Consider the following 57,671-nt stretch of genomic DNA (forward strand, 5'->3'; position numbering starts at 1 on the left):
GAATTTCCAAAGCGACTGTAGGAATAGTTATCCCAAAGGATTCCGTAGTTTTTGTTAGACACAACGAAAGGCACTGATACCTTTGTGTTATACTGATACAACTCTTCATTTTTACCCTTGTAGTTCCACTCATCACTCTGATGCTGACCTAAACCATAGAAAGCCTCATCTTCAGGCGATTCAAATACTTGTTCAAAAGTATAACCATCGTAACCATCCACTTCGATAGGAGTGAATTTCTTGTGGCTTCCCTGTTCCTCTTTAAGCAAAGGATTGCCTTCCAAATCATAGAATGCGACTTCTCCGGTTTTTAACGATGCTTTTACCAACAGTTTAGCTGTTTTTAGGTGTAATTCATCATCTTGTTCTACAACATCGTACTTTACCTTATTGTCAAATTCTTTCACAATTATCAAGCTCTCCCGGTCATCAATAGCCGCCTTTGGTGTAGCTGTGACGCGCACGATTTCATCAGACACAACCTGTAACTTAATAGTTTTTGCTCCATCAGCTGCAACATCTGAAGGATGAATAATAATACCATCAGCTGAGCGCACATAGCCTGTTTGTGAACAAGAAAACAACACTAGTCCAACAACCAACAAGGCTCCAAAACTTTTTATTCCACTTCTTAATCTGTTCATTATATCTAATTTTATTTATACACGTTAATGATAGCTTCAATTGCTTCGCTATGCACTTGCTCTCCCGTTGAACGGTTAAATAAGCCAGAGGCATTTTTATGGGTATAGCCGTTATCCCAGTAAAAGGTAATGATTTCCTTCGACTTAGCGATTTCGTTTACTTTCTGGTGATAGTAATTGCGCGACTCTTCATGCTTTGCTTGTAGCTCATCTGTCATATCGCCGCGTAGCATCGCCGAATACTCGCCAATGATTACCGGAATATTATTATCGATATATTTCGTTTTTAGCTTCTCAAATTGTGCTTCAAGGTAATCTTCCTGTCCCCAGCTTGTTACATCGGTGTAGCCTTCACCCCATTGTGTATTAAAGCCATCATCCGTTTTAATGGTAAACTCATAGGGGTCGTAGTAGTGGGCCTCCACAATGAGTCTGTTTTCCACCTCATCAGTAGGCATTGTGTGATAATTAACACCATGGTCGATGTTGGTGTTGTAGGTTTGAACAATCAGGTTACGATAGGCATTTTTACCACCTGTAGCTCTCACTGCATCAACAAAGGTTTGAACGTATGACTCCTGCACTTCAATATTTTCAGAACTAGGATTATTGTAGTTTTCGCGCACTTCGTTGGTACCTGCAAAAATCAGGTACTCATCATAATCGCGGAAATATTTGGCGATTTGTTTCCATAAGGCAGCCTGTTTTTGGTTAACTGCTTCCTGATGCTCATACATTGGATGTTCTTCGAGCCAGCCACCATCCCAATGGATGTTAATGATGGTGTACATTTGGTTGTCAACACAATAATCAACCACTTCTTTAACACGCTCCAACCAGGCAGGTTTTATAGTATAATCGGTTTGGTTTTCAAGATGACTATCCCAGGCACAAGGAATACGGATAGCATTAAAACCAGCAGCTTTTACACCATTTATTAATGTTTTTGTAACCACCGGATTACTCCAGCCGGTTTCGCCACCCGGCACTTCCATTGAATTACCCAGGTTCCAACCTACAATCATTTTAGCCGCCAACTCAGCAGCATTGCTTTCTACTCCAGACATATCAGCTTCAATGTAATCAGGTATTTCTGGGTCAACAATGATGTCTCCTGCTTCTTGTGTGATGCTTACTTCAAAAGCGTCCAAAGTTTCATCTTTATCAACAAGTGATATACTGCCGTTTCTTTGTTCAGCCGTCTCATTAGCATCGACCGTAATCTTAATTGTAGCATCGCCTTTGGCTGTAGTAATGGATGGACGGAAAAATAAGCTGTTATCATAGCTGATTTTCCAAATAGTATTGGACGTTATAGAAAGTGTTAGCTCATCACCATCAGCTTTTACATCATAACTTAAAGGTTCTGCCGCCAGCTCCAGTATAGGTTCTACTGGAGTATCTCCTCCACTGGATTCGCCACAGTTTGAGAATAATAAAGGCAATAGTGCGATCAGTAGTAAAAAATTCATTTTCATCTCTTTCCTTTTTGCTTTCTTCTAAATTGGTTAAGGTAAGTTTAACCGGAGGCAGGTCACCTCCGGTTATAGTGTTATTCATTTATTCAGCAGGCACATACACATAAGTCATGGCAAATGCATCTTCACCAGAGCGCTCTGCATCGCGCATTACTTGCAGTAGTAGCACGCCATCTTCCATTTTGTTAATATCGATATCACCCCAGTTTAGTACATAATAATCACAAGTCCAAGGGTGAACAGCTCCTACAGTCATTAATAACTTGTTATTATCCAAATCAATGCTCCATGAACCATTTAATGTCACTACTTCCTCAGAAGCTAACACATCTGTCTCCTCAGGTGAGCCATGACGCTCTAATGTTTCACCGGAATCAGCATCAACATAAGTATAAACACGCTTGCGCTGATTAACGGTTACCGTTCCATCCATTTCAAATTTCATATCACCATAATCAACATCAGCTTCACCAGATGCATAGTGCTCGCCAGGTAGTGGATTCCATGCCCAGGTAGCAAAATCAGAGAACATAACTGGTCCTTGCTCTGCGCCATAGCCTGTTGCCACATCATGTGTGCGGTCCGAATCTAACTTCCATGTTTTAGCCGTCAATAGTTCTTTAATGGCTTCCAGGGCATTGGTGCCGCCTCCCACTTGAGGAACCAGCTTATAACACATGTACTCAGGCTTGTCAGCAGCAAGGGCTCCAACCCACATAGCCGAAACTCCACCTAAAGCATCTTTTTCAATGGATAGAATTCGCCATTGATTTTCAGCTGTTGTACTCAATGTCACCCATCCTCCACATATAACAAACTCAGGCTTCACACCTGTGAAGGTGTAAATACCTTTCTCGTCTAACTCGTATGTACCTGAACTCTCAGTTCCATCAGGTAAGACCATGGCAACCGTGTTATCAGCTGAATTCATTGTTAACGAGAAATCAGCATAAGTGGCTGGCACATCTGCATTCATTCCAGTCCAATCGGCATAAGTATCAGCCGATACCCAATCCGTATTCATTAAAGAACCATCTAAATTAGCCCAGTTAAATGGCGTTTCAGGTGATAATACCCATTTGATTGAAGTGCTTGTAGTAGCCGACACATCATCTTTCCAGCCATCAGGCAAAATTGGTTCCGGGTCTTCTGTTTCCTCTGGAACCCAGTTATCAAAGTAATCCTTGGATACAAAATTATAAACCAACAAACATGGTCCTTCTCCTGACAATGCTTCATCACGTAAAGCAGCCAACTGCATATAATCCTCGGTTAAAGTAAAAATCTTTAGGTCTCCCCAGTTAACAACATGCCCATCACGACCTGAGTCATGTAATGGAGTTGCATCATTCATTGTTAAAGTTTTCGCATCGGCATCTAAGAAGTAAGTACCCACTTCTTCACGCCCTAACATTAAATGTTCAACATGCACATTCGCATTACCTTGTAAATCAAAAGTCATTGAACCATAATTACCGGCATCCATCAACCAGCTATTCCCCGGGTAGTCAGGATTCCAGTTCCAGCAATCCTCTCCATAACAATCGCCTAACCAACCATTGTCTGTTCCATAGAAATATAATGGGCCGGCAAAATAACGGCTTACTCCATCAGCATCGAGATCAAGGTACCAGGTTTTACTATTCCCTACACCGCCTGATAACAGCTCCCAAAGAGGATCGTTGATATAATCAAAGTTGGTGGTAGTAATTTCCACCTGCAAGGTATCATCCTGCACATAGCCACCTTCACTCATTACGCCATAAGCAAAATCATAAATACCAGGAAACGCTAATTTAACTGTATCCTTAACACGAGTAGAGCGCCCCAATGGCGTTATCCAATGTGGTTGTGCTCCAGCCGTCATACTTTCGAGCAACACCATATTCGGGTCTTCTGTATCTTGTGTGATACTATATTTTAGTGCGTCTTTTGAGATGGACGTACCCAGCTCAAATTCATCGGGCTGACAGGCCACAAACCCAAGGGTAAGCGCCATGACAGCTATCATTATTTGAAATATATTTTTCTTCATAATTTCCTATAATTAAATGATTACCAACCGGCATTTTGAGTCAATACTCCAGCCGAACGCGTAATTTGCTGTTGTGGAATCTGCATCAGTCCTTTGGTCTCTGTAATTTTAGCAGATTGAATAACTTTATCGGTTTCAACACCTCCATTCAACACCTTGGTTGATGTACTGATGGCTGAAGCCGCCACATCCACTCCCTGACGCAATAAATCCCAGTAACGAACGCCTTCGAAAGCAAATTCATATCGTCGTTCTTCAAGAATATTAGCAGCTGTAACAGCTTTTGAGTCTAATCCTGAGCGCCCGCGAACATCGTCAAAATATGTTTGTGCATTGGCACTTCCTAACTCAGCGGCCATTAAAAGCACATCGGCATAACGAAGTACAACGTAATCTTGAAACTGAGCAATCATAAAGCTTGCACCACCATTAATGTCCGTAATGTCACCCACTTTAATTTCACCCGTTTCCTCATCTTTATACGGGCTGGCGATTGGTGTATATTTCTTATTTGTATAACCAGTGTATTCGCGCTGGTCACCATTATCGAAAGCCAAACCTTCACCAACAATGGAGATAACGGATGCTTCTTTTCGGGCATCACCATCTTCGAAAGCGGCATAGAACTCAGCTGGAACCGTACAAGCACCCCATCCTTTTCCATATGGTACATTGTATTCAGAAGCACGCAAACCTAACATTACTAACCAGTGGTTTCCATCCGTATTTCCATTCCAGTCGGAAGTAATGTTATGCTTGATGGCAAAGATGGTTTCCATATTATCTTTACCAGCATAAGTTGTTTCGAGACCATCTCCTGCTGTATTTATCTGAGAAGATGCGGCAGGCCATAAGTTCTTATATTCATCTACCAAACCATAATCTGAAACACCAATCACATCCTCTAAACCATCTAATACATATGCTTTATCGGCTACCCCCACAAGATCTGCCTTATTGTAATAGCCTGTATAAAACAAGAATACACGCCCTAATAACGCTTTAGCGGCAAATTGATTAACGCGTCCTGCTTCTACTAAATCAGAACCATTTTCAGCAGCAAACTTCAAATCCTCGGCAATTACTTTATATATTTCGTCAGCGGTTGCCTGCGGTATATTACCACTCATAGGCTCTGTTAATAAGGGCACTCGTTCCCAAAGGCGCACCATATCAAAGTAACAATAAGCTCTTAAAAAGCGAGCCTGTGCTTCTATATTTGTTTTATAAGCTTCATCTTCTTCCCAATCAATCTGTTCCATTTTAGATAGCAGCATATTCATGCGATAGATGGCTTTGTAATAGGCTACCCAGTTATCGTTTAAAATATCCACTTCGCCCGGCGAACGGTTAATGTCAAACTCATCGAGTACCTGGTAGTTATAAGCATCGTTGTTTCCGGTAGCTCCAAAAGTATTATCCGAAACAACCTCAGATAAAACAGGGAATGCCACACCTGAGGCATACATGGCCTGAACACCATCGTAACAACCAATGATGGCTTTTTCTGCGTCTGCTTTAGTTTTATAGAAGTTACCCTCTGTTATTTCTGTAATGGGTTCGCTATCCAGAAAGCTATCTGAGCAGGACGAAACCATTAGGGCAGCTAAAGCAACTATATATAATGATAATTTCTTCATTTCTCCTTCAATTAAAATTTAACATTTACACCAAGTAAATAAGTTCGAGGACGAGGGTAGAAACCTACATCAACGCCCGATGAACCTCCTTCAAGCCCATATCCCACTTCTGGATCCATTCCATCATATTTGGTGAAAGTGAATAAGTTCTGTGCGGTAGCATATAAACGAACCTGCTTGAACAAACCATTGTTAATGATTTTTGAGAAGTCGTACCCCAATGTAACATTGCTAATTCTCAAGAAGTCACCATCCTGTACATATATATCAGAGAACTGCCAGTTAACATTCGTTTCGGTTACACGTGGCATGGTATTAGATGTTCCTTCACCATGCCAGCGGTCAAGAATCGCTGTTGTGTAGTTGGCAACACCATTGGCATGATTACGGTATGATTGAACAATTTGATTACCAGCAACGCCATTGGCTAACACAGAAAAATCAAATCCTTTGTAGCTAAAACCTAAGTTAAATCCATAAGTATAGTCCGGGTTAGGGTCTCCCACCATTCCTTTGTCACTGTCATCAATGACGCCATCATCATTACGGTCGACATAAATTAGATCGCCCGGTTGAGCATTAGGCTGAATCACTGTACCATCTGAGCTCTTATAATTGGCAATCTCTGCTTCATTCTGGAAAACACCATCAGTTGACCATCCCCAGAAATAACCGACAGGCATTCCCGTTTCTGCTCTTCGGTAAAACTCACCAGCATTGTCGTACAGCTCATTGGTTTTACCATGAACAATACCATCCTCGGTAGGTACTTCGGTTACTTCATTTTTGTTTTTGGCAATATTGGCGCTGATGAAGTATTTGAACTGCCCAATGTTATCGTTCCAGTTCAATGCCAGTTCAACTCCTGAATTCTTCACCGTACCTCCATTAAAATAAGGTGCATCAGCTCCGTCAGTTGCATAACCGGGCTTTTCTAGTAACCAGTCTTTAGTTTGCTTATCGTACCAATCGAAGTTAACACCTAAACGAGCATCCAGAAAGCGAGCATCAAAACCAATGTTTAATTGCTCGGAAGTTTCCCAAACAATGTCAGGATTACCCAAACGACTTGGATAGGCTCCCACAGAGTTACCTGATGCATCAAAATCAGCTGAGCCAAAATAATAATTGGCATCGCCAATGCTGATTGGTGCTAAGTACTGCCATGCTGATATATTCTGATTACCAACCTGTCCCCAGCTAGCACGTAATTTAAAGAAGTCCATCCAGTCCTGACCTGCCGCAAAATTTTCGTTGGTCACAACCCAACCGGCAGACACTGAAGGAAAATAACCCCAGCGGTTACCTTCTGCAAAACGTGATGAACCATCAGCACGGAAAGTGGCATTCAACATATAACGCTCTTTGTAGTTATAGCTGAAACGACCAAAGTAAGATAACAACATTGACTCATCGAACGGTGCACCACCGTATGAAAGACGCGTTAGGTCAGTATTTGTTGTGTTATCAATATACGCATGGTCTAAATCTGATATGGTAAGGTCTGAATTACTTACACTCACCCATGAGCCTTTATTCTCATAAGCCGACATACCTGCCATTGCCGTAAATGCATGGTCTTCTACACTAAAATCATAAGTAGCATAGTTATCCCACGTAAGGGCTAAACCTTTACTCATACTCTGGCTGGCAGAATCAAACAAACGCTGCGAGTAAATAGATAACTCATAAGCCGGCGAATAAGAACGTCCTTCACTGGTGTAAAAATCAACTCCCAGTCGCGACCGTATTTTCAAACCTTTTGCCGGAGCAATCTCAACATATACATCACCAAATAACTTCTGGTTATTATTAACATTCTGGTTGTTTAAAACCATTTCGGCATATGGGTTACTTTCCCCGTCAGCCCAAGGAGTCCATTCTTGTCCCTGGTACATGACGCCTGCCCCGGCAGTGTTGTTGAGAAAGTTTCCATTATCATCATACATTGGTAAGAACGGACTAGTATTAAAAGCACCTCTTAACGAGTTGTTATATTGATTACCTACCGAAATACCATTTTTATCTACATAACTAAATGTCAGGTGTTGTCCCACTTTAACAATATCATTAAACAGCTTATGCTCGGTATTAACGCGGAACACATAACGGTTATAGTCTGACACATCAGGACCACCCATTACTCCTTCTTGTCCGGTATATGACATCGACATCGAGTATATAGAAACATCGTTACCACCATTTAAGCCTACTGAGTAGTTTTGAGTAACGGCATTGGGATAAATCATTTCATCAATCCAATCGGTTCCTTTACCCATTGCATCAATTTCAGCTTGAGTAAAATGTGCATTCTTACCTGAGTTGATAGCTGCTTCATTCATAATAACAGCATACTCTTTACTATTCAACATACTAATCTGGCGGGATGGGTTTTGAATTCCATAATAGGCATCAAAATTCACATTCATCTTACCAGACTTACCTGTTTTAGTCGTAATAAGAACTACACCGTTAGCGGCTTGTGAACCGTAAATAGCTGCGGAAGCCGCATCTTTTAAAATATCGATACTTTCAATATCTGCATTGTTAAGGTAAGAGATGTCACCTGTTTGAACACCATCAACAATGTAAAGAGGACCTGAATTACCAATGGTACCTACACCACGGATTTTTACGTTCATACCTTCGCCTGGCTGCCCCGATGTAGAGGTTATTTGCACACCAGCTGTTTGTCCCTGAAGGCCTTCTAAGGCACTGGTTGTACTTTGCTTGGCAATGTCGTCACCTTTTACTTGTACAGTTGCACCAGTCACTAATTTCTTCTGCTGGACACCATACCCAACCACTACAACTTCATCAAACTCAGAAACATCTTCAAGCATAGCAATGTTTAAGTTTGTTTGGTTGCTAATTAGCACTTCCTGAGGTTTAAAACCAATAAAAGAAAATACAATAACGTCGCCTTCCTTAACCGAAATGGAGAAGTGACCATCAATATCAGTAATGCCACCTGTGGTAGTTCCTTTTACTACAACATTTGTTCCCGGAATAGGTGCATTATCCACAGCCGATACAACAACACCTGTCAGTGTTCTTTGCTCTTGGGCGTTGGCTACTGTAGTCAGTAGCAATACAGCAATAACGGCCAATAACCTAAAACCCTTAGGTATAAATTCAACCGAAAATGCACTACGCACATTTTTTACATTCATAAAACTTAGATTTAAATAATAATTCGAGGATTATATCGAAACAAATCTACATGAGCTTGCATTGATAGTTGTACATTAATGATAATAGTATGTCCAAAAATGATAACGACAGTAGTAACAATGTATAATAATGATGTAACAAATGTTATCAACTAATGCTATACAATTCTATTTATCAACTATTTACAAACATTTCTTATTTTAATTTCATTTTACATCGAATATGGTCGATGGTGATAGAATTAAGTTCAAATGACCTTGGCTAATCGCAGATACTCCTATTAACCCTGCTCATACAGAGACTTTCACTCTGATAGCTTATTACCATACCCGTCATACAAAAAAAAGAGCCCTGCCGAAGCAGAGCTCTTTCAATTAATCGCACTTATATAATAGTTTGGTTTTAGAGACTAATTTATAAAGTGAATATTAGTAGTTGGCCCACCACACTTTGTTCATCATATCTTTATTTTCTTCTGGCACATTGTCATTAATTGCTACTTCACTTTCTGGTACACGCATGCGTTGTGGCAACTTAAATTTGGTGCTACCCTGAGCATATTTCTCAATGGTTCGAGTTTCTGTGCTTCCATCAGGATTAACCCATGTACCAGTGATTGTTCTGTCCTTATCAAGATATACAAACTCTGGATGACCTGTTCGGCGTAATACAGAATAAGCCTGATGAGGAACGGTATAAGCCGACACCCAACGCTCAGTGGCAATAATAGCTTCTTTACCTTCAGCATCAGCATCGTTAAACTTAGCTACAACATCATCTGCGAAACTACCAGCATCAGCACCCCAACGTTCACAACTTGCTTCAAGACCTGCTTTTAATAAGTTGGCGTCAGACTGACCATATGTTACCAGACCTCGGTTAACTGCTTCAGCCAATGCTAAACATACTTCAGCATAATCTAAGCTAACTGGATTCCATGTACCACCATCGTACCAAATTGATGGGTGCATCCAAGAGTAATTGTGAACATCACCTTCTACATCATCGTTTTGGATATTTGTAATGACACCTTCCTTTAGGAAATATTCTGCCCGTGCTGGACGACCTTTATGCTCAGCAGCCACATCGCCTTTAGGGCGCATAAAATATTTCTCCATTCGTGGGTCGTAAATACCCGATACAGCATTGATATCTTCAGTAGCAGAACCACCGTCTTTTACTTCTGACGCAAATAATGGGCTACCTTTCATTACTTCAACAATTTCTCGCGCTGGAATAAAAGCGCCAGGACCTGGACCCCACTCCATATTAAATGCATCCCATGAATATGAACCATGTGGCATTGCACCAGGCCATGTCTTAAAGAATCCATAATACTGGTTATGAAGGTCGGTAGATGACTTGGTACGTTCAACCATCACATTATCATCATTTCCTTCCAAAAGAGGATACTTTACAATATTTGCTAGAATTGCTTTAGCTCCTTCACTATCAACATTTGAACGACGAAGAGCCATACGTAAACGCAATGAATTCGCAAATTTTCTCCACTTGCTGATATTTCCTTTGTAAACCAAGTCATATTTCGACATAGTTCCAATCGTTACATCATCGGCAAGGTTTTCTTCTACCACCATTTTCAGTTTAGCTTCAATGTCATCGTAGATAGCTTTTTGAGCATCAAACTTTGGCGTTGGAATATCAATATTACCATGCTCAGAGTATGGTGTATCACCAAACAAGTCTGTAATTTTCAAAAACTGGAACGAACGCAATACATGACAAATACCTGTGAACTCTTTAGCATATGATGCTTCCGGATTTTCCTCGTAGTAGTTCAATAGCACATTGGTATTGGCAAACAAAGCACCTCCATAACCATTAACGAATGATGATGAGTTATACGAATCCCAGGCTGCAGCCGTCCAGCCTTCGTGATAATCGTATGAGTTACCTGGGGCCCACCAGCAACCTGTGAAACCGCCATCAACATGACCGGCAAAACGTTCAGCGTGTAAAACTACACCACGCCAAAATTCGTAACGGTCTTCATGAAATGCTTTACGCATTGAGCTTGCCAACACAGCTTCCGTCGCAGGGTTATCTGCAGAAGGTGAGTTTGGGTTTGTGTTCATTTCATCAAAGTCATCAGTACAACTGAAACTTGTCAAAGCAACCAAACCAACTAAAATATATTTATTAAATATCTTCATCTGTTTAAATTTACTTTTGATTAAAACTTAACATTTACAGTAAAACCATAAGACGTTGTAGAAGGTACATTGTATAAGTTATAACCTTGTGCATTACCTGTACCCCATGTTTGATTCGGATCAATGTCTTTTGCATCTTCATCGCGATAGATAAAGAATAAGTTATAGGCATTGAAGTTGACACTTAGGTTCTTGATAAAGAAATCAGGGTCTAACTTAAAATTGTAGCCCAAACTTAATTCGCGCAAACGAACGTTGGTAGCGTCTACAACCCAAGGCTCACCATAGTTAGCTAAACCTCCCCAGTAAGCTTGTGCATTCATCAACACAGTAGTTGGGTTTCCATCGGCGTCAACCCCAGATACTTCAACACCATTTTCACGGTAGTCTAATGTATTCTCGGTAATACCTTTAGCCGTTAAAGCGCCTTTAGTAGCATTCATCACATCGCCACCAATTTTACCATCAATTAAAGCCCTGAAGTTAAAACGCTTGTATGAGAATGTGTTCAACCATCCAAAAGTCGCATCAGGCGTAAAATTACCTAGCTCCACACGCTCACTTCCTGGTAAGAAACCGTTGTTACCAAGCTGATATTCACCATCAACTTTAGCTGGCATACCCATGATAACACCATAACCGTTTTTACCTTTGTTAGCTACAATTTGTACACCACCAACAATATTGCCTAAATCGGCCAACACCTGTGTATCCAATCCTTCAGCTAATTCTTTAACTTCAGTCGTATTCTTAGCTAATGTCAATGTTGTTTCCCACTCGAAAGAACCTGTTTGAACAGGAATACCACCTAATGACACTTCGAAACCACTGTTCACTACATCGCCACCATTCAGGTATTTGTTAACATACCCTGTTGCTGAAGATACTTTTGTTGTGAAAAGCTGGTTTTTAGTTGACTGAGTATAGTAATTAAAATCAGCAAATACACGATTGTTGAATGCTCTGAAATCAACACCAAATTCCATCGAACCAGTTCTCTCAGGCTTCAAATCTGGTACACCAGGTGTGCCATCAACGTCCATCAAAGGAATGCCATTATGGTCTAATAATGGGTTAACACCAAACGTTGTTGCCAGGCGATATGGGTCTGAATCGTTACCTACTTCAGCATAACCTACGCGTACTTTTAACAAGTTTACATTGCCCATCTCCAACACTTCATTAAGCAGGATACTTGTTGAAACAGCCGGATAGAAATACGAGCGATTTTCTTTTGGAAGTGTTGAACTCCAATCGTTACGGAAAGAGGCGTCTAGGTATAAGAAGTTTTTGTAGCCTAAGTTTAAAGTTGCATAAGCCGAGTTAACCTGCTTTTCGTAGATATTGTAACTTGCATTCTTATTCAGGTAGTTTTGGATATTCCAGAAACCATTTGAGATAACATCATCACCACGGTTATAGGTAACCTCACTTTGGTTCTTCATAATGTTACCACCAACGTTCACACCAAAATCCAACTCACCAAATCGCTTGTTATAGCTTAATAAAGCATCAAAGTTCGACTCACGACGCTTGTACTGATTCATAATCCATTGCCCAGTGCTATTTTGCTTATGACCTAAATTATAACGCTCTTCAATTGAGTTATTGGTATAATCAGTACCTGCTCTAACAAAACCAGAAAGGTTTTCAGTGATATCAAAGTCTAACTTAACGAACCCGATTAATCGATCTTTCTTATTAATCATGTTATCGTGCAAAGTCGTCCAATATGGGTTCATTTGCGTTCCGATAAACGGATCGTTTGGCGTATTATTAAAATTGTAATTCTTAAGCTCATTTAAGTTAGTATTACGTGGTAAGGTGAACAAGCCATAAACGGCATTACTACTACCTTCTCCTAACCAAGTACCACCTTCAATCTCCTGATTGATATAGTTAGCCTTGGCATCTACACGTAACCACTCAGCTAAATCATACTGCGTTCTGATATTGAAGTTGTGACGCTTTTGCTCATTACCCGGAACGATACCATTACCATACAAATTGGTATAAGAGAAACGAGATGAACCATTTTCACCACCTTTGGTCAAGGCAATTGTATTAGTTGTTTTAAATCCGGTTTCAAAAAAATCTTTGATATTATCAGGTTGTGGAGAATATGACAGGTTGTCCTGGAAACCACTCCACGATGGCAGACTTTGGCCTTCCATAGCTGGTCCCCAACTATCGTCAGTAACCGTTGTAGAGTAGGTTGGTACGTTATTGACATAACTACCTTGTCCGTATTTATTCTGAACTTTAGGCAAATACTGCTCTGTCACCACATCAAACATATTAGAACTTGAAATTTCAACACCAAGCCCTTGTCCTTTTTTACCCGATTTAGTAGTGATAATGATGGCTCCATTCTGCGCACGAGAACCATATAAAGCCGCAGCATTTGGTCCTTTCAATACTGTTACACTTTCAATATCATCAGGGTTAATGTCCATCGAACCTGAACCGAAGTCTTTTCTATCCCAAACACCAGCTGATTCTTCAACTGTTGAGTTGTTTACCGGAACACCATCCACTACATATAATGGTTGGTTATTACCCGAAATAGAACTGTTTCCACGAAGTACTACGCGATTTGAAGAACCTAAACCTCCTTGAGACGACCCTAAGTCTAAACCGGCAACTTTACCCTGCATAGAACTCAATACATCGCTACCTGCAGCAGCTTGTATTTCTTCACTATCTACTTTAGATACGCCATAACCAAGTGATTTCTCTTCTCGTTTAATACCTAAAGCTGTTACAACAACACCTTCCATTTCAATCGACTCTGATTGTAATGTTACATTAATTGTTGTTTGTGTTCCAACAGTGTGCTCTTGCGCTTTCATACCAACGAAAGAATACGTAATAATCGCACCTGTTGGCGCAGTAATAGAGTAGTTACCGTCAATATCGGTAATCGTACCGTTAGTGGTACCTTTTTGTACGACAGAAACACCAGGTATAGGCATGCCGTCCTCAGCACCTTTAACGGTACCGCTAATTGAAACGTCCTGGGCAAATGCTATTCCTACTGATAACAGTAACATGATAGCTCCCATTAGTCCTCTCTGAAACCAGTTAAATCTTCTTTTCATAAAGAGTTTAATTTTGGAATTGTTAATGTATGTGATTAAATAAATGTGAGTAGCAGCAACAGGGTTAGCATCAATATTAGAAGGACAATCAGCACGCTGCGTATTAAAAAATAGCGGCGTGCTTCATGCTTTATACTCGATGGTTTATCTCTGTTACTAATTGTCAATTTCAATCTGATTTAATTTTGTAGATTACTCAATGGAACAAGCTTTTTGAAATCTCCTTTGAGTCCAATACTAATAGGCTCGTTTCACGACAACAAAACTATGGGAGCATCCAAAGGAAGAATTAAACCAATGTTGAAAAGGATAGAACTTTTAACACTTAAATAGCACTGTCGTTTCAGTATTGAACTATTGTTGCATTTCCCTTAAAAACAAGCCTTAACAAGTGTTATCTTTTTTACATCTATTGAAGATTAACCAAATATACAGGTACAAAAAAAGGTGGGTTAAAACCCACCTTACTTAAATCGAAATATCTGTTTTTAGAATTATAGCAACTCCCCTATCAAACATGGTTCATCACCTTCTATTTCTATCCCATTTATACGAACAGTGTATAAATGATTCTTCTCAAGCCCCTGCATTACCTTAACCGGGATATAATATTCTCCATAGCCTTTTGAATAGTTCTCTTTAATCGTATCAATTAAAACCTGTTGCTGCTTTCCAACAAACTGCTGGCGGTAGTTTAGTTTGGCATCAAAGGCTTCTTTACGGAGCAACTCACTTCTTCGTGTTTTTTCTTTTCCGGGTACCACATTGGTCATTCGGGCGGCTCTTGTATCTTCGCGTTTGGAGTATTTGAAGGTGTGGACATGGCCAAACTGTAATTCCTTAATAGCATCCAGCGATTGTTGAAAATCTGTTTCTGACTCCTCAGGAAAACCAACAATAATATCAGTCGTAACATTAAATAAAGGGTCCATTTCACGCAAACGCGCAACCACACGCTTATATAGTTTATAGGTATACATGCGGCGCATTTTCAGCAACACCGATTCTGAACCACTTTGCAGGCACAAATGAAGGTGAGGCGTTATTTTCGGATGCTTTAACAATTCGAAGAACTGTTCATCGAAGCTATCGGGTTCAATGGAAGAAATGCGAATCCTAAAATCTAAGTCAATATCTACAATTTGTTTTAACAAACCCGAAAAGCTAACGCCATTGTGATTATATCGACTGATATTAACGCCTGTAATCACCACTTCCTTATAGCCAAAGCCTACTACTTGGCGGATATTGTCCAATATCTCATTCACAGGCCGGCTTACTGCTCTTCCTCTTACTTTTGGAATAATACAGAAGGTGCAATAATTATCACATCCATCCTGTATCTTAATCATACTGCGGGTATGAAACGTTTCAGCAGCCGGTGCATAACTAAATACACCACCGCTATTTTGGTTCGATGGAACTATCTCCTTGTTAAAATGCGCTTCTACCAATTGCGGAATTGCACTCTTTTGTTCGTTACCAACCACATAAGCATTAGGGTAACGCTGTTCCAATTTTTCTTTATGGTGATTGGCCATGCAACCGGTAATAATCAACATACCCGAATGACCATGATTTAAGGCATTATTAACCACATAGCGTGATTTTTGATCGCTCTGATTGGTCACCGTGCACGTGTTAACAATAAAAACATCTGTGCCCTGACTCCCTTCCACCACATCGTAACCTAAGCCCACAAACTTAGAAGCCAGAGCATCTGTTTCAAATTGATTCAGGCGACAACCTAAAGTTTTAAAACCTACTTTACGATTCATGTATAATACTATTTTTCACTTCTTTATTTCTACCAATGAAGAAACAAAACTTACAATTTTGTAATAATTGTCCTCAAGCCGGACAGGCTTTTCATTTTTGTCATGACACAAAAACGAAACAAAAAAGTCTAGGCTACATTAAAAAAGTAATTGATTTATTTACTGTTACTAAGTTCGGCCGCGCGATCTTCGAACAAGTTCTCAGCTTCTCGGTCTCACTAAGTAACAGCTTCTATATCTATTCCTTTTTTAATGAGGCCGAAAGGATGAACGAAATCTTAAAGCACATTACCTGCTAATATCAATACAATACGCTTTTTTTAATCTCAGCCCACCAACTCTGACACTTCAACCAACTCACCTTCTACAGAGAAATTACTCGCACTGGTAATTTTAACATTCACTATTTGACCAATGAGTGATTTATCTTCTGATGCAAAACGAACGGTAATCTTACCTTCTGTTTGGCTACTTAAAAAGCCACTTTTTCTATCTGTATCTCTTACCAAAACCGGATAAACTTTACCAAGCATCCGTTGATTATACGCTCCTGACACTTCAGCTAAGTCCTCAGACAATAAAGCCAGACGTTCCTTTTTAATTTTTAAATCCACATCATCGGGCCAGCTATACGATGCTGCACCAGGCCTTTTAGAATACATCGCGATATAGGCCATGTTGTATTGAAACTCTTTCAAGGCTTTACGCGTATTTTGAAACTGATCTTCCGTTTCACCAGAGAAACCAACAATAATGTCAGTAAATAAGGTTGCTTGAGGAATTAATTCGTGAATAGCCGTAACCGTTTCCCTGTACTTCTTTACCGAATGCTTACGATTCATCTTAATCAGCACCTTATCGTCGCCCGATTGAATGGGCAAATGAATTTGCTTAGCCAGGCAATCGTATTTAGCAATCACTTCAATCACATCGCGTCCCATATCGCGCGGGTGTGGCGATGTAAAATACACCCAGAATTGTTTGTTCGAGCTCTGCCCCAGCTTACCAATTTCTTCAAGTAATTGGGCAAATGTCAGTTCATTACCTTTTTTATCTAAACCATAGGAATTAACATTCTGCCCCAATAAAGTGATGCACTTATAATCTTTTTCAATCAGATTTCGAACCTCATTGATGATCTCAGATGATGGCCGGCTCACTTCACGACCGCGTGTATAGGGCACAGCACAAAACGAACAGAATTTATCGCAGCCATTCTGGATGGGTATAAAGGCTTCAAACGAACTATTGTATTTTGGTTTCACCTGCCAAAAGAAACTCATCTCCTCCTTTGGGTTCAGGTTATTGCGTTCTAATCCAGCAGGTGTTGTAATGCCATATTGAGAAAGCATTTGCGGTAGCTGTGGCAACTCGCGCATGGCAAACACGATATCAAATAGCTTTAAAAACTTCGCTTTATCAGCTGGCAAAATGCATCCGCTAATAAACGTAATTAAGTTTTCAGAAGCTTTACGCTTGTTCCAGGCTGCAATTTTAGAATAGACTTTATCAATTGCCTTTTGACGAACCGAACAAGCTAAAATTCCAATGATATTGGCTTCATTCTCGTCATCAACCCATTGGAAACCCATCCCTTCCAAAACTCTTTTGACACGTTCACTATCAGACTGGTTCATCTGACATCCCAATGTTACTAAATGGTATTTCACTTATTAATTGTAAATGATTAATTATTAATGGTTAATGATTAATGGTTAGTGGTTAGTGGTTAATCACTATTCACTACTGATTAAAAATACACCTCAGCATGAATATTATCTGTACCAACGCCTTGCTCTTCCAATATATCATATACATCATGAATCATATTGCAATTGCCACACAAGTAGTAATGTACATCCTTTCCAAACGGATTCTTTTTTAAATAGTCTGTTACGCGACCGTTATAATCCCCTTTATTCTCTTGAGAAGTGCATAATACATATCGACTGGCATCATATATTTCTGATTCATAAGCCTCTTCAGCATATTTCACACCATGCAATAGCGTATAGTTAAGCCCGGGCTTACTCAATACAAAACTATGAAATGGCGAAATACCTGTTCCACTGGCAATAAAAACGTATTCCTGATTTTCAGGCAGATCCTTATTAATAGTAAAATAACCAACCGGCTCTTCTACGATGACAAAACCTCCTTTTTGCAATTTCTTCAAACTTGGTGAAACCAAACCGTTCTCCACTTCTTTCACCAGAATCTCAATGTAATCATCGTTTTCGGCGCTGTAAATAGAATATTCGCGGGTGTGAATACCATTTGGAGGTCCAACACAAACATGCTGCCCGGCTTCAAACTCCATATCTTTCTTTTCAATTTGAATGATAAAGGTACTATCCGTTAAATGACGAATATCTAATATCTCATGTAAATCAGTTTTAATCTTATTAGCCACTGGCACTTCTTTTTCCATTTTCAATTCAGTTTATTCATTTTAATAACCCTATTAAGGTCATTTTTACTCAAGTGTAAACACACAATAGTTCATTTGGTTTAATAAAAAAGACTAAAAAGTATTAATTATTTCATTCCCCGGATAATTTATTAAACGTCTAACACTTTTAATAATACTCTACCCAAAATAGAAATCATCTGAAAGTTAGATTAGAGCATTAACAACCATATGAAATACACCTAAACTTCTATGAAAGCAAACGATGATTATCTGTTTTTTTTCTATCTTCACCTTCCCTAAAATGACACTTATGCGGCGGTATATCCTACTTACATACACTCTCTTGCTTTTAATACTCCACACACCTGATGCTCAAAACACTCGCTTTGGATATAATGGTTTAGATACTGAAAATGGCTTGAGCAATAATTCTGTTAACTGCATTATTCAGGATAGTCGCGGCTACATGTGGTTTAGCACCTATTATGGTCTTAACAGATACAATGGTTACGATATAAAAACATACTACAGCACCTCGGAAAAAGAAGAAACCTTATCAAGCAATTTTATCACCAAATTAACAGAAGATAACAATGGCAATATCTGGGTGGGAACCAAATTTGGATTAAACAAGTTTGATAAAGATACCGAGCGGTTTAAACGTTATTGGGCCGACGAAGACCAGCCTGCCTCATTGACTAACAATCAAATAGGCGACCTATTAATAGATAGCCGTGGCCATATGTGGGTTGGTACCATGGGAGGTGGCCTGCACTATTATCACGAACAAATTGACGGTTTTAGCTGCTTTGCTCAAAACGATACATTAGGCATATATATTAATACTATTTCTGCAATTACCGAAGGCTATAACGGAGAGTTATGGGTAGGAACTTATGGTAATGGCTTAAGTATGTTCAATCCGAAGGAGCATTTCTTTATTAATTTCGACTTTCCAACCATGCAGGTGAATGCCCTGCTCGATGATGGTAATGGCAGCATATGGATTGCGACCGATAATATGGGACTATACCGTTTCGACAAAGAAATGAAGGTATACGAACGGTTTGATATGAAAGGAAGTAATATTAAAACGAACCTCAATATTATTCTTTCGCTAACACTCAACAAAGATGGGAGTATCCTGGCTGCGGTTGATGGTGGAGGAATAATTAATATTGATCCAATAAAAAAGATTGTGACCAATAACAAGGAGCAAAACCAGGCTTTTGCCAATCTTGATACAAAAGCGGTTTTTTCCATTTACATTGATAGCAACGGCTTATATTGGGTTGGTACAATAGGGAAAGGTGTTCGCATCATAAATACCGAACGTAACCGTTTTAATCATTACACGCATCAACTACACAACCCACAAAGCATCAGTGACAACGCAATTCTGTCATTATTAGAAGATTCTAAAGATAGAATATGGGTAGGTACTGACGGTGGAGGTTTAAATCTGTTTGATTACCAGCGCGGCACTTTTAAAAGTTACAACCACCTAACTTCGAACCTTAAGAGTAATGTTATCAAACGCATAGTAGAAGACAATAATGGTAACATATGGCTTGGCACATATGGAGGTGGCTTGGCATGGCTTAACGAGCAGACAGATGAACTGATTGCCTATTCACCGAATAACATCCTTAACAACCAAAGCACATCCATTTCAGTTTGGTCACTTTGTCAACAAAACGACAATAAACTGTGGGTGGGTACTCTCGGCAATGGACTATATGAGTTTGATACGCGCACTAATGAGTTCACTCACTTAAATGAGATATATCCGCAACTCAATGAGGTGATGAACGACTATATCCTTAGTCTTTTTGTTGATTCAAAAAACAATTTGTGGATTGGCACAAGCAACGGTATATATGTTTGGCTCAATAATGAAAAGAAATATATCCGTTACTTATTTGACCAGATAAATGACAGCGGCGTGGGTAAAAATGCTATTCTGTGCATATACGAAACTACAGATGGTAAAATATGGATTGGCTCCAACGGTGGAGGTGTTTTTAACCTGAACCCAGAAAATGGTGACATCGTTAACTTAACAATTAACGATGGCTTGGTACAAGAACAGGTGTATGACATTAAAGAGGCCCAGGAAAATGTGTTATGGTTTGCCTCTCATGGAGGTATTTCAAAATATGAAATAAATACAGGCCGCTTTCAGAACTACGATAGCCGAGACGGGCTATTGGGAAGTACCTTTAATGCCCTTTTATATTCCCAGTCTAATAAGCTCATGGTTGGAGGTGTAAAAGGCCTTAACGTATTTGATCCCAATGTTATAAAAGTCAATAACAATGTACCTAAAGTCTTGTTTTCAGAGCTTTACATCAACAACTCGCCAATAAAAGCCGGTGACAAAGACAGCCCGCTAACAGAGAACATTGCTGATACTGAAGAGATCATTTTATACCATAATCAAGCTAATATTGGAATTGAATTCGTTGCTATCAATTATTTTATCTCGGAAAAAAATTCCTATAGCTACGTGCTAGAAAACTCATCTGAACAATGGAGTACACCTTCATCCAACCGATTGGTAAAATATAACAACCTAAAACCCGGTGATTATATTTTTAAAGTTAAAGCAGCTAATAATGACGGTGTATGGAGTACCTCTGAAACAACACTAAAAATTAAAGTACTGGCTCCCTGGTGGAAAAGATGGTATGCCTACCTGGCCTATTTCCTAATTATTGGTGCAGCTATGTATGCCTACATACGTTATACCATATTATGGATTGACTTAAGGCGCAAACTCGAATTTGAAGTAATGGAACGAGAAAAAATCAAAGAACTCAACCAAATGCGATTACAGTTCTTTACGAATATTTCTCACGAATTTAGAACTCCATTAACATTAATATCAGGACCTTTAGAATCGTTAAAAAAACAACTACGCCTGGATGGAGATAGGCAAAAGCTATTTGATATTGCCCATAAAAATACGAACCTTCTGTTGCGACTTATTAACCAGGTAATGGACTTTCGCAAAGTTGAGTCTGGATCATTAGAACTTAACGCAACTACGGCAGATATAATCCCTTATATTAAAGAGTGTAGCGAATCATTCAATCATATGGCCATTGAACGCAACATGCAATTTAGTATTACATGCCAGGTAGAACAACTGATTATCCAATTTGACAAAGACATCGTTGAAAAGGTGATTTACAACCTGCTATCCAATGCTTTTAAATATGGAAAAGAAAATGGAAAAGTAATCCTTTCTGTTGAAGTAACCAACGAGCAAATTATGGAGAAGCAACTGCTTTTGATTAAAGTGAGTGACGATGGCTATGGAATCAACAGCGACAATCCAAACGATGTATTTAAACAATATAAACGTTTTAAGCAGGACAATAAACATATCACTGGCACTGGCATTGGTCTGGCACTAACCAAATCGCTGGTGCAATTGCATGGTGGTACAATTAGTGTGGAATCAGAAAAAGGCCTTGGTTCAACATTTACGGTATCGCTCCCATTAATGAACAGCTTATCTACCGAAGAAAAAACAGTAAGCGATGAAACATTTTTTAATAGCAGTGATAAAACTGACGTAGCAGTTGGAACGATACATCAATCGTTAAACGGCAACAATTACTCCTTACTAATTGTAGATGACAATACTCAGGTAATTGATTATTTAAGCTCTGTTTTGGAACCCAACTACCATGTAACAACGGCTAATAACGGACAGATGGCTTTTGATTCACTCTTGAAAAAATCATTCGACCTGGTAATTACCGATGTTATGATGCCGGTAATGAATGGCATTGAACTTTGTAATCAAATTAAGAATAACATTCACACAAGCCATATTCCGGTCATTATGCTGACCGCCAAAACATCGGTTGAGAATAAGATTGAAGGTTTAAATACAGGAGCTGATGCCTATGTCCCTAAACCTTTTAATCCTGACTTATTGTGTGCTTATATTGAAAACCTGCTAAAAGGCAGGGAAAAGCTTAAAGAAGTATTCACAGGCAACGCACTTATACAGCCTTCTGAAGTAACGTCTACCTCGGTTGATGAGCAATTTATTACCAAAGCGCTTGAAGTTGTAAGAAACAACATGGAAGATGAAGCATTTAGCGTAGAAGATTTAGGGCGTGAATTAGCTATGAGCCGTAGCAATCTTCACCGTAAGATTAAAGCACTAACCGATAAATCAACTACCGATTTTATTCGCACCATTCGCCTAAAAGAAGCGGCTGCCAAGCTTATTAGCACCGACGATCAGATTAGTGAAATTGCTTATAAAGTGGGCTTTAATAGCAGTTCATATTTCATCAAAAGCTTTAAAAAGGAGTTTAAAATGTCGCCAGGCCAATATAAACAGGCGCACAAACGATGGAATTAAATTTACTTTTTTATTCAATTAAATTAACAAAAGTGTAACTTTCGCCTTAGTTGCTATGTAAAGCAACTGAATATATAAGGAAACACGCTGTTTAATGAATTTAATAACTACATGCATCTTCTTATCATTCGTTGCAATGGTAAGCATCATGCCGTTTAGAGTTTTGTATTGCTTTTCTGATTTTGCAGCCTTTATCATGCATCGAGTGGTAAAGTACAGGCGTAAAGTTATCTATGATAATCTGGTAAAATCATTCCCTGAGAAATCAAACAGGGAGATCGAGCAAATCGCCAAAGGCTTTTATAAAAACCTGACTGACAATCTACTTGAAAGCTTTAAGGCGTTTACCATGAAACAATCTTCTATTATTAAGCGTCATAAAATCATCAACCCTGAATTGTTAGAAAACTTATTGGAAAAGCACCAGGGAGTTATTGGAGTAACAGCGCATTATGCTAATTGGGAATGGGGAAGCCTTTCGGGAAGCTTGCAATGCAACAACCATTTTGTTGCGCTGTTTAAACCTCTAAGAAATAAATACATTAACAATATATTATTACGAAGTCGTGCCAAGTGCAATACCGAACTGGTGTCCATTAAAGAAACATCGGACATGTTTAAAAAGTATGAAAACAAGAACTATGTGTTTTTAATGGCGGCAGACCAAAGTCCTGGTGGCGGCAGGCTGCTTGAAAATGCCTATTGGTTCGATTTTTTTAATCGGCCAACTGCATTTTTATACGGTCCTGAAAAATATGCCAAACGCTACAATTATCCGGTCGTTTACATCGATATTCAAAGGGTTAAAAGGGGCTATTACGAAGTTGAATTATCAATATTAACCGATAAGCCCAACGAATTGCCAGACAGCAGAATCACTGAATTATATAAAAATAAGCTGGTAGAAATAATTAGTACCAAGCCTAATGATTGGCTTTGGTCTCACAAACGCTGGAAACGATCGCCAAAACAATAGAAACATGAAGGAAACCCATGTAGCACAAATGCTTCGCAACAGAGCCATGAAATATGGCGAACGTGAAGTATTCAGATATAAAAAAGACAAGACATACCAATCGATAAGCTGGAATTCGTTCCGGCAGCAATCGGAAAAAATAGCTCATTTTTTAATCGAAAAGGGCATTAGCACAAGTAGTAACATTGGTATTTATAGCCAAAACCGCCCCCAATGGACTATAGCTGATTTGGCTATTTTATCGTGCAGGGCAGTTGTTGTACCCGTTTACCCAACTGCAACCTATGAGCAGCTAAGTTATATTGCCAACGAAACAGAAATGGAAATTCTTTTTGTTGGCGATAACGAACAAATTGATAAGGCTGTTAAAGTACTGGATGAATCTGAACACCTGAAATGCCTTATCACATTTGATTGTGAACCAAACAATGATGACCGGATATTCTCTTTTCAGGAAATATTAGACTGCGATTATTCGAAGCATTCTGAAGCGTTAAAAAAGCAATTATCTGAAGGTTTGGAGGAGGATTTAGCCACAATCATCTACACGTCGGGAACAACCGGTGAGCCTAAAGGAAGCATGTTACTTCACCAACAGTTTATGTATGCTTTTCAAATTCATGACCAACGTCTGAAGTTGGATGAAGATGATGTATCGATGTGTTTTCTACCACTGAGTCATGTCTTTGAGCGTACCTGGACCTATTATTTGCTCCATTGTGGTGCCACCAATGTATATAACCTCAATCCTAAGGCCATCATTGAAGAATTGCCCAAAGTTAAACCAACGGTGATGTGTGTGGTTCCTCGTTTTTTCGAGAAAACATACGATGCCATCCAGCAGACGGCTAACAAATGGCCCAAAGCACAAAAAGCCATCTTTGACTGGGCGGTTAAAACAGGTCAGCAGTACATTGAATACGAAAAAGATAGTAAAAAGGCTCCAGCCCTGTTAAACCTCAAACGCAACATAGCCAACGCCCTTGTTTACAAAAAAGTCAGACAGGTTTTTGGGGGAAATATTCGCTATATGCCATGTGCTGGTTCTGCTTTAAATAAATTTCTTTTGCGTTTTTTTCATAGTATTGGCCTCTACATTTGCTATGGCTATGGCGCTACCGAAACGACAGCTACAGTGTCGTGCATGCCACATCAGAATTATGACTTTGAATATACGGGCAACATTATGCCTGGCATTGACGTCAAGGTTAATGATGAAAACATGATTCTGGTTAAAGGCGGAACAGTCTTTACTGGTTACTACAAAAAGCCTGATGAGACCAAAGAAGTACTTAAAGATGGATGGTACCATACAGGTGATCAAGGATCTATACCAGCTCCTGACAAACTGCATATGACCGAGCGGATTAAAGACATTATCAAAACTTCGACAGGCAAATACATCTCTCCGCAAAAAATTGAATTACGACTATCAGAGAGTGAGTTTATCGAACAACTATGCGTAATTGGCGATAATCGTAAATACCTGACAGCCTTAATTGTTCCATCCTTCGATTTGATTAAAAGCAATTTAAAGAAAGAGAACATTGAAGTTGATTCACACGAAGCGCTTATTAAACACCCTCGTGCTGTCGAAATAATTACAGAAGATATCGACAAGCTCCAGAGTGCTCTACCCCACCATGAACACATCATTCACACTACACTATTGCCGGAGCCTTTCAGCATTGATAATACCATGCTTACCAATTCACTAAAAGTGCGCCGTAAGCAGGTCAATGAGATTTATAAAGAAGCTATAGAAGCGATGTACTGAAAAAAATAGTGCTTAGTGCATAGTGATCAGTGCCAAAAGACGGATGTCATCTTTAATGTAAGAAACAAATAAAGATGACATCCGTTTGTTACTGCTCAAGCTCCAAAAATACCCAGGAACTTATATCATTCATCAATTCGACAGTTTATCAATTCAGCGGTTCAACAAATAATCTACCCCAGCAAATCTTTAATATCGTCCATCGTTAAGTTCTTCATAATACTTTCGTCGGTCTGAACAATATCACCAGCTACTTTCTTTTTACGCTCCTGCAGTTTAAGAATCTTCTCTTCCACTGTATCGCGGCAAATCATGCGATAAGCAAAAACATTTTTATCCTGACCAATGCGGTAACAACGGTCAATTGCTTGATTTTCAACGGCTGGATTCCACCATGGGTCAACAATATAAACATAGTCGGCTGCCGTTAAATTAAGTCCGGTTCCTCCAGCTTTAAGACTGATAAGGAAGACACGCAGCTCATCATCTGTCTGGAAATTATTGACCGACTGCTCTCGCTGTTTCGTTGAGCTTTTACCATCGAGGTATTCAAACTCAATGCCCCGACGGCTTAGTTCATCTTTTATCAGACCGAGCATTTTTACAAACTGCGAGAAAATCAGAATTTTATGATTGGCTGTTTTATCCGTAATATGTTGGATTATCTCTTTAATCTTAACCGACTCTGTTTCGTCAATACTGCCTCCAATCAGTTGAGGCGAATCACAAATCTGACGCAGACGGGTTAAAGCCTCCAAAACCATCATTTTTGATTTGCCTATTCCTTCCTCTTCAACTTTACCAATCAACTGATCGCGGAATTGATTACGATAGGCATCGTACACTTTACGCTGAGCCGTATCCATCTCACAGAAAATAACATCTTCTGTTTTAGGTGGCAGCTCTTTGGCAACCTTTTCTTTGGTTCTGCGCAGCACAAAAGGATTAATCAGACGTTGCAGCTCGCCTCCAATGAGCTCGTCACCTTCCTTATCAATGGCATTGGAAAAACTATCTTTAAAAGCAGAGACTCCACCTAAGAAACCTCTGTTTACAAAACTCATTTGTGCATACAGGTCAAATGTACTGTTCTCAATAGGTGTACCAGATAGAGCCAGTCGACTGTTGGCCTTCAACAAACTGGCTGCTTTATAACGACGTGAAGCCGGGTTTTTAATAGCCTGCGATTCATCTAATACGATATAATTAAAAGCATATTCCTTTAACATTTCAATATCGCGCAATAAGATACCGTAAGTGGTAAATACAATGTCATAATCGTCAAAGGTATGCACAGTATCCACGCGCTGCACACCGTAGTGATAATACGCTTTTAACGAAGGGGCAAATTTGCGAATTTCGTTCTCCCAGTTAAATAAAAGTGTTGTTGGAACGATAATCAGGTTGGTCTGCGAATTTCTCTCCAGCACATGCTGCAAAAAAGTCAAGACCTGAAGTGTTTTACCCAATCCCATATCATCAGCCAAAATACCACCCCAACCCATCTCGTGCAGGAAGTTGAGCCAGTTCAAACCTTCTTTCTGATAATGACGCAAGTCGGCTGTAATTGAAGCCGGCACAGCTGTCTCTTCAATATGGGTAAAAGCTGCCAGTTTGCGACGTTTCTCTGCTAATTCGGCCAACACAGTAGCATCATCAATATTGTCGAACAACTCATCAACAATAGAAAAGCGTAGTTTAGAAACTGACAAGGATTCGCCATTTACTTCACCATGACGGAAATATTTTTCGAAGCGATGAAACCACTCAGCAGGCAATACACCTACCGAACCATCAGACAACTGTATGTAGCGCTGCTTCTTTAAAACAGCTTTTCGAATATCGGCCAGTTTCACCACGTTATCGCCAAAACTCACATTAATTTTTATATCAAACCAATCCTGTCCTGAACTAATAGAAGTGGATATTTTGCCTTTATGTGGCGAGTATTTAAAGCTCTTTAAATCGTTTAAACCATACACCTCCACATTATTCAATTGAAGAGCATCAAAGAACTTGTAAAACCACATATCGTGGTTAAATTCATTGTAATGAAGGTGGAATACCTTGCTACTTTTTTGAGCTTCAAACTTAGGGTGCAGTGCTGACAATTGCTCGGCAAAATCATCTTCCAATTCAAAATTACGCTTGTACTGTATGATTTTACCATCTTCCTCTATCAGTACATTGCCATTGGTTGTCAGCTTCACCGAAACACCATGATGATATTCGACCTGTGGCGATATTAATAAATGCTGCTCGCGCTCCGATAAAAACACTTGTTTCTTCTTGAAGTCCAGCTCGGCTGTTTCTAATGGATAAATGCCCTTATCAAACTCCATATCGAAACTATTGGCCAATGGCTTTATCACCTTATAGAAGAACTGTTGCTTGTGCGACTTCACCATCTTAATTGGCTCATCGTGTTCAACAATCAACTTGGCAACACGATAATCTTTCGTCACATAGTAAACACCATCAACAACATAAATAAACTGCCCCGATTGCTCAATATCAATATCCTCAGCGCTACATACCCTATCACCAATCTTTAGTTTAGGATTAAGGTAAATGAAGGTATCATCCTCCTTCACTTCAAAAAAGCCATCAATAGCTTCTGGTGCAATTACAATTGGCTCAAGGTCGGCTTTGCGTAATTTATAGTTATTCGAATTGTTGACATACACATGTTTTTCCTGTGCCAGCAATTCCATAATGCGCTTATGCGTGATAAATAAATCCGATGGCTTAACCTGTGCATTGCATTCATCAATCAGCTCCAGTAATTCATTCTGATGTTCGCTAATATTAAGCAGGTAATCCTCGTGCATACCATCATATTCACTGATATGCGAACTTAAGGCCTCTCGCGTTTTATTGGGTTTACCAATGATAGGTGTTAACTCAATAACATAGTTATCGCTAAAATAGGTTTTTGTAGTGCTCAGCTCCAGTATAAAACCCATTTCACGTTCCTGTTTTAATACCTCTTCTTGCGTTTCGAGGTGGAATGTCTCAACATCTATCTCGTGTAATATTTGTTCAACCAGGCTATTCTCGTCGTCTTCAATCGGCATAAGCCCCTTGGCAAATTCAGTTTGCTTGGCAACCAATCCGGCTTTTTCATCAAAGCCAATGCTAAAATAAGTGGAGAATTCACCCGATTCAATGCCATGTTTGGTGAGTGTTTCTGCCTTCAGTCCTTCGAGGCTATTTTTAAACACACGCTTTAATAAATCAGGACTTGCTGAACGAGCTATTTTCAACAAGCAAATCACTTCCGGCTCTGTTAAGGATTGTAGGTTTGTTTTCTCTTCGGGAGTGATGTACATCTTATCATCAACATACTTAAAAATCAAACGCAGATGCTTTTTAAAGTTCTGTTCCAGTTGCACAATCAGGCTATTATCCTGAAGTATCAGCTCTGAAATATAACTCACCTGGTAACTATAAGATACCGCACTTAAAATAGAATAGGTGGTATTTTCTTTAACAAATGATTCTGTAATATTTTCGAACGATGGCAATTCAAAACCCAAAACAGAACGGCCAGAAACGGCGCGCTGACTACTCTGTTCGTTACGTTTATCGAAACCCATTTGAATGTTACCATCAATATCGGCCACAAACAACAATGCCGCTATGGTATGTGAACAAAACCGCCCACCAATATAGGAGCAGTTACACATGGTCTCAATCTGTCGGTTATTAAGGTTACGAATCTGCACTTTGTGCATTTTAGTATCCTTAACAGAGAAAATCCAATTATCTAAAGCTTTCTGATACAGTTGGAGCGACACCTTTCCCTCCTTGTACAAATTTGTACCTGCGCTACTTACATCATTTGATGCATAAAAATCAATCTCACCGCTTATATAATCCTTTACGCTTTCCGCCATAATCCCAATCCAAATTTGAAAAGTGCTAATTCGCAAAAATACAAACAGAATGGCAAAAACGGGCAATTTAAATTACGGTATTTTGCACTTAAATTTCATTTCTCTGTATTACAGATAGTAGCGAAAGTCTTACTGAGTGAGCCCTGGAGAGGTGAAAATAATGACAATAGCACTTAGTTACCTGTTTGTTAAACCACTACTGTTGGTTGGTTCAACCATTTAGCAAAGCAATAAACAAATGCATTTTACCCTATCCGAACGACATAGAATTAAAAGTAAATGTATTTGGCTCATTTCATCGCTGTAAAAGCTAAATGCAAAGTATTTTTAATCATTTCAATGATGTAAGAAGCAATAGATAAATAATTATCGCTCGTTTCAACGTTGAAATGAGCAATAATCAAATGTATTTTGCTCATTACGGCATTTCAGGAAGCAATAAACAAATACTTTTTGCCCATTGTTGCAGTGAAGGAGGTAATAAACAAATGCTTTTGCACGGAAGACTTGGAAGGGGTTAAAGTTTGAATTCTCTTATGAATGGCTTAATGATTTTTACATCAATTGACAACTCCTTACCTCTAAAATGAACCTTAACAGTTCTCAGAGGCCTATCCGCAACTGATATCTCAGTGCCATTATTTATAATTATTAATTTCCCTTTTCTAATTAAATAAAATACATCTCCCCTTTTTTTTATAGTGTGGTTTGATAAACCTCGACCAAACACCAAAGAGTTAAAAGCAAAGAATCCCGAAATCGCCAAATAGAAATATTTTATATCATTAGTTTCTGGATAAGAAACATACAAAATACTAAAACACAACAAAGAAGTTAAATGAACAACTGGCACAATAAAAGAAATCAGAAAAGATACTCTACTAGTTACATATGTTGCATTTTGCAAAAGCTTATATTCCAAATGATAATATGCATTAACAATTGCGATCAAAACTAATACAACACTAGCTTTCTTTAAACTAGTAATACTTGTATGAAATAATTCATTCGGGATATTTAGAAAAATTAGCATTGCTATTGCAACTACCACAAGCATCATACTTAAAACTCTCATTATTTATAATAAAATTAAGATATCGTAAACAAAATAGTATCAGTAGGTTTTAACTAAGTAATGATGATTTTTCTAAAAAACAAAAAACCTGGCAAGATTTAATCCTGCCAGGCTTCTATATCACTAAGTAACTAATTCCTAAATTACTTTATTACTTCTTCGCTTCAATCCATTTGCGAGCATTCACAAAGGCTTCAATCCACGGCGTCACCTCGTCCCCTTTTCTGTCAGCAGGATAATAACCCCACTGCCATGGGAAGATAGCACGCTCCAGGTGAGGCATCATCGCCAAATGACGACCATCGTTTGAGCAAATAGCAGCAGTATTGTAATCACTACCATTTGGATTGGCCGGATACGTTTCGTGCGCATATTTACCTACAATATTATATTGGTCTTCTGCGTATGGCAATTGGTATTTTCCTTCACCGTGTGCCACCCAAACACCTAACTTAGTACCTGATAAGGAGCTTAACATCACCGAGTCGTTTTGAGCAATCTCCATATTCAGGAAGATCGACTCAAACTTATGCGATTCGTTGTGAAGCATCTTAGGTTGTTTGTCGTGCTCAGGGTAAACCAGACCAAGCTCAACCATTAGCTGACAACCGTTACAAATACCTAAACTCAAAGTATCAGGGCGCGCATAGAAATTATCCAATGCCTTTTTAGCTGCCGGATTATATAAGAAGGCACCTGCCCATCCTTTAGCCGAACCAAGTACATCACTGTTTGAGAAACCACCAACAAACACAATCATGTTCACGTCTTCCAGCGTCTCACGACCATTAATCAGGTCGGTCATATGAACGTCTTTCACGTCCATACCTGCTAAGAACATGCTGTAAGCCATCTCACGGTCACCATTTACACCTTTCTCACGAATGATAGCCGCTTTAATGCCAGAACGCTCTTTACGGTCTAAAGCCAGGTTCCACTGGTCTAGTTGACCGGTAAAAGCCGTTGGGAAGTTATAATCTAATGCGTGATTGGCGTAATTATCAAAACGCTCTTTAGCCAACGCTTCACCACTCTGCTTGCGGTCTAATAAGTAAGATGTCTTGTACCAATCGTTACGGTATTGGTCGATGTCAAGTTTTAATACCTGACCATTGTTTTCAATTGTTAGCTCGCGCGCTTCAACTGGCTGACCAAGCTCCATAAACTGAATACCATTGGCCTCCAAAACAGCTGAAGTTACTGCTAAATCTTTCACCTGAATAATAACACCTGGGTTTTCAGAGAATAATAACTTGATTAGGTCCTTCTCTTCGTAATCACTCAAGTTAACCTTGGCACCAAATGATGTATTAGCAAAGTTCATTTCCAATAAGGCAGTCACCATACCACCGGCCGAGATATCGTGACCGGCCAATACCAAACCTTTATTGATTAAATCCTGAATAGCGTTGAACCCGCTCTTGAAATAATCAACATCTGTTACCGTTGGCGCTTCCGCACCTAGTTTGTTAACCACCTGGGCAAATGAGCTACCGCCCAGTTTCAGGCTATCAAATGATAAATCAATATGTAATAAATGAGTATCTGTATCTTTAACTAAAACAGGCTCTACAATATTCTTGATATCGTTTACCTCACCGGCACCTGAGATAATCACCGTACCCGGGCTGTAAACCAAATCACCGTCTTTGTACTTCTGCGTCATCGACAAAGAGTCTTTACCAGTTGGAATGTTGATACCCAACTCGCAGCTAAAGTCGCTCACTGCCTCAACAGCACGATACAAACGGCTATCTTCACCTTTATTTTTACAAGGCCACATCCAGTTGGCACTTAACGACACACCTTTTAAACCATGCGTTAACGGTGCCCAAACCAGGTTAGTTAAAGCTTCGGCCACTGAAACAACGGCACCGGCAGCAGGATCAACCAAACCAATAGCAGGCGCATGACCAATCGAAGTCGCAATACCTTTTTCACCTTTGTAATCAATGGCACAAGCACCAAGGTTATTTAAAGGCAACTGTAATTCACCGGCACATTGCTGCTTAGCAACTTTACCGGTTACTGAACGGTCAACTTTATTAGTTAACCAATCCTTACAAGCAACAGCTTCCAGTTGAAGCACATCGCTGATGTATTTTTCAATCTGTGTTGTTTCGTATTCAACCGCAGCAAACTTATCATCTGCAGTTTCATCATTCATGATGGTTTTTGGCGGATTACCAAACATATCGGCCAACTGCCAGTCAATTGGTGCATTGCCTTTATCATCTTCAAACTTAAAGTGCATATCACCAGTTGTCTCACCCACTTCGTAGAAAGGTGCACGCTCGCGAGCTGCAATATTCTTTAAGTTCTCAATGTCTTTATCTTTCAACACCAAGCCCATTCGCTCCTGCGACTCGTTACCTGCTATTTCTTTCGACGACAAGGTTGGGTCTCCAACAGGTAATTTATCCAAATGAATGGTTCCTCCTGTTGTTTCTACCAACTCCGACAAACAATTTAAATGTCCACCTGCACCATGGTCGTGGATAGAAACAATTGGATTCTCATCCGACTCAGCCAAAGCACGAATAGCATTCATGGCACGTTTCTGCATCTCTGGGTTTGAACGCTGAACAGCATTCAACTCAATAGAGTTATCGTATTCACCAGTTGCTACTGATGACACAGCTCCACCACCCATTCCAATGCGGTAGTTGTCACCTCCAAGAATAACCACTTTATCGCCTTTTTCAGGATCAGCCTTTAGGGCATGCTCTTTACGGCCAAAACCAATACCTCCGGCCAACATAATGACTTTGTCGAAGGCAAATTTCTTTTGGTTTTCGAAGTGCTCAAATGTCAACACCGAACCACAAATCATTGGCTGACCAAACTTATTACCAAAATCAGAGGCTCCGTTAGAAGCTTTAATTAAAATCTCTTCCGGTGTTTGGTATAACCAGTCACGCTCAGGAATATTCTCTTCCCAGCTTCTACCCTCTTCACTGCGAGAATAAGAAGTCATATAAACTGCCGTTCCTGCCAATGGCAATGAACCCTGTCCACCAGCCAATCGGTCGCGAATTTCACCACCACTACCGGTAGCAGCCCCGTTAAATGGCTCCACCGTAGTTGGGAAGTTGTGTGTTTCTGCTTTTAATGAAAGTACGGTATCAATCTCTTTTGTCTCAAAGAAATCAGCAGTATCCTGACGACCAGGAGCAAACTGCATGGCTTTAGGACCTTCAACAAAGGCCACATTATCTTTATAGGCCGAAACAATGTAATTCGGGTTTGTTTCCGACGTCTTTTTGATCAATTTAAATAATGAGCTTTCTTTTTCCTCACCGTCAATAACAAAAATACCATTGAAAATTTTATGACGACAGTGCTCCGAGTTCACCTGTGAGAAACCAAACACCTCACTGTCGGTCAATTTACGACCAAGGCGTTCGCTTAACTCATTTAAATAGTTGATTTCCTCTTCACTCAAAGCCAATCCTTCCTGTACATTATAGGCGGCAATATCTTCAATATGCACAATTGGCTCCGGCTCTTTATCAATTGTAAAAATAGCCTCGTCCAAACCTTTGTACATGGCCTGAAGCATTGGATCGAATTCTGCTTTTTCAGAATCTACTTCAAAGAATTCTTCCACGCGAATAATACCATCGATACCCATATTCTGAGTAATCTCAACAGCATTTGTACTCCATGGAGTAATCATTTCTTTACGTGGACCAACAAAAAAGCCTTCTAAAGTTTTACTTTCAGAAAGCTTTGCCCCACTAAATAGCCATTCCAATTTACTGATGTTATCAGCTGAAAGTTCGGCTTGCGTTCCTACCGCAATAATCTGCCTTGAATTTCCCTTGAAAAACAGAACCATGAATGAATGTTTTGAATTTGTTTTTAATAAGCTACAAATTTAATAATAGTTCGGTAGTTTTCCTGCAGTTATAAGCGCTTAATTGAATAACTTTTAAACAAATTGTTGAAAAAAATAAAGAGGCCATTCAAATGAATAACCTCTTCTCTCTAAAACCAAAAAACTACCTGCGCTTATTTAAGTATCCTTTCGGATAAAGTAGCCTGAATCAATGAATGATATGTTCATTCTTTCAGGTATAAAACTACTACTTTTTTAATTGTCGACAATAAAAAAGTAATAAAATGTTAAAATTAAGTTTTTTCTTATTTTTGTTCTTTATAATCCACAATCACCGCTATGATAATTAATGAAAAAACACAATTTGTTTCCGCGCTTAATCAAGAAGTAAAAATCATTACACTTCAAAACAGGAAACACACCCAGGTAACCATTACGAACTATGGTGGCATCATAATGAGTATTAAAACACCGGATAGAAGAGGCAATTTTGCAGAAATAGCCTTGGGCTTTGATGATGTTGACTCCTATCTTGAAAAGAAATACACTGAAGACTGCCCTTATTTCGGTGCGACAATTGGACGGTATGCTAACCGAATAGCGAATGGCAAATTTGAGCTGGATGGCAAAACCTACAAGCTAAACTGTAACAATGGCCCTAATTCATTACATGGCGGACCAACAGGCTTTCATCAAAAACTATGGGAGATCGAGACCTTTAAAGAACCCAAAAGAACTGGCGTTGTTTTAAAACTCACCTCCGATGATATGGAAGAAGGTTTCCCGGGGAAAGTGGATATCAAGATGACGTACACCCTCACTTTCGATAACGAACTGGTGATTGATTATGAAGCCACAACAGACAAAACCACCGTAATCAACTTAACCAATCATTCGTATTTTAATTTATCCAGTATGCAAAACAATGTATTAGACCACTTAATGGTGCTGTATGCTGATAGGTTTACCCCAAAAAACGAAAACGATATTCCAACTGGTGAAATTATTGCCGTTCATGATTCACCATTGGATTTTCTGCTACCGCGCAAAATAGGAGAAAGAATAGCAGATGTGGATGGCCGCGGTTACGACCACAACTTTATTATTAACGGACATGAAGGTGATTTAAATATTGGTGCGCGTTTGGTAGATGAAAGCACTGGGCGTTCGTTGGAGTTTTATACAACAGAGCCAGGATTCCAGGTCTATTCGGGCAATTACCTTGATGGAAGCTTTGAAAGAGATGGTCAGCAATATACCGAAAACTATGGCATTTGTTTTGAGGCACAGAAATTCCCGGATTCACCTAATCAGGAACAATTTCCGAGTGCCGTTTTAAAGCCTGGTGATACCTACCGACAAACAACAGTTTATAAATTTGGAATAGCAGATATATAAATGAATTAAGGGCGTTACTCAATCGAATAACGCCCTCATTTTATAATCCACTACCCTAACGGTATCTTACTGTTGTTTTTTCATTTATCCAAGAACCAATGGTATACATATCGCCTTCTTGTATCCCATGAAAGAATCCTGTTTCTTTATCTGGCAAATATTGTGAATACAAATTAATCTGCTTATCTGCCTCCTGCTGACAGTCCGGATCTACAGACTTTGCTTTCTTATATTGATCAATGGCCACCCAATAAACCGTTTGATGTTCAAAATCGTTATCACCATACTTGGTGCTTTCCTGAGCATATATATTTCCTATTAAAATGTGAGGCTTACCCCAGTTGCTCTTTTTCTGTAAAGCATTTTGTGCATACTTTCTTGCTTCAGGACTGTTTTTAAAGTGTGAGAAAGTGACAACTGCCAATTCATAAAAACACTTGGCTTGCAAGTCTTCATCATCAGCCTGGCTAATCGTTTTTAAATAATATTCTTTGGCTTTATCAAACTGATTTTGCCTGATAAAGAACTTAGCTAGCAAATACGACGCTTCAGCATTCGGGTTTAAGTTATAATTCTGCTCAGCAGCTTTGGCGTACAATTCACTATCTGTACAATCGAAAGCATCCAATAACTTTAACAATCGAGTCAAGCCATCCGCATCATCCTGCACAATAAGAAACTTATCTAACAAAGCACTTTCAAGCGCCACACAATCATCAAAACCGCTTTGAGTTACAATTTCTACACACGACATGCTGGCTTTGTTTAACATTGCCTTGCGCTTTGGATTAGATTGCTTCGCAATCTGTGCAGCCATTACCTCATCTACATTCATGTATACATTTAATACATCCTGAGGTTCTTTATCTCCATTCTTCATTAAGGCATTGGTGGCTTGTAACCAATTGACAGCTACCATGGGTTCCATCTTATTACCCAATTTACTATATGAAACTTCAAAACATTCCACTGCTTGTTTAAGAGCTTCAACATCATTTCTGCGATAAGTCACAATATCTAAGCCTTTTCGACCAAGCACCCATGCTTCAGGGTACTTAGGGTGTGAACCAAAATATTTAATACGCTGATCGTAAATCAATAATAAGGTATCCACCAAAGCCTGCTTTCGCATCTCATCTTGTTCTTTTTTTATGTAATGCTCATAAATCTCAACGCCATCAGCATATAAACGAATGGTTACGTCGGGACATTGATTAAACATGACACGCCAAGCATCAATTGAATAATCATACATTTTCTTTTTGAGGGCTTCCTTATATAATGAATAGTTTTTTAAACATTCCATACTATCCATTTTCTGTTCCTGGGCATTGGTATACGACGATCCGGCTATTATCCCAACTAATAGCAAAATCAATAATGCATGTCTCTTCATGGTCATTAGGTTTAACTTAATTAACGTATTAAGAATCAATCAACTTCCTTGCCACTAAATACTAATACCTCATTAATAGTTAATTATAAATAAACAATCTTTTTTTAGCTGTTCGAATTTACACACCACATGGGCGAAATCGAACACCTGCTTGTCATTTTTTTACACTATATTAGGCTAAAAACATCACCATTATGAAGAGTTTAATTGATTTTTTTGAAGATAGCGTTAAAAACTATCCGGATAATGCCCTGATTTGGGAAAAGGAAACGGACAGCTTTCAATCATATACATATAGTCAAATAAAAGATGAAGTACATGTATTTGCCAATGGTCTTTTATCATTAAATATTACCAATAGTGACCGCGTGGCACTTCTATCCGAAGGAAGACGTCTTTGGCTGGTGAGCGAATTAGCCATCTTGCATATTGGGGCCATTAACGTACCCCTCTCTACAAAACTTGAAGCTGATAATGACTTAATCTTTCGTCTCAACCACTCGGAAGCTGAAACCATTATTGTTTCAAAAAATCAACTGGATAAAGTTCGAACAGTAAAAAGTCAGTTAACCCATTTAAAACAAATAATCATTTTAGATTCAATTGAATCAACTCTAGATAATGAATATACAATTGATAAGTTCGACTCATTAGCCAAAGAGCATCAAGCACAAAACCCTGACAAACTAGCAAATGCCATCAAACATGTTACACCACAAACACATGCCAACATTTGTTATACATCCGGAACCACAGCCGACCCTAAAGGTATTATACTCTCTCACCGCAATTACACAGCTAATGTAGAGCAAGCTTTTAGCTACATTAATATACCGCAAAACTATAAAACCCTTGTAGTATTGCCATGGGATCATGCTTTTGCACACACTGCATCGCTATATTCGTTCATGCATAAAGGTGCATCGATTGCCTGCGTTCAAATTGGTCGTAATCAACACGAGACACTTAAGAATTTCGTGACCAATATGCAGGAAATAAAGCCTGAAATTTTAATGAGTGTTCCTGCCTTGGCCAAGAACTTTAAGAAGAATATCGAAAAAGCTATCGAAGCAAAAGGCGAAACAGCCAATAAACTATTCAAATCGGGTTTAAGCTTTGCCTACTGGTACAACGGCGATGGCCAAAATGCTGGCAAAGGACTCAAAAAGTTTACATACCCGATTTACGCTCTCTATAAAACGATTATATTCAACAAGATTAAAGAACGATTTGGCGGTCATCTTCAATACTTTATTGGAGGTGGAGCGCTATTAGACATCGAATTACAACGTTTCTTCTATGCCATAGGAATACCTATGTACCAAGGCTATGGGTTAAGTGAGGCATCACCCATCATTTCGGCCAACACGCCCAAATTTCACAAGCTTGGTTCTTCTGGAAAAGTCGTTAATGACCTTGAAATAAAAATATGCGATAGCGATGGCAACCAGCTTCCTATTGGTGAAAAAGGTGAAATAGTCATCAAAGGCGAAAATGTTATGCAAGGTTACTGGCGCAACGAAGATGCAACAAAAGAAACCATAAAGGATGAATGGTTATACACCGGCGATTTAGGCTATTTGGACAATAACAATTACCTATATGTTTTAGGTCGTTTCAAAAGTTTACTAATTGGTGCTGATGGTGAAAAATACAGTCCGGAAGGTATAGAAGAAGCCGTAATCGATCATTGCACTTATATTGACCAGTTTATTTTACACAACAATCAAAATCCATTCACCAGCGGCTTGATTGTTGCCAACAAAGAAAAAATAAAACAGCAGTTAAAATCGAGCAAGCAATCAATAGATAATGATGAAGCTTTAATTGAAGTGTTAGAACAAATCCAATCTGAATTAGACCACATTAAATCAGAAAGTAAGGAAACTTTTAATTTTCCTGCCAGATGGCTACCAAGTACATTAGTGGTTTTAAAAGAAAGTTTTACAGAACAAAACAAGCTTCTCAACAGCACGATGAAAGTAGTACGTCCAAAGGTCGAAGAGCATTTTTCTAACGAGATAGACTATCTTTACACCCCCGGAGCCAAAAATTTCATATCAGAAACAAACATTAATAATTTAAGAATATATTTAGAGAATGAGTAAGGAGTTGAAATTCGAAGTTTGTATAGATTCTGTTCAATCAGCTATTAATGCACAGGAAGCAGGCGCTCATCGCGTTGAACTATGCGATAATTTATTCGAAGGAGGCACAACACCAAGTGCAGGGATGATAAAGCAAGTAAAAAAAGAAGCCCCAAATATTGGGCTATTTGTCATTATCCGACCACGAGGAGGCGATTTTCTATACTCAGAGAAAGAAATACAAGTTATGCTAGCTGATATTGAAATTGCTAAACAGCTAGGTGCCGATGGAATTGTATCGGGTTGTTTGCTTGAAAATGGTGAAATTGACTCGCTCAACACTAAAAGGCTAATTGAAGCTTGCGGTGAACTTCCATTTACCTTTCATCGGGCATTTGATATGTGCAGCCAGCCCAACGAAGCCATTGAACAGCTCATTGAACTAGGAGCTGCGCGGATTTTAACATCCGGAATGCAACAAACGGCTCTTTTGGGTCGTAAGGCAATTAAACAATTTATCGAACAGGCCAATAACCGAATTACCATTTTAGTCGGTTCTGGTGTCAAACCAAACAACATTGCCCAAATTGCTGTAGAAACCAAAGCCTGTGAATTTCATTTTTCGGGTCGTGTTGAAAGGCAATCGGAAATGAAATATAAAAACAATTCTATTAACATGGGAGGGATCGCTGGTTTAACCGAATTTAGCATTTATCTTTCCGATGTTGATGTCATTAAGGATACAATTAAAGCTGCTAAAGAAATTTATATGTAATAAATCACGACATTTACTAAGAAAATAATGCCTTCTGTAAAGTTTTTTTTTCAATAACGCATCTTTATTACAACTTTAGAAACAATTGATTTTCGTAATCGTAAAGTTTTTTACATTTTTACATCGTAATTAAAGCACATTCGAATGCCGTTATCATTAAGATATTTTATTGTACTTATTGTTCTGCTTTCAACAATCCTACCCGAATCGAATGCACAACGCAGAAGAAAGCCAAAAATATGGGAGGGTTTTAGCGTAACAGGTCGTGTTGGAGCGACACATTATTTTGGAGATTTAGTTGACGATGGCCAAACTCATTTTGCTGCAGGTTTTGTTGGCGAAAAAGAACTAAACACTTTTCTCGGTGGACGCCTTTCGTTAATGGGTGGAAAAATGAGTGGAACGCAAAACAGTTCAGCTGGCACAAAAAACGGCTGGTTCGAAAACACATTTACAGAACTAAGTGCTGGTGTAAGTTTCAAACCTTTAAACGTATTATTAGGATACTATAAACAACGTGCTTTTAACCCATATCTGGTAGCAAACGTTGGTGCCTTGTATTTTAGCGCAACCAAATACTGGGGCGTATATGGTAATAACTTCCCTGGTGTTGAATATGGCGATGTTTGGAATGAAGTAAGTAAAGTAACTGCTACAGCATCTGGAGGTATTGGCCTTTCATACTGGATTAATTCTCAATGGAGTGTTAACATCGAGGCGATTGGCACCGTGCCATTCACTGATGATCTGGACGCACACAGCTCGTACGAATTACCCGGTGGAGGCACTGTTGTTACAGAAAATAATGACTTTTACTACGTCACCTCGGTCGGTCTCACCTTCCTAATTGACGATAGCCGCTGGAAGAACGAACCTAAGTACAACAGAAAAGCTTACTTAAAAACACGCTCTCAATACAAAAATTCATCTAAAAAGAACCTGAAGTCAATTAGCAAGAAGCGAAGAAAAAGACGATAAGAGACAAATAATTAATAGATAAAAGAGTTGCAAATGCAGCTCTTTTTTTGTCTATTGACAATACATTTAGCCGACTATTATGGATCTCAAAATAATTTCAGAATTTGCCCCAACCGGTGATCAACCACAAGCCATAAAGCAGTTAACCAATGGCATTGATGATAATTCAAAACACCAATCATTATTAGGAGTTACCGGCTCTGGAAAAACCTTCACTGTCGCTAACGTCATCGAAAAGGTACAACGACCAACACTTATTTTATCTCACAATAAAACATTGGCAGCTCAGCTATATGGTGAGTTTAAACAATTTTTCCCGGACAATGCGGTGGAGTATTTTGTTTCGTATTACGATTATTACCAACCAGAAGCATATCTACCCGTTACAGACACCTACATTGAAAAGGATCTATCAATCAATGATGAAATTGAGAAACTCAGATTAAGTGCCACCTCCGCTCTACTATCAGGCCGACGTGATGTTATTGTTGTATCTTCAGTATCGTGCTTATACGGCATTGGAAACCCTGAAGACTTCCATTCGGGTGTCATTACAATTGAGAAAGAAATGCAACTTTCTAGAAATTCTTTTTTACGTCAGTTGGTTGATAGTCTATATTCTCGCAATGAAGTAATGTTTGAACGAGGAAATTTCAGGGTCAAAGGTGATACCGTTGAGATTTTTCTGGCTTACGCCGACCACGCCTGTCGTGTTATTTTCTGGGGAGATGAAATTGAGGACATTGAGATTTTTCATCCTGAAAATGGCAAACGCATTGAATCGATGGATAAAATCACCATTTATCCCGCTAATATTTTTATTACATCAAAAGAGCGCACCCAACAGGCCATTAAAGAAATCCAAGATGATTTGACGAGTCATCTGGCATTCTTGAAAGAAAATGGGAAAAACCAGGAAGCTAAACGTCTGGACGAACGGGTTAATTACGATCTAGAAATGATAAGGGAATTAGGTTATTGTCCCGGCATCGAAAATTACTCGCGCTATTTCGATGGCCGCCACGCCGGAACACGTCCTTTCTGTCTCTTAGATTATTTTCCGGATGATTACCTTATTGTGATTGACGAAAGCCATGTAACAATACCTCAAATCAGAGCCATGTATGGCGGTGATAAATCTCGCAAGCAAAATCTTGTTGAATATGGCTTTAGACTGCCAGCAGCAATGGATAATCGCCCATTAAAGTTTGAAGAGTTCGAAGCACTTGTCAACCAGATAATATATGTTAGTGCCACACCAGCTGATTACGAATTGGAAAAATCGGAAGGTATTGTTGTTGAACAATTAATTCGTCCAACCGGACTACTCGATCCTGAAATAGAAGTTCGACCTAGTCAAAACCAAATCGATGATTTAATCAATGAGATAAATGACCGAATTGAGAAAAAAGAGCGCGTTTTGGTCACTACGCTAACGAAGCGTATGGCTGAAGAATTAACAAAATACCTCACACGCTTGGCCATTAAGTGTGAATACATTCACTCGGATGTTGATACTTTAGAACGTGTTAAAATCATGGAAAACCTTCGCTTAGGCACTTTCGATGTATTGATTGGCGTCAATCTGCTTCGCGAAGGATTGGATCTACCGGAAGTTTCGCTTGTTGCTATTTTAGATGCTGACAAAGAAGGATTCCTTCGTTCGGAGCGCTCATTAACACAAACAGCAGGTCGTGCCGCTCGTAATCTAAACGGTCGCGTCATCATGTATGCAGATACCATAACAAAAAGTATGCAGGCCACAATTGACGCCACCCTCTACAGACGCGAAAAACAATTAAAATACAATCAGGACAACAACATTACACCAACGCAGATTAATAAGCAGCTTACTTCTATTATTGAGACCTCGTCTAATGCTAAAGCTTACGTTGAACCTGAAAATACCAATATTGCTGCCGACCCGGTAGTGGAGTACATGAGTTCTGACGCACTTAAAAAGACGATTGAGAAAACGAAAAAGGAAATGCAAAAAGCAGCCAAAGAACTTGACTTTATTACGGCTGCTCAGTATCGTGACGAGATTAAACGATTGGAAGAATTACTCAATAAAAAAGCCTCGAAATAATTTCAAGGCTTTCATATATAAGTTTAATAAAATCTATCCCAGATAAGACTTTAACAGTTTACTTCTTGATGTGTGACGCAAACGACGAATCGCTTTTTCTTTAATCTGACGCACACGCTCACGGGTTAAACCAAAACGTTCACCAATCTCTTCCAATGTCATTTCCTGACAACCAATACCGAAGAATAATTTAATGATATCACTTTCGCGCTCTGTTAAAGTAGCTAAAGCTCTTTCAATCTCGCGAGCCAACGATTCATTAATCAATGATTTATCGGCATTAGGCGAATCACTGTTCACTAAAACATCCAATAAACTATTGTCTTCGCCTTCAACAAATGGTGCATCCACTGAAATATGACGACCAGAAACACGCATGGTATCAGCCACTTTCTCAGCAGGCAACTCTAACTTATCCGCTAGTTCTTCAGGAGATGGCTTACGCTCATTTTCCTGCTCAAACTTTGAATAAGCCTTGTTGATTTTATTTAGAGAACCTACCTGGTTAAGCGGCAAGCGCACAATACGAGACTGCTCAGCCAATGCCTGCAGAATAGACTGACGAATCCACCAAACCGCATACGAAATAAATTTAAAACCTCTTGTTTCATCAAATTTCTCCGCAGCTTTAATCAAACCCAGGTTTCCCTCATTGATTAAGTCAGGTAAGCTCAATCCTTGATTCTGATACTGTTTCGCAACAGATACAACGAAACGAAGGTTGGCTCTTGTCAGCTTTTCTAAAGCAATCTGATCACCTTTTTTGATACGCTGAGCTAACTCTACTTCTTCCTCAACAGAAATTAGTTCTTCTCGTCCAATTTCCTGTAAGTATTTATCAAGAGAGGCGCTTTCGCGGTTAGTAATCGACTTTGTTATCTTGAGTTGTCTCATATTCCGTAAAAAAAATCCGGCACAAAAGTACTACATTTTCCTTATTTTTCCAACCTTTCGTGCCTTTAAGTCGAAAAACGTTTAATCATTTAAATTCACAGCATAATAGACCACGCGACCGTTTGGATAAATACCCGTTAGGAAAATTCCATCTTCAGCCTCGCTAACAGCAGTCTTAAAATCATCAATGGTTTTAATTGGCACACTATTAACTTTGGTAATAATGTATCCTTCTTTCACACCACTCTGACGCAAACTACCATTTCCTACCTCTACAACTTGTATGCCATAACGCACTCCTAAACGACGTAAATCATTCGAAGATACAGCTTCCAAGCTTGCTCCTAGTGTTTCATCAAATGTATTGGAAGATATAATTCCGGTTGTTCCGCGTATATTACGTAAAGTCACCTCAAAAGGTTTCTGTTTTCCATTTCTTACTACGATTAAATTTATTTTCTCACCAGGACGATGCATACTAACGCGCTCTTGTAATTCAGGAACCGAATTAACAGCCTCTCCGTTAACTGATAATATAATATCACCGGCTTTTAATCCTGCCTCTTCTGCCCCACCATCAGGAGCAACGCTTCCAATGAATACGCCTTCTATTTTTTCGATGGTCACACCTAATTCATCCGCCAACTCATCAGGCACATTATTTACTTCAATAATACTTACTCCCAATAAACCACGTTGCACTTCACCAAATTCCATCAAATCGGCTACTACCTTTTTGGTGATTGTCACGGGCACTGCGAATGAATAGCCAGTAAACGAACCTGTACGAGATGCAATAGCGGTATTAATTCCTACTAATTCTCCCCGATGATTCACCAATGCGCCACCACTATTGCCCGGATTGACTGCCGCATCGGTTTGAATAAATGACTCAACCCCCAACGTTTGATTCTGGTTGGCAATAATATTGATACTACGGGCTTTGGCACTAACAATACCAGCCGTAACCGTTGAAGTCAAATTAAACGGATTACCAACTGCCAATACCCATTCTCCAACTTTTAAATCATCTGAATTTCCATAAGGAACAAACGGCAATTCATCAGCTTCTATTTTTATCAAAGCAATATCTGATGTTGGGTCAGCTCCTACCAATGTAGCAGAAAAGGTACGACGGTCATTTAGTGTAACTTCAATTTCTTCAGCATTATCAATGACATGATTATTTGTAACAATGTATCCATCTTTCGTTAGAATAACACCAGAACCAGCCCCCATCACAGGCTGTGGTTGTTGACGATAACCACTACCAGGACCAAAGAAGAAATCATAAAATGGATTTCCGGAATAAACATCTTTACCTCGACTGCGCGTTTTGACGTGTACCACTGCATGTACACTTCGTTCAGCTGCTACTGTTAAGTCGGGCAAACCGGCTTGCACCAGCGTTGAAGCAAACTGTCCGACAGCAGGGACCTCTTCTTGAATCGTGATTATTTTTGGTTCACTTTTATTAATATGTGAATAAACATAGACGCCTGTCACTGCACTTATCACAGCGATTGCAAATGTGTAAAATACTTTTTTTGCATTCATACTTAAACTGTTTTATAAGTTATTGTTAGGTATTATCTGATACTAATCAATATACTACTTGTATTCAGATTTTAACAAATTTTAAATCGCGATATTGAAATATACAAAAACTAAACAATCAAAAATGATACCTCATTACGACTTTAACGTGACCTTAACGTTTTTTTGCCAAACTTTAAGGATATTCTGCCATATCAGCGTACTTTTGTAAGCAAAACACGACGATTTGTCTTTTGTTTATTTCAATCATCGAACAAAACACTTAAAATGAGCAGGATTGAATTCTTTAAATACCAGGGAGCCGGTAATGATTTTATAATTATCGACAATCGAGATAGGCAGTTTAATGGTGACAACATCAGCTTAATCAAAAAACTATGTGACAGGCGATTTGGTATTGGCGGTGATGGTTTAATGCTATTGGAAAATCATTCTGATATGGATTTTACCATGCGCTACTTTAATGCTGATGGCCGTGAAGCATCTATGTGTGGCAATGGTGGACGTTGCATAGCAGCTTTTGCAGTTCATCAGGGCATTATTGAAACACCTGACAATTTTACTTTTATGGCTGTTGATGGCGAACATCAAGCTTCCTATAACGATGGAACTGTCAATCTAAAGATGATTGATGTTGATACAATTTCAATTCAGCCCAATCATACCTTCCTTGATACTGGTTCGCCTCACCATGTCGAATTTGTTGATAAGATCGAACAATTGGATGTTTATAAATTAGGTAAGGAAGTAAGGTACTCAGAGCACTATGCCCCTGACGGTACAAATGTTAATTTCGTTCAGTTCAAAGATTTGAATAACATCAAAGTGCGCACCTACGAGCGTGGTGTGGAAGATGAAACACTTGCCTGTGGTACAGGCGTTGTTGCCAGTGCCATTTCTGCTCACCTCAAAAAACCTGAATATAACCAATTCAATATTGAAGTATTAGGTGGTAACCTGAAAGTTACTTTTGATACTGAGAATAGGCAATTTAAAAACATCTGGCTCGAAGGCCCGGCAACATTTGTATTCAAGGGAAGTATTGAAATGTAAAAATTGGATAGAAGATTAATACATCAAAAAAGGCGCTCCATGGAGCGCCTTTCGTATTTATTCACCTAAACTCTTCAAAAACTTCCTGACGGCACCGACCGATTCCAGTTTAAAATTAGCACTGGTTCGCTGAATACCAACTTTAACGGTTATCGCTTCTGAAGGTAATTCCTTGAACATATATTCGTCAGTCCAATCATCGCCCATGGCCATCAGATAATCGAATTGCTCATTATTAATAAACTGATTAGCTGCAATCCCCTTATTGATTCCACCACTCTTCACTTCAATAACCTTACTACCTTCCATAATCTCCAGGTTAAGATTTCCAACCAGGTCAAGCAGTTCGTCTTTTAACTCATTTGCCCTAATTAAGCTCTGCTCTGGTTCTGCCTTACGATAGTGCCACACGAGCGAATAATTCTTTTCTTCGATAAATGAACCAGGTGTGCGGTCAACAAATCGCTCCAGGACAGGACGAATAATTGGCATCCATTCATTATTTACTTTAGTTAGCGTCTGCCACTCTTCTCCATGCTTACGCAACCAAACACCATGCTCACAAATAAGATTTATAGGCACATCGGCGAACCATTTCTCTAGTGTATAACGGTCGCGTCCACTAATAATAGTCACCGTATTTTTCTTATCAGCAATTAAACGATTAAGAATATCGTATAACTCTTTGTTAGGCGTTGCTTCTTGCGGATTTTTATGAAATGACGTCAAAGTACCGTCATAATCAAGGAAGATGGCCCGCTTTTTAGCCTTCTTGTATTTGGCATTTATTTCATTAAATACACTCGAAGAAATCTTTTTAACCAAGAACTCTTTCTGAATCTTTTTTACTTTTTCTAAAGATTCCACAAACTCACCGGCCCACTTAAACACAGAATAGCGCTGGATCCGTTCTTGCAGATATCCCATTCGCTCCTTTTGCTCTTCTAAAGGCATGGTTAAAGCACGATGTAGAGCTTCTGCAATTTCATCTTCATTGATTGGGTTAATGGTAATGGCCTCTCCCATTTCTTTAGACACACCCGCCATTTCACTCAATACAATTACACCTGTTTGATTACCACGAGATGCCACATACTCTTTAGCCACCAGGTTCATACCATCGCGCAATGGCGTAATAAGTGCCACATCCGACATATTGTACAATTCTACCAGATTTTCGAATGGCATAGCACGGTAAAAATACCAAACCGGTGTGTAGTTAATGTTACCATAGGTACCGTTGATGTTACCCACCAATTCATCCACTTCCTTCTTTAGCATCATGTACTCATCAACATTACCACGGCTAGGCACAGCTAACATCACCAAAGTCACTTTACCATGGAATTCAGGATAGCGTTCCATAAATTTTCGGAAAGCTTTAAGACGTTGTGGTATTCCTTTGGTATAGTCCAGGCGGTCAATCGACAGAATTAAACGTCTGTCGGGCGATGTCATAAAGTATTTTTCCAGTTCTTTATGTAAATCAGAACGCTCCTGAATGGTTTTCTGCATCACTGCTGCCGATGTCTTTTGGAACTTTTCATAATCAATGCCCATCGGGAACGAATCAGCTTTAATAATTCGGTCTTCAGCATGAATTTCATTAAAGGCTATTTCGTAGCCATATAGGCGACGCACAGAACTTAGGAAGTGACGTTCGTAATCGTAGATATGAAAGCCTAATAAGTCGGAACCTAACATACCTTTTAACAACTCCATTCGCCAGGGGAGAATGCGGAACACTTCGTAGGAGGGGAAAGGAATATGCAAAAAGAATCCAACTGTTACATTGGGTTTCACCGACTTAATCATTTCCGGCACCAACAACAACTGATAATCGTGCACCCAAACCGTATCCCCATCTTCAGCTACTTCCAACACACGATCGGCAAATCGTTGATTGACGCGCTTGTAGGTTTCCCAGTTTTCGGGAGAATAATCCACATACTGAGTGAAATAGTGAAATAAAGGCCACACCGTTTTATTACTAAAACCTTCGTAGTATTCTAGAATTTCCTGTTCACTCAATGGTACAGTAACACAGCTTTTGTCTAACAACAGCTCATCAACAGTTTTAGATTCTTCATTAGTTAAATCGTCAGAATTTATTCCCGACCAACCAATCCATTTACCCCCAAACTCAGTATAAACCGACTTCATTCCGGTAGCTAATCCTCCAACGCTTTCAATTAAACTGTATTTATCATTTTCTTTTACCAGGCTATAAGGCAATCTATTAGCCACAATATGCAATTTCGACATAGGCTTATTTTTGATTATTTTTTACAATAGGATCAAGTACAAAAACACAAAGCTTCCTGGCTGCCGTTCAGACACATAGCTTTATGCACTATTTTATTATCAAATGATTTTACAAAAGAAAACCTCAAATAGTAGTATTATTGAAAAAATACCTTTTTTTTTGCACTATTAAGCAAATATACATCTTTATAGATTATATCATTGTTTGAGAAAAAGAAGTTTTTATTAGATTTTCATAAGTTAATTTGCGTATGAAGAACCTTGATTACGGTATCATTGGAAACTGCCGGAGTGCAGCGTTGGTTTCTAAAACCGGTTCGGTTGAGTGGTTATGTCTCCCGCATTTTGCCTCACCATCAACATTTGCCAAAATTCTGGATGATGAAAAAGGCGGTTTCTTTAGTGTAAGGCCTATAGAAGAATATGAAACTGAGCAATTCTATATCGCTCGCACCAACATTTTAGTAACCAAGTTCATTTGTGCTTCCGGGGTGTTTGAGCTTCACGATTTTATGCCACGCTACCGTAATGAAGACGGTGTTTATTACACCCCACCAGATATTGTTCGTTATATCAAACATATTTCTGGTTCGGTTGATGTTGTCATCAATTTTGAGCCTAAACTGGAATATGCCCAGCCTAATACAACCATAGATGTTGAAGAGGAATATATAAAAGCTTATACGACTAATGGCGAGTATGATTCTATTTACTTGTATTCGTCTTTCAATAAAAAGAGCATAAAAGAGAAGTTGCCGGTTACCATTAAGCAAAACGAATATTTGCTATTGAGTTATAACCAAAAACTGCTCCAACAGTCAACCAATCGCTCATACCTTAAGCATCAGCGCACCAAAGTATACTGGCTAAACTGGTCTGATAAAACGACGAGCTTTAAGAAATACGAGAAGGAAATAAATCGCAGTGCATTAACGCTAAAATTGCTTAACTACCAGAAGTCGGGCGCTATTTTAGCAGCACTAACCACCTCATTACCCGAAACAATTGGCGAAGTTCGCAATTGGGATTACCGTTTCTGCTGGATTCGTGATGCCTCTATGGTTGTAAAGATTATGACGCAATTAGGTCATGAACGAATTGCTGAGCGTTACATGAATTTCATTATCTCTTTAATGCCAGACAAAGGTGAGAAAATGCAAATCATGTATGGTATTCATGGTGAGAAAAACCTGCACGAAATTGAGCTTAAACATTTAGCTGGTTACGAAGGAAGTAAACCTGTAAGAATTGGTAATGCCGCCTATGTTCAAAAACAAAACGACATCTATGGTATTTTGATGGATGTGATGTTGCAGTATTTTGAACTATTTAAAACAACCCTTGGCAATAGCGAAGACATTTGGACCATTGTAAGAAACATTGTTAAAGTTGTTGATGAAAACTGGCAGGAGCCTGATAAAGGGATCTGGGAGATCAGAAGCGAAGGCAAACATTTCACCTTTAGTAAAGTGCTATGCTGGGTAGCCATTGACAGAGCTCAAAAAATTGCTCGTCTGCTAAAACGCGATGATTATGCCAACGAGTGGCAAGAATTGGAAGAGAAAATTGCTGCCGATATTCACAAAAATGCCTGGTCTGAAGAGAAGCATACCTTTACACAATCGTATGGTTCGAATGATTTAGATGCAGCAGTGCTACTAATGGAATCGTATGGATTTATTAGTGCTGATGATCAACGCTATAAAAAAACAGTTCTTGCGATTAAGAAAGAACTGGAGCACGATGGCCTAATGTATCGATACAAGAATGAGGATGATTTTGGTGAGCCACAGTCGGCCTTTACCATCTGCTCGTTCTGGTTAATTAATAGTTTATACAAAATTGGTTTAAAAGATGAGGCCACACGTAAATTCGAGACTTTATTATCCTACTCAAACCATTTAGGTTTGTTTAGTGAAGATTTGGATTTTAAAACACGTCGTTTGTTGGGTAATTTCCCACAAGCCTACTCACATTTAGCCATTATTGAAACAGCTATAACTTTAGCCGGTGACGAAATTTCGAAAGAGCAGCAAATAATGACTTCTATCCGTAGAAAATAAAAAGTACTTACCCTATAAAATACGAAAGCCGGCAAAAAGCCGGCTTTCGTATTTTATAATATTTTGTCCAATTATTCGGCACTTGCAGGTGCTTGTCCACGCATACCCATAATATCACGGTCAAACATATACAAATTGTGATCTCCTAATAAATTCAGCTTATCATTAATAGCAGCTACTGAAGCTTCTTCTTCGATTTGTTCAGTTACAAACCACTGAATCCAATTGTGTGTCGTAAAATCTTTTTCTTCTAAACACACCCCTACAATACCACTAATTAATTCGGTAACGTACTGTTCGTGTTCATATACCTTGGCAAACACTGCTTTAATGTCCTTAAAATCTGCAGGAGGCTGCTCAATTGAAGGGATAATAGCCTTTCCTCCTCGTTCGTTTACATACTTGATAAACTTCATCATATGCAAGCGCTCTTCTTCTGCCTGAGCATATAACCAGTTGGCCGTCCCTTCATAACCATTTGTATCGGCCCAAACAGCCATTGCCAAATATAGATTAGATGAATACGCTTCTTTTTCGATCTGATTAATCAGTATTTCTTCTACTTTTTTCTTAAGCATAACAGTCAATATTAAGTTATAAAACAAAGATACATATATTAACCCACCAACATAAGCAGGTGTTTAGTGTCATTCTTATTTATACCGATTCCAAACAAAATCTTCAATCCGTTTGGTAGTTTGGCAAAAAACGTCATTTTTGCATATCGGATTTTAAGGTCTTTTAGTATTTGTTTAAACATTTTGACTTTTAATTTTTTATAAATGAAATCTTTATTCCATTATGATTAAAAAAGTATTAGTTGCCAACCGAGGTGAAATAGCCGTTCGTGTGATGCGATCATGTCGTGAAATGGGCATCAAATCGGTAGCCATTTTTTCAGAAGCCGATCGCACAGCCAAGCACGTCAGGTATGCAGATGAAGCCTATTGTGTAGGCCCTGCTCCTTCCACAGAAAGTTACCTGAACATTAATAAAATCATCGACGTCGCTATTACCAGCAAGGTAGATGCCATCCACCCGGGCTATGGTTTCTTATCCGAAAATGCTCATTTTGCTGAAGAAGTTGACAAAGCAGGAATAATCTTCATTGGCCCCTCCATTCATGCCATTAACACTATGGGCGATAAATTAACGGCTCGTCAATTGATGATAGACTCGAACGTCCCAGTTGTTCCAGGCACTAAAGAAAATATTGAAGACCCGAATAAACTGAAAGAAACAGCCGCACAGATTGGTTATCCAATTATGCTTAAGGCCAGTGCCGGAGGTGGTGGAAAGGGCATGAGACTGGTACGCGAAGAAAAAGAATTGACTAATGCCTATGAAATGGCAAAATCTGAAGCACGTTCGGCGTTTGGTGACGATGCCGTTTATATTGAAAAATATATTGAAGGTCCACACCATATCGAGTTTCAAATAATGGCCGACCAGCACGGTAATTATGTACACTTATTTGAGCGCGAATGTTCGGTGCAACGACGTCACCAAAAAGTTATTGAAGAAACCCCTTCCCCGTTGATGACACCCGAATTACGCAAAAAAATGGGTGAGCAAGCTATCGCAGCTGCAAAATCGGTGAATTATATTGGAGCTGGCACGGTTGAGTTTCTGGTTGATAACAACCTCGACTTCTACTTTTTAGAAATGAATACTCGCCTGCAAGTAGAGCATCCGATTACAGAACGAACAACTGGCGTTGACCTGGTTAAAGCTCAAATCAATGTGGCTAATGGTCTTCCATTAGACTTTAAACAAGAAGACTTGCGTCAAAATGGACATGCTATTGAATGTCGCATATATGCCGAAGACCATAAAAACAATTTCATGCCTTGTCCTGGTGTGGTTAAAAACATTACCGAACCAATGGGATTAGGAATACGAACCGATGGATACGTATACGAAGGCTATGAAATTCCTTTCCACTACGATCCAATGATTTCTAAATTAATCTCTTGGGCGCCAAGTCGTCAAGAAGCTATTGAACGTATGAAACGTGCCTTGTATGAATACAAAATAACAGGTGTAAAAACGTCTATTCCTTTTGTATCACGAATTATGGAAGCAAACGATTTTATAGAAGGTAATTATGACACACACTTTATTGAGAAGCATATGGATTTTCTGATGACAGAGGAAGATGACTGTTCAGACTATTGTGAAGACATTGCCCTGTTTGTTGCTTATCTTGATTACAATGAAAAACTTCGTGAAGCCGCTGATAAATCAAATGTGGCTACACCAAACCAATCGGCCTGGAAAGAATATTCACGTCGTAAAAATGTAATTCGCTACTAAATCAGCTAATATGCCAATAGAACTAAAAATAGATTCTCGCCGTGCCCGGATAAAAATCCTCGAACATAATGGCACTCAATACAAAGTAGATATTGACAATCGCATCTATGACCTTGACTTAGTCAAAGTAGAGTCTGATGCTTATTCAATTTTACTCAATGGTCAGTCCGTTAATATGGAGATGATTCAAGGTGAAGACCTCAATCATTATAAAGTCAACACCATCAATAATTATTACGAAATAGAAGTGATAGATGCTGCAACGCGTTATCGCAATGCCTCTAAGTCGTCACTTGATTCGGGTAGTAATGTTATTTCTACACCAATGCCAGGTAAAATTGTCAAAATCCCGGTTAAGGTTGGTGACCAGGTAGAAAAAGGTCAGACAGTAATTATTGTATCAGCTATGAAAATGGAAAGTGAATACAAATCAGCTGTTGACGGTGAAGTCAAGTGCGTTCATGTTGCCGAGGGCGATGCTGTCGAAGGAAATCAGCCATTAATTGAAATTGAATAACCTGTAAATCAGAAACGATGCAAAGTTTAGAAGAAAAATATAAAAAGTTTGAAGCTCGCAACAAGAAAGCCGAAGCCGGTGGTGGTGAAGCGCGTATTGAAAAGCAACACAAGGGTGGTAAATTAACAGCAAGAGAACGGATTGAGCTATTTTTAGATGCCGGTACTTTTGTTGAGCTGGATAAATTAATGAAACACCAATGCCATAATTTTGGGATGGAAAAAACCCAATTTCCTGGCGATGGTTTCATAACCGGCTATGGTAAAGTTGATGGTCGACTGGTTTATGTATTTGCTCAGGATTTTACGGTGTTTGGTGGTTCTTTGAGTCGTACCAATGCCGATAAAATCATTAAAATATCGAAATTAGCACTTAAGATGGGAGCTCCTCTTATTGGCTTGAATGATTCCGGTGGGGCACGCATCCAAGAAGGTGTGCAAAGCCTGGCCGGTTATGGCGACATATTCTTTCTGAATGTCAAGTCATCAGGTGTTATACCACAGATATCTGCCATCATGGGACCGTGTGCGGGTGGAGCAGTCTACTCTCCTGCCCTCACTGACTTCATTTTTATGGTGAAAGATACCAGTTACATGTTTGTAACAGGTCCTGATGTAATTAAAACCGTTACTCACGAAGAAGTCACCAAAGAAGAGTTAGGCGGTGCCATGACACACAATGCCAAAAGTGGTGTGGCTCATTTTATGGGCGATGACGATGAACATACCTTGATGATGATTCGTGAGCTCTTGAGTTTTTTACCTTCTAATAACATGGAAGATCCTCCCGTTCTGCCAACAACGGATGATATCAAACGCGAAAGTGAAGAGCTGCAGGAATTAATACCGGCCGATCCCAATAAACCATACGACATGCACGATATCATTGGCAAAGTGGTGGATAACCAACACTTCTTTGAAGTCATGCCGCACTATGCGCAGAACATCATTACTGGGTTTGGTCGCATGGCTGGTCGAACAGTTGGTGTTGTGGCCAACCAGCCCAACTACCTCGCTGGGGTGCTCGACATTGAATCTTCAGCAAAGGGTGCACGTTTTGTTCGCTTCTGCGATGCCTTTAATATTCCGGTGGTTACTTTTGTTGATGTTCCTGGCTTTTTACCGGGCACCGTTCAGGAGTATGGCGGAATTATTAAACATGGGGCTAAACTACTGTATGCTTACGCCGAAGCTACTGTACCAAAAATAACGGTCATCACACGCAAAGCCTATGGTGGCGCTTATGATGTTATGGCGTCCAAGCATCTAGCGGCCGATATTAACTTTGCGTATCCAACAGCTGAAATTGCGGTGATGGGACCAGAAGGAGCTGTCAACATTATTTTCAGAGGCGAAACCGATGAAATTGCTAAAGCAGAAAAAGTAGATCATTATCGTGAAAACTTTGCAAACCCATATCGTGCAGCTGAACTGGGCTATATTGACGAAATTATTTTACCCAAAGAAACGCGCTTTAAATTGATACAAGCATTAGAGATGTCTCAAAATAAGAGTGAGGCCAATCCACCTAAAAAACACGGAAATATTCCGTTATAAATACTGAAAAGAAGCCAGTTTATTAATAACTGGCTTCTCTATTTTATAATTACCGGCTTGATATCTTAACTGGTTCAGCCTCTGAAATCAACTTCGGGCAAGCCTCACGAATAGCGGCTCTCTCTTGCGAAGTTAAATCACTAAAGGCATTACCAAATTTTCGTAAAGCCATTTCATTCCTCATTTCATTGAATGCACGCACGATTTCATTTTGAACCATCAGGTAGGTCTGATATTCTGTATCATTGGCCGTTTGTAATGATATAATACCTTTACTCACTTCCATGATGCCTAATAAACTAATATCCTTCATTTCTTTAGCCGATAAATTGACCTTATTTGAAGGATTTAATATAAATTCTTTAGTGGCCTCAGTTAAAAAGTTCAACTTCATTGGTCGTTTCTCTACCAATAATTGATTATCCGAATTCACCAAAATCTCAAACACATTACGATCGTTTTTTGGTGGTGCATCAATGTCTTCGATATATGGAGGAAGAACAGTTCCCAAGCCTAAATCTGAATCCATAGTTGTAGTAACCAAAAAGAAAATTAACAGAAGGAAGGCGATATCTGCCATTGAGCCAGCATTGAGCTCTTTAATTTGTCTACGTGTCATAACCTATCATTTAAAGATGAATATTAAATGACCCTGCACTGTATGACTTCGAACATTTACACTGTTAATTTACAATTATTTTTTAAAATAACGGTGCTATAAAAAATAACATGTCTACTTTTATTTCTTTTAAACCCTCCAACCGTTAAACCGATGCCGCCAAATTCAAATAACTGCTAAAAAAAAAGAAGCATGATACTCCTTTTTAAACTTCTATTTCATTACTCATTAACCATTTGCTAATAGATTCTATACACTTCATCATCTAATATTGAGAAAAACTCAATTAACAAATAGCAATTATAAACATCTGTACACCAATTAGTAATTTTGACAGTGTTTCTTTACTAAATCTTTAGTTTTCTTTAAATATCCTAAAATCAAATAAATAAGATGACTTTTAAATTCAATCATTACCTCACTGTGTATATCATACTCACGTTGTTGTATTCGTTGACTACAAATACCTCTGCGCAGGAAGAAAAACAGAAATACTACCCTGAATCAGATCCGCTGGTTCTTGAGAAGCTGGAGCACTGGCAAGATTTAAAGTTTGGGCTGATGATGCACTGGGGCATCTATTCGCAATGGGGCATCATCGAATCATGGTCCGTTTGTGGCGAAGATGAGGAATGGATTAAACGCTTTCGTAACAACGACAACTACGAACAATACAAAAAAGATTACTGGAACCTGCAAACCACCTTTAATCCAGTAAAATTCGCACCCGAAAAATGGACTAAAGCGGCAAAAAAAGCCGGAATGAAATACGTTGTGTTCACCACCAAGCACCACGATGGTTTTGCCATGTATGACACAAAATATTCCGATTTCAAAATTACGTCACCCAATACGCCTTTCTATACCAACAAAAAAGCGGATGTCACTAAAGAGATCTTCAAAGAGTTCTCGAAAGAAGGTTTTATGATAGGTGCTTATTTCTCTAAGCCCGATTGGCATTCTCCCTATTTTTGGACCCCAGACAATGCCACCGCCGACCGCAATCCGAACTATTCAATTGAACGCTACCCTGAGCGCTGGAACCAATTCGTTGAATACACCCATAACCAGGTGGATGAGCTTATGACTAACTATGGACAAATCGATATTCTATGGTTAGATGGCGGCTGGGTGCAACCTTATACTGAACAAGAGCTATGGGCCTATCGCAGCATGAAAGGCTTCAAACAATTTAACCTACAGAGTCAGGATTTAAAAATGAGTGAATTGGCCAGAAAGGCGCGAATCAAACAACCGGGCTTAATTGTGGTTGATCGCGCTGTAGAAGGGCCTAACCAAAATTACATCACCCCTGAAAACCGAGTGCCTGATAAAGCACTGCTAGTGCCTTGGGAATCCTGTTTGACGGGTGCGATTGATGGCTGGTCATGGCGTGACATTAAGCAATACAAATCCACCCAACAGATCGTTCACACCCTGGTTGATGTCGTATCCAAAGGAGGAAACCTGCTACTTAATATTGCACCGGATCCTAACGGCGAATGGGACGCGGAAGCCTTTAATCTTCTGGATGAAGTAGGTGAATGGATGGACCTTAACAGTGAAGCTATTTACTTCACAAGGCCACTAGCTCCTTACAAGGAAGGAAAAGTAGCATTAACGCAAAACAGACATAACAACACCATCTATGCCATCTACCTGGCAGACGAAAATGAAGAAGTAATGCCTTCCGAAATTTGGATGTCAACCTTTCAG

32 protein-coding genes and 1 pseudogene (1 of these 33 running past the window's edge) are annotated in these 57,671 nt (G+C 39.2%); 14 read left to right on the forward strand and 19 right to left on the reverse strand.

The features are described 5' to 3' along the window. The 10 genes and pseudogenes from J1N10_RS17110 to J1N10_RS17155 form a co-directional block, all read right to left on the reverse strand. Nucleotides 1-644 (reverse strand): annotated as a pseudogene (locus tag J1N10_RS17110) (alpha-glucosidase domain-containing protein); the annotation flags it as partial. Nucleotides 645-655: 11 nt separating this feature from the next. Then, a complete protein-coding gene (locus J1N10_RS17115; RefSeq protein ID WP_262327954.1) occupies nucleotides 656-2,122 on the reverse strand; it encodes a cellulase family glycosylhydrolase in 1,467 nt (488 codons plus the stop codon). An 82-nt stretch (nucleotides 2,123-2,204) separates the two neighbouring features. Further along, nucleotides 2,205-4,157: a hypothetical protein gene (locus J1N10_RS17120; protein ID WP_262327955.1), complete on the reverse strand. Its 1,953-nt coding sequence runs from the start codon at nucleotides 4,155-4,157 to the stop codon at nucleotides 2,205-2,207. Between the two features lie 20 nt (nucleotides 4,158-4,177). Next, nucleotides 4,178-5,797 (reverse strand): RagB/SusD family nutrient uptake outer membrane protein, encoded by a 1,620-nt coding sequence (locus J1N10_RS17125; protein WP_262327956.1) that lies wholly within the window; start codon nucleotides 5,795-5,797, stop codon nucleotides 4,178-4,180. An 11-nt stretch (nucleotides 5,798-5,808) separates the two neighbouring features. Further along, a complete protein-coding gene (locus J1N10_RS17130) occupies nucleotides 5,809-8,970 on the reverse strand; it encodes a SusC/RagA family TonB-linked outer membrane protein (protein ID WP_262327957.1) in 3,162 nt (1,053 codons plus the stop codon). A gap of 429 nt (nucleotides 8,971-9,399) precedes the next feature. Continuing rightward, nucleotides 9,400-11,145 (reverse strand): SusD/RagB family nutrient-binding outer membrane lipoprotein, encoded by a 1,746-nt coding sequence (locus J1N10_RS17135; protein ID WP_262327958.1) that lies wholly within the window; start codon nucleotides 11,143-11,145, stop codon nucleotides 9,400-9,402. Between the two features lie 20 nt (nucleotides 11,146-11,165). After that, the gene (locus J1N10_RS17140; protein WP_262327959.1) at nucleotides 11,166-14,246 is read right to left on the reverse strand and encodes a SusC/RagA family TonB-linked outer membrane protein; all 3,081 of its coding nucleotides are present in this window, start codon (nucleotides 14,244-14,246) and stop codon (nucleotides 11,166-11,168) included. A gap of 494 nt (nucleotides 14,247-14,740) precedes the next feature. After that, nucleotides 14,741-16,024 (reverse strand): tRNA (N(6)-L-threonylcarbamoyladenosine(37)-C(2))-methylthiotransferase MtaB, encoded by a 1,284-nt coding sequence (mtaB, locus tag J1N10_RS17145; protein WP_262327960.1) that lies wholly within the window; start codon nucleotides 16,022-16,024, stop codon nucleotides 14,741-14,743. A gap of 326 nt (nucleotides 16,025-16,350) precedes the next feature. After that, entirely contained in the window at nucleotides 16,351-17,694 is a 1,344-nt protein-coding gene (gene miaB, locus J1N10_RS17150) for a tRNA (N6-isopentenyl adenosine(37)-C2)-methylthiotransferase MiaB (protein WP_262327961.1), read from the reverse strand. An 80-nt stretch (nucleotides 17,695-17,774) separates the two neighbouring features. After that, entirely contained in the window at nucleotides 17,775-18,455 is a 681-nt protein-coding gene (locus J1N10_RS17155) for an FAD-binding oxidoreductase (RefSeq protein WP_262327962.1), read from the reverse strand. Between the two features lie 292 nt (nucleotides 18,456-18,747). Here J1N10_RS17155 and J1N10_RS17160 point away from each other — a divergent pair, with 292 nt between their 5' ends. From J1N10_RS17160 to J1N10_RS17170, 3 genes are all read left to right on the forward strand, one after another. Beyond that, nucleotides 18,748-22,824, forward strand: a complete 4,077-nt coding sequence (locus tag J1N10_RS17160) for a hybrid sensor histidine kinase/response regulator transcription factor (RefSeq protein ID WP_262327963.1) — start codon at nucleotides 18,748-18,750, stop codon at nucleotides 22,822-22,824. A gap of 94 nt (nucleotides 22,825-22,918) precedes the next feature. Further along, the gene (locus J1N10_RS17165) at nucleotides 22,919-23,800 is read left to right on the forward strand and encodes a lysophospholipid acyltransferase family protein (RefSeq protein WP_262327964.1); all 882 of its coding nucleotides are present in this window, start codon (nucleotides 22,919-22,921) and stop codon (nucleotides 23,798-23,800) included. Between the two features lie 4 nt (nucleotides 23,801-23,804). Further along, the gene (locus J1N10_RS17170) at nucleotides 23,805-25,577 is read left to right on the forward strand and encodes an AMP-dependent synthetase/ligase (protein WP_262327965.1); all 1,773 of its coding nucleotides are present in this window, start codon (nucleotides 23,805-23,807) and stop codon (nucleotides 25,575-25,577) included. Between the two features lie 173 nt (nucleotides 25,578-25,750). On the opposite strand, the gene J1N10_RS17175 is transcribed toward J1N10_RS17170, so the two are convergent. From J1N10_RS17175 to purL, 3 genes are all read right to left on the reverse strand, one after another. Then, a complete protein-coding gene (locus J1N10_RS17175; RefSeq protein WP_262327966.1) occupies nucleotides 25,751-29,476 on the reverse strand; it encodes a DEAD/DEAH box helicase in 3,726 nt (1,241 codons plus the stop codon). 517 nt (nucleotides 29,477-29,993) lie between these two features. Further along, nucleotides 29,994-30,551 carry a hypothetical protein gene (locus J1N10_RS17180; protein ID WP_262327967.1) on the reverse strand — a complete coding sequence of 186 codons (558 nt, stop codon included), beginning with the start codon at nucleotides 30,549-30,551 and terminating at the stop codon, nucleotides 29,994-29,996. Nucleotides 30,552-30,702: 151 nt separating this feature from the next. Further along, nucleotides 30,703-34,392 carry a phosphoribosylformylglycinamidine synthase gene (gene purL, locus J1N10_RS17185; RefSeq protein WP_262327968.1) on the reverse strand — a complete coding sequence of 1,230 codons (3,690 nt, stop codon included), beginning with the start codon at nucleotides 34,390-34,392 and terminating at the stop codon, nucleotides 30,703-30,705. 339 nt (nucleotides 34,393-34,731) lie between these two features. Between purL and J1N10_RS17190 the strand changes: the two genes are divergently transcribed. Beyond that, a complete protein-coding gene (locus tag J1N10_RS17190; protein WP_262327969.1) occupies nucleotides 34,732-35,790 on the forward strand; it encodes an aldose epimerase family protein in 1,059 nt (352 codons plus the stop codon). Nucleotides 35,791-35,845: 55 nt separating this feature from the next. On the opposite strand, the gene J1N10_RS17195 is transcribed toward J1N10_RS17190, so the two are convergent. Then, complete coding sequence (locus J1N10_RS17195; protein WP_262327970.1) at nucleotides 35,846-37,186, reverse strand: tetratricopeptide repeat protein; 1,341 nt, start codon at nucleotides 37,184-37,186, stop codon at nucleotides 35,846-35,848. Nucleotides 37,187-37,380: 194 nt separating this feature from the next. Between J1N10_RS17195 and J1N10_RS17200 the strand changes: the two genes are divergently transcribed. The 4 genes from J1N10_RS17200 to uvrB all read left to right on the forward strand — a co-directional run bounded on the left by J1N10_RS17200 (nucleotide 37,381) and on the right by uvrB (nucleotide 43,115). After that, nucleotides 37,381-39,294, forward strand: coding sequence for an AMP-dependent synthetase/ligase (locus J1N10_RS17200; RefSeq protein ID WP_262327971.1), 1,914 nt, complete (start codon nucleotides 37,381-37,383; stop codon nucleotides 39,292-39,294). Then, the gene (locus tag J1N10_RS17205; protein ID WP_262327972.1) at nucleotides 39,287-40,048 is read left to right on the forward strand and encodes a copper homeostasis protein CutC; all 762 of its coding nucleotides are present in this window, start codon (nucleotides 39,287-39,289) and stop codon (nucleotides 40,046-40,048) included. The genes J1N10_RS17200 and J1N10_RS17205 overlap by 8 nt, the downstream gene beginning before the upstream one ends. Nucleotides 40,049-40,192: 144 nt before the next feature. After that, nucleotides 40,193-41,026, forward strand: coding sequence for a hypothetical protein (locus tag J1N10_RS17210; protein WP_262327973.1), 834 nt, complete (start codon nucleotides 40,193-40,195; stop codon nucleotides 41,024-41,026). A gap of 79 nt (nucleotides 41,027-41,105) precedes the next feature. After that, on the forward strand, nucleotides 41,106-43,115 hold the full coding sequence (gene uvrB / locus J1N10_RS17215) for an excinuclease ABC subunit UvrB (RefSeq protein WP_262327974.1): 2,010 nt from the start codon (nucleotides 41,106-41,108) through the stop codon (nucleotides 43,113-43,115). Nucleotides 43,116-43,148: 33 nt separating this feature from the next. On the opposite strand, the gene J1N10_RS17220 is transcribed toward uvrB, so the two are convergent. Beyond that, nucleotides 43,149-44,009: a sigma-70 family RNA polymerase sigma factor gene (locus J1N10_RS17220; protein ID WP_143302693.1), complete on the reverse strand. Its 861-nt coding sequence runs from the start codon at nucleotides 44,007-44,009 to the stop codon at nucleotides 43,149-43,151. Between the two features lie 81 nt (nucleotides 44,010-44,090). Then, on the reverse strand, nucleotides 44,091-45,566 hold the full coding sequence (locus J1N10_RS17225; RefSeq protein WP_262327975.1) for a Do family serine endopeptidase: 1,476 nt from the start codon (nucleotides 45,564-45,566) through the stop codon (nucleotides 44,091-44,093). A 267-nt stretch (nucleotides 45,567-45,833) separates the two neighbouring features. Here J1N10_RS17225 and dapF point away from each other — a divergent pair, with 267 nt between their 5' ends. Next, nucleotides 45,834-46,619, forward strand: coding sequence for a diaminopimelate epimerase (dapF, locus tag J1N10_RS17230; protein WP_262327976.1), 786 nt, complete (start codon nucleotides 45,834-45,836; stop codon nucleotides 46,617-46,619). Between the two features lie 57 nt (nucleotides 46,620-46,676). Here dapF and J1N10_RS17235 read toward each other — a convergent pair whose 3' ends face one another. Then, nucleotides 46,677-48,884 carry a bifunctional alpha,alpha-trehalose-phosphate synthase (UDP-forming)/trehalose-phosphatase gene (locus J1N10_RS17235; RefSeq protein WP_262327977.1) on the reverse strand — a complete coding sequence of 736 codons (2,208 nt, stop codon included), beginning with the start codon at nucleotides 48,882-48,884 and terminating at the stop codon, nucleotides 46,677-46,679. A 251-nt stretch (nucleotides 48,885-49,135) separates the two neighbouring features. On the opposite strand from J1N10_RS17235, the gene J1N10_RS17240 reads away from it, so the two are divergent. Further along, entirely contained in the window at nucleotides 49,136-50,947 is a 1,812-nt protein-coding gene (locus J1N10_RS17240) for a glycoside hydrolase family 15 protein (RefSeq protein WP_262327978.1), read from the forward strand. Between the two features lie 71 nt (nucleotides 50,948-51,018). Here the strand turns inward: J1N10_RS17240 and J1N10_RS17245 are convergent, their stop codons facing one another. Beyond that, entirely contained in the window at nucleotides 51,019-51,525 is a 507-nt protein-coding gene (locus tag J1N10_RS17245) for a ferritin (protein ID WP_262327979.1), read from the reverse strand. A 223-nt stretch (nucleotides 51,526-51,748) separates the two neighbouring features. Between J1N10_RS17245 and accC the strand changes: the two genes are divergently transcribed. The 3 genes from accC to J1N10_RS17260 are packed head-to-tail and all read left to right on the forward strand — an operon-like array spanning nucleotide 51,749 to nucleotide 55,336. Next, complete coding sequence (gene accC / locus J1N10_RS17250; protein WP_262327980.1) at nucleotides 51,749-53,263, forward strand: acetyl-CoA carboxylase biotin carboxylase subunit; 1,515 nt, start codon at nucleotides 51,749-51,751, stop codon at nucleotides 53,261-53,263. 10 nt (nucleotides 53,264-53,273) lie between these two features. Further along, nucleotides 53,274-53,780 carry an acyl-CoA carboxylase biotin carboxyl carrier protein subunit gene (locus J1N10_RS17255; protein ID WP_262327981.1) on the forward strand — a complete coding sequence of 169 codons (507 nt, stop codon included), beginning with the start codon at nucleotides 53,274-53,276 and terminating at the stop codon, nucleotides 53,778-53,780. A gap of 17 nt (nucleotides 53,781-53,797) precedes the next feature. Then, nucleotides 53,798-55,336, forward strand: coding sequence for an acyl-CoA carboxylase subunit beta (locus J1N10_RS17260; protein ID WP_262327982.1), 1,539 nt, complete (start codon nucleotides 53,798-53,800; stop codon nucleotides 55,334-55,336). 49 nt (nucleotides 55,337-55,385) lie between these two features. Here the strand turns inward: J1N10_RS17260 and J1N10_RS17265 are convergent, their stop codons facing one another. After that, the gene (locus J1N10_RS17265; RefSeq protein WP_262327983.1) at nucleotides 55,386-55,955 is read right to left on the reverse strand and encodes an ExbD/TolR family protein; all 570 of its coding nucleotides are present in this window, start codon (nucleotides 55,953-55,955) and stop codon (nucleotides 55,386-55,388) included. 393 nt (nucleotides 55,956-56,348) lie between these two features. On the opposite strand from J1N10_RS17265, the gene J1N10_RS17270 reads away from it, so the two are divergent. After that, a protein-coding gene (locus tag J1N10_RS17270; protein ID WP_262327984.1) for an alpha-L-fucosidase crosses the window boundary here: on the forward strand, nucleotides 56,349-57,671 show its 5' portion. It continues 156 nt past the right edge of the window; the window shows 1,323 of its 1,479 coding nt (coding positions 1-1,323); the start codon lies at nucleotides 56,349-56,351; its stop codon lies off the right edge, out of view.

Source organism: Carboxylicivirga litoralis, assembly GCF_025499605.1.
Lineage (GTDB): Bacteria > Bacteroidota > Bacteroidia > Bacteroidales > Marinilabiliaceae > Carboxylicivirga > Carboxylicivirga litoralis.

What these genes read in the sequence shown, in the direction of transcription:
- J1N10_RS17220 (WP_143302693.1), bottom strand. Translation starts at nt 44,009, where the DNA reads ATGAGACAACTCAAGATAACAAAGTCGATTACTAACCGCGAAAGCGCC.
- J1N10_RS17120 (WP_262327955.1), bottom strand. Translation starts at nt 4,157, where the DNA reads ATGAAGAAAAATATATTTCAAATAATGATAGCTGTCATGGCGCTTACC.
- J1N10_RS17240 (WP_262327978.1), top strand. Translation starts at nt 49,136, where the DNA reads ATGAAGAACCTTGATTACGGTATCATTGGAAACTGCCGGAGTGCAGCG.
- J1N10_RS17260 (WP_262327982.1), top strand. Translation starts at nt 53,798, where the DNA reads ATGCAAAGTTTAGAAGAAAAATATAAAAAGTTTGAAGCTCGCAACAAG.
- J1N10_RS17180 (WP_262327967.1), bottom strand. Translation starts at nt 30,551, where the DNA reads ATGAGAGTTTTAAGTATGATGCTTGTGGTAGTTGCAATAGCAATGCTA.
- J1N10_RS17130 (WP_262327957.1), bottom strand. Translation starts at nt 8,970, where the DNA reads ATGAATGTAAAAAATGTGCGTAGTGCATTTTCGGTTGAATTTATACCT.
- J1N10_RS17175 (WP_262327966.1), bottom strand. Translation starts at nt 29,476, where the DNA reads ATGGCGGAAAGCGTAAAGGATTATATAAGCGGTGAGATTGATTTTTAT.
- J1N10_RS17155 (WP_262327962.1), bottom strand. Translation starts at nt 18,455, where the DNA reads ATGGAAAAAGAAGTGCCAGTGGCTAATAAGATTAAAACTGATTTACAT.
- mtaB (WP_262327960.1), bottom strand. Translation starts at nt 16,024, where the DNA reads ATGAATCGTAAAGTAGGTTTTAAAACTTTAGGTTGTCGCCTGAATCAA.
- J1N10_RS17160 (WP_262327963.1), top strand. Translation starts at nt 18,748, where the DNA reads ATGCGGCGGTATATCCTACTTACATACACTCTCTTGCTTTTAATACTC.
- J1N10_RS17170 (WP_262327965.1), top strand. Translation starts at nt 23,805, where the DNA reads ATGAAGGAAACCCATGTAGCACAAATGCTTCGCAACAGAGCCATGAAA.
- J1N10_RS17255 (WP_262327981.1), top strand. Translation starts at nt 53,274, where the DNA reads ATGCCAATAGAACTAAAAATAGATTCTCGCCGTGCCCGGATAAAAATC.
- J1N10_RS17140 (WP_262327959.1), bottom strand. Translation starts at nt 14,246, where the DNA reads ATGAAAAGAAGATTTAACTGGTTTCAGAGAGGACTAATGGGAGCTATC.
- uvrB (WP_262327974.1), top strand. Translation starts at nt 41,106, where the DNA reads ATGGATCTCAAAATAATTTCAGAATTTGCCCCAACCGGTGATCAACCA.
- J1N10_RS17205 (WP_262327972.1), top strand. Translation starts at nt 39,287, where the DNA reads ATGAGTAAGGAGTTGAAATTCGAAGTTTGTATAGATTCTGTTCAATCA.
- J1N10_RS17235 (WP_262327977.1), bottom strand. Translation starts at nt 48,884, where the DNA reads ATGTCGAAATTGCATATTGTGGCTAATAGATTGCCTTATAGCCTGGTA.
- dapF (WP_262327976.1), top strand. Translation starts at nt 45,834, where the DNA reads ATGAGCAGGATTGAATTCTTTAAATACCAGGGAGCCGGTAATGATTTT.
- J1N10_RS17115 (WP_262327954.1), bottom strand. Translation starts at nt 2,122, where the DNA reads ATGAAAATGAATTTTTTACTACTGATCGCACTATTGCCTTTATTATTC.
- J1N10_RS17190 (WP_262327969.1), top strand. Translation starts at nt 34,732, where the DNA reads ATGATAATTAATGAAAAAACACAATTTGTTTCCGCGCTTAATCAAGAA.
- J1N10_RS17195 (WP_262327970.1), bottom strand. Translation starts at nt 37,186, where the DNA reads ATGAAGAGACATGCATTATTGATTTTGCTATTAGTTGGGATAATAGCC.
- J1N10_RS17200 (WP_262327971.1), top strand. Translation starts at nt 37,381, where the DNA reads ATGAAGAGTTTAATTGATTTTTTTGAAGATAGCGTTAAAAACTATCCG.
- purL (WP_262327968.1), bottom strand. Translation starts at nt 34,392, where the DNA reads ATGGTTCTGTTTTTCAAGGGAAATTCAAGGCAGATTATTGCGGTAGGA.
- J1N10_RS17265 (WP_262327983.1), bottom strand. Translation starts at nt 55,955, where the DNA reads ATGACACGTAGACAAATTAAAGAGCTCAATGCTGGCTCAATGGCAGAT.
- J1N10_RS17225 (WP_262327975.1), bottom strand. Translation starts at nt 45,566, where the DNA reads ATGAATGCAAAAAAAGTATTTTACACATTTGCAATCGCTGTGATAAGT.
- J1N10_RS17125 (WP_262327956.1), bottom strand. Translation starts at nt 5,797, where the DNA reads ATGAAGAAATTATCATTATATATAGTTGCTTTAGCTGCCCTAATGGTT.
- J1N10_RS17245 (WP_262327979.1), bottom strand. Translation starts at nt 51,525, where the DNA reads ATGCTTAAGAAAAAAGTAGAAGAAATACTGATTAATCAGATCGAAAAA.
- J1N10_RS17165 (WP_262327964.1), top strand. Translation starts at nt 22,919, where the DNA reads ATGAATTTAATAACTACATGCATCTTCTTATCATTCGTTGCAATGGTA.
- accC (WP_262327980.1), top strand. Translation starts at nt 51,749, where the DNA reads ATGATTAAAAAAGTATTAGTTGCCAACCGAGGTGAAATAGCCGTTCGT.
- J1N10_RS17210 (WP_262327973.1), top strand. Translation starts at nt 40,193, where the DNA reads ATGCCGTTATCATTAAGATATTTTATTGTACTTATTGTTCTGCTTTCA.
- J1N10_RS17135 (WP_262327958.1), bottom strand. Translation starts at nt 11,145, where the DNA reads ATGAAGATATTTAATAAATATATTTTAGTTGGTTTGGTTGCTTTGACA.